Source organism: Microbacterium sp. A84 (assembly GCF_051842815.1).
Lineage (GTDB): Bacteria > Actinomycetota > Actinomycetes > Actinomycetales > Microbacteriaceae > Microbacterium.
The window spans coordinates 1-55,736 of the sequence record NZ_JBPXMS010000001.1 but is presented as its reverse complement, the minus strand read 5'-3'; the positions used below and the strand labels follow the sequence as shown (position 1 = coordinate 55,736).

The window sequence follows — 55,736 nt, the reverse complement described above, 5'->3', positions numbered from 1 at the left end:
AGTCTTCCTCACTGCATCCGGCGATGTCGTCGCCCGCCCATTCGAGGACTAATCAGCGCAGTCGCATGCCCATCTGCGCGAGCGCATGATCGGTTGCGCGCGGGTCTGGCTTGCTGGTCTGCTCGTCCTTGATCAACGCCAGCATCACTTCATGACGATCCTGTCGGCGCTCTGCGCGAGTGGTGGCCCATCGGGCCATCGCCGCAGCAAGTCGAATCGACGCGCGCTCGATAGTGTTCGCGCCACGCGGCACGGCGTAAGTACGGGTGACGGCTACTGCGCTCATGATGCGGACTCCTTTTTCGTTGTGAGGTTCTTGAGCGGGAAGATGTCGGCACGCACACTGACGCGTCTGACACCCGCCCCCTTCTGATTGCCGTACTTCTCTGTGGCCTCGTCCATGAGCGCTTCGATCTTCTCGCTGAGCTCGACCGTCTGCGCTGCAGTCATACTGATGCCGGTCGTCATTGACTTACTCGTGTCAGCCCACTCCGTTGTCTCCTTGTCGATGCGGCTTGTGAAAAACTCCATGAGCTCTTCGTGGCGCCGGCGAAGTGCTTCGGCAACGGCCACTTGGAGTGCTGCTTCACCGGCCGGCGAACCCTGCACTGCACGCGAGTCGTAGACGACGCCGCCAACCGGGCGCTCCCACCACCGCTCACGGCCGCTGCGGGCACCCTCAACCTCGCGAATGAGGTCGTGGCTTGCCAGGGAGCGCAGGTGATAGCTGGTCGCGCCAGATGACTCCCCCAGCATCTCGGCCAGAGTACTGGCAGTCTGCGGACCTTCCTGAGCGAGGATATCGAAGATCTGCACACGCAGCGGATGCGACAGCGCACGCAGGGCGCCGATATCCAGCACGCGTCGTTCAGCTGCGGTGGGGGTCTTCTCGTTCTCGGCCATAATGCAAAGATACCTTTGCAAAGAGATCTTTGCAAGTGTTTCTTTGCACTGGTGTGTCGATGCCGGGTCGTAGGCTCGATGTCATGACCGACGCTGTAAACCCGCTCCTGACGCCATCCGCTCTCCCCTACGCGCTGCCGGATTACGCGAACATCCGCCCGGAGCACTATCTCCCGGCATTCCAGGCGGCGTTCGAGGAGCACCTCGCCGAGATTCGGCGCATCACGATGGTGCGCTCGATGCCGACGTTCGAGAACACGATGGTGCCGCTCGAGCAGTCCGGCGACATGCTCGAGCGCGTTGCGCACGCGTTCTATACCGTGAGCTCGGCGGATGCCACGGATGAGATTCAGGCGATCGATGAGGAACTCGCGCCTCTCATGTCAGCGCACGACGACGCGATCCGCCTCGACGCGCAGCTCTTCTGGCGCGTCAAGACGTTGCACGAACGGTTGGATCAGCTCGAGCTCGATGCGGAGAGCGCCTACCTCGTGCAGCGGCATTTCCGAGAAATGACCCACGCCGGTGCCGGGCTCGATGATGAGGCGAAGCAGACTCTGACGGCGCTGAACCAGAAGCTGTCGACGCTCACCAACACCTTCGAGAAGAACCTGCTCGCGGACACGAATGATCTTGCGGTGTTCTTCGAAACCGCTGCGGAGCTCGAAGGGCTGACGGATGGCGAGCTGTCCGCCGCAGCCCGTGCCGCGACGGATCGTGGTCAGGCAGGCGGCTTCCTGATCTCGCTGCCGCTGTTCACCGGGCATCCGTATTTGGCATCCCTCACCAATCGTGCGAGCCGCCGGCGCATCATGGAGGCATCCCGCGTCCGTGCTGCGCGCGGGAACGCCAACGACAACCGTTCCGTACTGACCGAGATCGTCGCGCTGCGCGCCGAACGTGCGTCGGTGCTCGGATACTCGTCCCACGCGGCGTACGTCACGGCGGATGAGACGGCAAAAACAGCCGAAGCCGTATCTGACCTGCTGCACCGGCTCGCCCCGGCCGCGGCATCCAACACACGCGCCGAACAGGCCGCACTGCAGGCGATCATCGACGAGACCGAGCCGGCGCCCTTCACCCTGGAAGCCCACGACTGGGCGTTCTACACGGAGAAGGTGCGTACGGCGAAGTACGACATCGACACGGCGGCGCTTCGCCCCTGGTTCGAGGCCGAGCGGGTGCTGCAGGACGGCGTGTTCTACGCCGCGACCCAGCTGTACGGCGTGACGTTCGCCGAGCGTAACGACCTCGTCGCCTATCATCCTGGTGCTCGGGTGTTCGAAGTGCACAACTCCGATGGCAGCGCGCTCGGACTCTACGTTCTTGACCTGTACACGCGTGATTCCAAGCGCGGTGGTGCATGGATGAACCCGATCGTCAGCCAGTCCACCCTGCGCGGGACGGCTCCCGTCGTCGTCAACAACCTCAACGTGTCGCAGCCGGGCGACGGGCAGCCGACGCTGCTCACGCTCGATGAGGTGACGACCCTGTTCCACGAGTTCGGCCACGCACTGCACGGACTGTTTGCGACGGTCACGTACCCGCATTTCGCCGGGACGAACGTGTTCCGAGACTTCGTGGAGTTCCCGAGTCAGGTCAACGAGATGTGGATCCTCTGGTCAGAGGTGCTCGACAACTACGCGCGCCACTTCGAGACCGGAGAGTCGCTGGATGCTGCGATCGTGGAGCGCCTGCGTGCGACGGAGACGTTCAATCAGGGTCATGACACGAGCGAGTATCTCGCTGCGGCGTGGCTGGATCAGGCCTGGCATCGGGTCTCTGCAGATTCTGCTGTCGATGACGTCGCGGCATTCGAATCGGCGGCACTCGCGGAGATCGGGCTCGACAACCCGGCTGTTCCGACACGCTACTCCTCGACGTACTTCGCGCACGTGTTCTCCGGCGGCTACAGCGCCGGCTACTACTCGTACATCTGGAGCGAGGTGCTTGATGCCGACACCGTGGAATGGTTCCGCGAGAATGGCGGGCTCACCCGCGAGAACGGTGACCGCTTCCGCGCTCGCCTGCTCGGCGTGGGCGGGTCGAAGGATCCCCTCGAGGCATACCGCGACTTCCGCGGCTGCGACGCCGACATCGCGCCGTTGCTGAAGCGCCGCGGGCTCGACGGCTGATGCATCTCGAGCGGCTCAAGACCATCAGCCGTGCGTTCGACGCACGGTCGGCGACCTATGACGACAGTACGATGCATCGTGAGCTCGCGTCCGCTGTCGCCGATTTTGCCGAGCTGACAGAGGTCGAGGGGGCTCGCTGCGCAAGACGCACACGTACCCGACCGACCACCTACCGTTCGAGTCGCTGGAGCTACTGACAGCGACGGCCGCCGCTCACCAGTTCACGATCGCCCGATCCATGACCTGGTCGGACGACGTGGACAAGTTACTCATCGCCGAGTGGGTGAGGCAGTGATATCATTAGCGCATTCTGATATCACTGTGAGGTGAGCAACTGTGTCCGCGATCACGATCCGCAATCTGTCGGAGGAGACTCACCGCGCGTTGAAAGCTCGCGCAGTCGGCAACCAGCGCAGCACAGAAGCCGAAGTACGCGCGATCCTCGATTCCGCGGTTGCCCCGCGCGCAAAGCTCGGGACTCTCCTCACTGATATTGGCCTGAGCGTGGGCGGAGTCGATCTCGACTTCGATCGCGGCGCTGAAGATCGCGACCCGCTCGACCTGTCATGATCCTGGTCGATACGAACGTGATCGCCGAGCCGATGCGCAGCGCACCGAATCCTGCTGTCGCGGATTGGTGGGACAGACAGGATCCGACAACGCTTCATCTGAGCACGATCTCACTCGCTGAGATCCGCTATGGGATCGCCCTTCTTCCAGACGGGCATCGTCGCTCCCAACTCCACGAACGATTCGAAACCGAGTTACTGCCCCACTTCGCGGGTCGCATCATCGGCTTCGATGACGCGGCCAGTCTTCGCTATGCCAGGCTCAGAGCCGACGCGCGACGACAAGGAATCGTGATCGCGGCTCTTGACGGGCTCATCGCAGCCACTGCCTCCGCACACCAACTGTCGATCGCGACGCGCGATGTCACGCCGTTCTTTGCTGCGGGCCTGCATGTGATCAATCCGTTCGAGCTTTGATCACGTCCTACTCCAGACCTGGCACCCAATCACTCACCAAACGAGCCCAGCACGTCGAGTAGACGCGGCACGATCAAAGCGCCGTCCATGATCTCCCGGTCCCCCAGGGGGGAATCCAGCTCGACTGTGAACGGCGTCGGCGGGTTGCTCTGGCACGTCGCCGCACCGTCATCGTCCGGTCGCACGGCGATTTGGACGATCACCGCGTCCTCGGTCTCCTCCAGGGCGATCAGTTCGACCCGGCCTGCCGCATCCATCCCGCTGTTGCAGGCGCGCTCGGTGACGAGCAGAGCCAGCTCAGTAGCGTCGGGAACCGGCAGCGCGGCCCGATCAAGGTTCACCTCGGCCGGCGTGAGCGGCGCGGGGTCGATTGCGAGCGCGCACGATGCACTGCTCGTGAGCATCCACCTAGCCTCTCCTGTCGCCGGCAGGTCACCCACGTTCTCGAACACGCGTACGTCGTGGTCCGCACCGCTGTCATCGATCGCGTCATACGGGCGGAGGACGGTGATGCTCGTGGGGCTCTCGGTTGTCACCACCCACTCGCTCAGATTTTCTGGTGCGACGCTGGTGCCCAAGTCATCGACGACGGAAGCGAGCGCGGCTGCGGCGTCGCCGGTGAGCTCGTCGGCGCGCACATCGGCGTCGTATCGCGCTACGTCGACTGGGCGGCCATTGCACTCGTAGGCGACGGCGGACTCGTCCGGTGCGCTGGTCGGAGGGGGCGAGCCTGCCGTGTCGCCCGCGCAACCGGCGCAGGCCAGCAGCGAAAGCAGCACACTGGCTGAGACAAGCAACTGCGAACGAAAAGCTCTCATGCCAGTAAGTGTCCCACCGCAGGCATTCGTCTCACACGCGTGCGTTCGCACCCCACCGCGACGGTGGGCCCTACGTCCTGCTGAGCGCACAAAGTCGGCTACTCCGCACGCACCGAGCGACTGCCCAGTAGGACATAGCTGACGCCAAGTAGCCCGCTGAGCACCAGCAGACCGGCGCCGATCAACGGCGTTGCTGTCCAGAACCAGCTGATTCCAGTCTCGGAGAAGTTGAAGCCCACGGACAGCAAGAGTGCGAGAATCGCAGCCACCAGGAGCATCGACCGGCCACGTGTCGTTTGACGGATCATTTCAACGTCCCCTCGCTATTGCGCCCGACTCTACTCCAGGCCTGGTCACATTCGAAGAGTCTGCGGTGGATGCGCAATCCACTGCGCCGACGCGGAGAGCAGCCCGAGCTCCCGCGCGAAGTCGCGCATCCGCGTCGCCATCTCCTGCGGCACCTCTGCGACGGTGAAATGCCCGCCCTCCGGCAGCCGATCAAAAGAGCGCAGGTCGCGGTAGAAGCTCCGAGCGACACTCTCCGGATAATCATGTTCGTGCCGCTGGATCGCGACCGCCGCCGGCACCTCGACGGGCGCTATTTGCTCATCGTCGCCGGTATCGAAGTATCGCCTGAACGAGGTGGCGATGCTTTGCGTGGCCCAATAGATCATCGCCTCGGTGATGATGCGGTCCCGCGAGATTCTGCGCTCAAACGTCTCCGGCTGACTCGTCGGGGTATCACTCCATTCCACGAGCTTCTCCGCGATCCACGCGATGAGGCCCGCTGGCGAATCGTTCAGCCCCGCGGCCAAAGTGTCAGGGCGGGTGCCCTGCACATGACCGTAAGCGCCGTCCGGCCCATCGCTCACCGCCAACCGGTCGAAGAACGCTCGTGCTTCTGGATCTTCGGTGGCCGCACGCTCATCGTCCGTGCCGAAATGCGAATGCGTCGCAAGAATCCCCTGCACCTGGTCGGGATACGACGACGCGATCAGGTCGCTCACATTGGCTGAGATGTCCTCGCCGTAAGTGAGATACCGCTCATAGCCGAGCGCGTCGGTCATCAGCGTGTGCATCAGTCGAGCCATCACGCCCTCTGTCATCGTTCCGGCGTACGGCGCGGAGAACGCAAACCCAGGCATGCTCGGAACGATCACGTGGAAATCCGGAAGTAGCCGGGCGAACTCGAGCTGGAGCGCGAAGGTGTGCGGCCATCCGTGCATCACCAGCAGCGCCGGAGCATCAGCTCGTTCAGATCGCAGATGGACGAAGTGGACGTCGGTGCCGTCGACCTCGGTGATGAATTGCGGATGCTGGTTCAGCCATTCCTCGCGTGCACGCCAGTCGAACTCGGCCCAGGATTCGACGAGCTCTCGCAGGTATACCGCCGACATCCCCGTCTCCGGGCGTCGCGGCGAGTCGGGCAGCAGGCGCGAATGCGAGAGCCGCTCGCGCACGTCCACGATGATGTCGTCAGGGATCGAGATCTGGAAGCTTCGCATAGCGTCACTGTAGAGCGCACGTCAGACACCGTGCTCCGAAGTCTGGCCCCTCACAGGAACGGCGCGGTGTACAGCCGCACACTGCATCCCAGTTCACCCGGCTCAAGCGAGATTCGATCAAACGATGCGCGGAACACCACCCCGTCGGCATCTCGCACCATCACGACACAGTCGCGCACGGCCGCGATGCCTACGGCGGCAACCAGTTCGCCGTCTGCCGTCGACGTCACTTCGACGGTGACGTCTACCTCGGGGAATGCGTCGCGAAGCTCGTCTGAAGCACTCTGTGCATCAGACTGCAGCAACACCGCTTCCATCATTTCGGCCGTGTCGGCGGGAAGCGCAGGCTTCGGGGTAGCCGTCGGCGCGGGCACGCTCTGCGGTAACTCATCGCAGTCAATCTCTTCGCGTTGTACCTCGGCGTACAGCGTCAGCGTGAATCGGTAACAGCGCTCGACTGTTCCCGCTGAGTTCCACGGCCCGAAAACCTCTTGAGATCTCTTCGCCTCCACATCCGACCTGATCCGGATGTCGATGATCGCTTCATCACCGGCTTCCGTCGACCCACTCCACCGCACTGGCTGAACTTCTGTCGAAGTCGACCGAAAACGTTCGCCTGCGATGCTTTCCGCGTCGGTCACTTCCGTCTGATAGCCGAAGGCACTCGTGAACGCGTCCGCAGTTGCGACAACGCGTTTCTCCGCAATGGCGTCTCCGTCTTGGGAAGCGGCCACGTCGACGCTGATCACGACCGCGATCGCAGCGACAGCGAAAATGCACACGCAACCGATCAGAACCAGGATCTTGAAAACCCTCATGCTGATCGTATGGCGCCTACGCGCTCTTACGCTTGCGCTCCAGCACGATAGTCGGTGCCGCGCCATCATCGACAGCCGCACGCGTGACGATGACCTTTTTCACGTCTTCGGCAGACGGAATCTCGAACATGATCGGACCGAGCACGTCTTCAAGGATCGCGCGCAGGCCACGTGCACCCGTCTTGCGATCCACGGCGAGGTCGGCGATCGATCGGAGCGCGTCTTCTTCGAACTCGAGCTCTACACCGTCGATCTCGAACATGCGCTGGTACTGCTTCACCAGAGCGTTGCGAGGAGCGGTGAGAATCTCCATCAGCGCATCCTGATCCAGCGGAGAAACCGACGCGACGATAGGCAGCCGCCCGATGAACTCCGGGATCAGACCGAACTTGTGCAGGTCTTCAGGAAGAACCTCGCTGAACAGGTCGAGATCCTTGGTCTTGTCGTGTAGCGGGGCACCGAAGCCGATACCGTGCTTTCCGACACGCGACGAGACGATATCTTCGAGACCGGCAAAGGCCCCCGCCACGATGAACAACACGTTCGTCGTATCGATCTGCAGGAACTCCTGGTGCGGGTGCTTGCGACCGCCCTGCGGCGGAACAGACGCAACCGTGCCTTCAATGATCTTCAGCAGCGCCTGCTGCACGCCCTCACCGGAGACGTCACGAGTGATCGAAGGATTCTCGGCCTTGCGGGCGATCTTGTCGATCTCGTCGATGTAGATGATGCCCTGCTCGGCGCGCTTCACATCGTAATCCGCAGCTTGGATGAGCTTGAGGAGGATGTTTTCCACATCCTCACCGACGTATCCGGCCTCAGTCAACGCCGTGGCATCTGCCACTGCGAACGGGACGTTCAGCCGCTTCGCCAATGTCTGGGCGAGGTAAGTCTTGCCACAACCGGTCGGACCGATGAGCAGAATGTTGCTCTTTGCGATCTCGACTTCTTCGGCCTTCTGCTCGGCGAGCTGAAGCGTGCCATGCGCGCGGACGCGCTTGTAGTGGTTGTAGACCGCAACGGCAAGAGACCGTTTCGCAGGCTCTTGCCCGACCACGTACTCCTCGAGGAACGCGAAGATCTCGCGTGGCTTGGGCAGATCAAAGTCAGCGACGCCGTCGGCGGAGGACTCCGCCATCCGCTCTTCGATGATCTCGTTGCACAACTCGACGCATTCGTCGCAAATGTACACACCGGGGCCAGCGATGAGCTGCTGCACCTGTTTCTGGCTCTTTCCGCAGAACGAGCACTTAAATAGGTCAGCGCTTTCACCGATTCGGGCCATGCGCGTCCTCCTTGGGGAGTCTGAGAAACTCCTTCGAGCCTAACCGCTCCCTCAGACGCTGAGCCGCATTGGCGCGGCTCAGGCCGGATCCCGTCAGCTCAGATCAGCTCGAGTCAGATCAAGCTCTTGGTGTGCCACACCGTCTTGGTCTCGGTGAAGGCTGCGATCCGCTCCGGCGACGCCGTCACTTCACCCGGCGTGAGCACGCGCTTGAGCGTGTCGGCCGCAGCGATTTGCATGTCCACCCATTCGAGAGCACCGGCTCCTGCCAGATCGAGCGCGTTGACGTCAGCGTGCGACGCGAGCCACGGTGCGATCTCGGCGGGCGATCCGGTGATCACATTCACCACTCCCCCCGGCACATCGCTCGTGGCGAGCACCTCGGCAAGACTGATCGCCGAAAGCGGATGCTGCTCGCTGGCCACCACAACCACTGTGTTACCCGCCACAAGCGCGGGGGCAACGACGGAGACCAGACCGAGCAGTGCGGAGTCCTGCGGTGCGACGATCGCCACGACGCCGGTCGGCTCAGGCACCGAGATGTTGAAGTACGGACCCGATACCGGGTTGGCATTGCCGGCGACCTGGGCGTACTTGTCGCACCAGCCCGCGTACCAAACCCACAGATCGATGGCGTCATCGACCTGTGTGCCGGCCGCGGCAGCAGAAACACCCTCCTGCGCCACGATCTCGTCGATGAACTGCGCACGCCGCCCCTCGAGGACCTCGGCGACCCGGTACAACACCTGGCCACGGTTGTATGCCGTCGCTCCTGACCAGCCCTTCACGGCCGAGCGGGCTGCCACCACGGCATCCCGAGCATCCTTGCGAGAGCCCTTCGCCGCGTTCGCGAGGAACGCACCCTTGGCGGAGAGCACCTCGTATGTGCGGCCAGACTCGCTGCGGGGGAACTTTCCGCCGATGGCGAGCTTGTACGTCTTCGGAACAACAAGTCGCTTGCTCATGCTGATGCCCCCTTCAGGTAGGCGGTGAGACCGTGTCGGCCGCCCTCGCGGCCATATCCGGATTCCTTGTAGCCACCGAACGGGCTGGCCGGGTCGAAACGGTTGAACGTGTTCGCCCAAATGACACCGGCACGCAACTGGTCGGCGACGGCGAGTATGCGCGAGCCCTTGTCGCTCCAGATGCCCGCCGACAGCCCGTATGGCGTGTTGTTCGCCTTGGCAATGGCCTCGGCAGGTGTACGGAAGGTCAGCACGGAGAGCACGGGTCCGAAGACCTCATCACGGGCGATGCGATGGGATGCTTCGACACCGGTGAAGATCGTCGGCGCGAACCAGAAGCCCTTCTCAGGGATGGCGCAGTCGGCCGTCCAGCGCTCGGCACCTTCAGCCTCGCCGATGTCGCTCAGCTCGTGGATACGAGCCAGCTGGGCGGCGGAGTTAATCGCACCAATATCGGTGTTCTTGTCGAGCGGGGCTCCCAGACGCAATGTGGAAAGACGCGACTTCAGGCGATCGATGACCTCGTCATGGATCGATTCCTGAACCAGCAGACGACTGCCGGCACAGCACACGTGCCCTTGGTTGAAGAAGATGCCGTTGACGATGCCTTCGACGGCCTGGTCGATCGGCGCGTCATCGAAGACGATGTTCGCGGCCTTCCCGCCCAGCTCGAGAGTGACCTTCTTCTTGGTTCCGGCAACGGCACGCGCGATGTCGCGGCCAACGCCTGTCGAGCCAGTGAACGCGACCTTGTCGACGTCAGGGTGACGCACGAGAGTTGCGCCAGTGGAACCTGCGCCGGTGACGATGTTCACGACACCGGCGGGCAGCTCTGCCTGCTGCAGGATCTCAGCGAAGATCAGCGCGGTCAGCGGCGTGGTCTCGGCGGGCTTGAGCACAACCGTGTTGCCCGCGGCGAGGGCCGGTGCGATCTTCCACGCCAGCATCAGCAGCGGGAAGTTCCACGGGATGATCTGCCCCGCGACACCCAGCGCACGAGGGTTTGCACCCAGGCCCGCGTAGTCGAGCTTGTCTGCCCAACCGGCGTAGTAGAAGAACCAGGATGCGACCAGCGGAACGTCGACGTCGCGGCTCTCCTTGATCGGCTTGCCGTTGTCGAGGCTCTCTGCGACAGCGAGTTCGCGAGCGCGCTCCTGCACGAGCCGGGCGATGCGGAAGAGGTACTTTCCGCGATCGCGGCCGCTCATCTTCGACCAGACCTTGTCGTACGCGCGGCGGGCGGCCGCGACGGCGCGGTCGATGTCTTCATCGTTGGCGCCGGCGATCTCAGCGATGTGCGACTCATCCGAAGGTGAGATCGTGTTGAAGCTGGGGCCAGAGCCGTCGACGAACTCGCCGTCGATGAACAGACCGTAGCTGTCGCGCAGGTTCAGGATCGCCTTGGATTCAGGCGCTGGGGCATATTCCAGGAATGACATGTTTCTGTTCCCTTTAGTCGATCGTGACGTAGTCGGGGCCGGAGTAGTGGCCGGTGGTCAGCTTCTGACGCTGCAGCAGAACATCGTTGAGCAGACTCGAAGCGCCGAAGCGGAACAGATGCGGCTGCAGCCATTCCTCGCCGACGGTTTCTGCGACGGTGACGATGTACTTGATTGCGTCCTTGGACGTGCGGATGCCGCCGGCGGGCTTAACACCGATCTTCTCGCCGGTGTCACGGTGCCAGTCGCGCACAGTCTCGAGCATGAGCAGCGTCGTCGGCAGTGTGGCGGCCGGCTGCACCTTGCCGGTAGAAGTCTTGATGAAGTCACCGCCGGCGAGGATGCCCAGCCAGGAGGCGCGCTTGATGTTGTCGTACGTGTTCAGCTCACCCGTCTCAAGGATCACCTTGAGGGAGGCGGAGCTGCCGTCGGCGCGACGGCAGGCTTCCTTCACCGCGGCGATCTGATCGAAGACCATGCCATAGCGACCGGAGAGGAACGCACCTCGGTCGATGACCATATCGATCTCGTCGGCGCCGGCGGCGACCGCCTCCGCCGTGTCAGCGAGTTTGATGGCGAGCGAGGCGCGACCGCTGGGGAATGCAGTCGCAACGGCGGCGACCGAGATCTTGCCGTCGTCTGGGTCACCATGAACGCTACCCAGCGCCTCAACGGCGTAACCGACCATGTCGCCGTACACGCAGACAGCCGCGACGAGCGGAGTGGACTGATCTGACGCATCCGGAGTCTTCGCCTTGGCAACGAGCGAGCGCACCTTGCCGGGAGTATCCGCACCCTCGAGCGTGGTGAGGTCGATCAGCGAGATGATCTTGTCGATCGCCCAGGCCTTCGATGTCGTCTTGATTGAGCGTGTGCCGAAGCTGGCAGCACGCTGCTCGAGGCCTGTGGCATCTACACCGGGAAGTCCGTGCAGGAAGCGACGCAGCGTGGCGTCATCGGGCTCTCCGCCCAGCACATCCACCGCAGAGCGGCGGGAGAGTTCTTGGGTTGTCATCGTTCCTCCAACAATGCTCGGGCTGTGGTCTCATCGGTCACCAGAACGCTGCACAGGCCGCTGTTGACGACTGTACGCGCGATGTCGTGTTTCGCGGCCCCAGCAGTGACGAAGATCGCCTGCGCAGCGCTGCGCAATCGTTCAAGGCTCACCCCGACGGTGCGTGCGTCGAGCTGCGGATCGACGATGTTGCCGTCGGCGTCGATGTAGCGGCCGAGTACGTCCCCGACGGCGCCTCGGCGCGCGAGTTCCTCGACGTCAGCAGGCTTCAAGTATCCGTTCTCGACGTGCGCCGAGGTCGCGTCGGCCGGGCCCGCCGAGTAAAGATAGGTCTGCGCATCCGCGGCCTGTTCCAAGACGGCGGAGACGGTTCGATCCGCCTCAATCGCCTGTTTCGTTTCCGCACGTTCCAAAATGGCGGGGCTGGGAAGAAGCGTCGCCTGCCCGCCAGCGCGCTGAGCGATGGTCATGGCCAGGCTCGCCGCTCCCCCTGAGCGACGGTTCAGGCTTACGCCCCCGTTGAGCTGCACAACAGTCACGCCACTGGCCCAGCCGTCCGGCAGAGCCTCTGCGACGGCGGTGAGGGTACGTCCCCAGCTCACAGCGAGCGTGCGCGGCACTGGGCGAAGCGCTGCGAGATGATCGGCCGCTGCCTGTGCGACGCGGTCGAGGGTGTTGCTCTCATCGTCTGGAACCGGAACGACGATGACGTCGGCAAGGCCGAATCGCTGGGCGAGTTCACGCTCAAGACCCAGTCGGCGAGCACGAGGATGCACGATCTCGATACGGACGATGCCGACATCGCGTGCATAGGTGAGCAGTCGCCCGACCTTCCATCGCGAAATCTTCAGAAGTGCACCGATCTCGTCCTGCGTCTTGCTCTCGTCGTAATAGAGCTCGGCAACACGGACCGCAAGCAGATCATCGTCCACGGCATCCTCCTCTCGTGCCCAGAATACGCGTGAACACGCACTCGCGCACGTTCTTGCGCATATGAGCACCGGATGCGCGTCACCCTGCGCATCCGCGGCTCCGCGGGCGGCTCGACGCGTCGTTTAGGCGAGCGCTTCGTGCGGAGATGTGCAGCAAGTTCGGACGTTTTCGCGGGATTCCTCCGAGCCAAGCGCACTTCTCCGAGCCAAGCGCACACCGCAACTAGGAACGACGAAGGGCGGCAGTCAGATGACTGCCGCCCTTCGAGGAGTGGATGCTAGACGCGCTTGCGCGAGGTCAACACCTGGTCGACGATGCCGTACTCAAGAGCCTCGGCCGCAGAGAGGATGTTGTCGCGATCGATGTCGCGGTTGACCTTCTCAACGGGCTGACCGGTGTGCTTGGCCATGGTCTCTTCGAGCCAGGTGCGCATACGGAGGATCTCCGCAGCCTGGATCTCGATGTCGGACGCCTGCCCCTGGCCAGCCTCGCCCATTGCGGGCTGGTGGATCAGGACTCGGGCGTTCGGCAGTGCGAGACGCTTGCCAGGAGCGCCGGCGGCGAGCAGCACGGAGGCCGCGGATGCAGCCTGTCCCAGCACGACGGTCTGGATCTGCGGCGCGACGTACTGCATCGTGTCGTAGATCGCCGTCATCGCGGTGAATGAACCACCGGGCGAGTTGATGTACATCGTGATGTCACGCTCGGCGTCCTGGCTCTCCAGAACCAGGAGCTGGGCCATGACGTCGTCGGCGGATGCGTCGTCAACCTGTACGCCGAGGAAGATCACGCGGTCTTCGAAGAGCTTGTTGTACGGGTCCTGGCGCTTGAAACCGTATGCGGTGCGCTCCTCGAACTGCGGGAGAATGTACCGGCTGGAGGGCAGGTTGCCTGCGGATTGGAAAGTAGGCGTGTACATATGAGTCCTTTCGAATCCGTTACTTGTTGTCCTGATCGGTTCCGCCGCCACCAATGACGTCGGAAGCCGATTCGCGGATGTGGTCGACAAAGCCGTACTCAAGCGCCTCATCAGCCGTGAACCATCGGTCGCGGTCGCCATCCTCGTTGATCTGCTCAACCGACTTGCCGGTCTGGCCTGCGGTGATCTCCGCAAGACGCTTCTTCATAGAGAGGATGAGCTGTGCCTGCGTCTGGATGTCGCTCGACGTTCCGCCGAAGCCACCGTGCGGCTGGTGCAGCAGCACGCGCGCGTTCGGTGTGATGTAGCGCTTGCCCTTGGTGCCGGCGGTCAGCAGAAGCTGGCCCATGGATGCTGCCATGCCGATGCCGACGGTGACGATGTCGTTCGGCACGAACTGCATCGTGTCGTAAATCGCCATACCCGCGGTGATCGAGCCACCGGGTGAGTTGATGTAGAGGAAGATGTCCTTTTCCGAGTCTTCTGCGGCGAGAAGAAGAATCTTCGCGCAGATCTCGTTAGCGTTTGCGTCGCGCACCTCTGATCCCAGCCAGATGATGCGGTCCTTCAGCAACCTGTCGAAGACGCTCGTCGCGACGAGTGGTTCTGCAGCCATTTCAGCTCCTGTTTCCGTGTTCGGTGATTCGAATCTACCGGCGCAGACGCGGCGCTCAGGCCGTGTTCGCCGTCGGCATATCAGCGCGCCGTGCGCAGTTCACGGGCGTACGCCGCCACGGAGCTCCGGTACTGCGGGAGGAACGGTGCCAGTGTCTCCAGCGCGACTGACGCAGCGGTCACGGCATCGCCCGCAGAGACGAGTGCCAACGCGTAGAACGCCGACGCCGCGTCAGCGAGCTCTCCACCGCGCTCGCGCTCCTCCTTCAGCATCTGCAGGCCCTCTTCGATACGCCCGAGATTGCGCAGCGTACTGGCGAGCTGGATAGTTGCCTGAGCGCGACGAGACTCGTCGAGACCGCCTGCCAACGCGCGCCTGTAGTAGGACACCGCCGCGTTCTCCAGCCCCGCCGAGTCGCGCGCTCCCGCGCGCTCGAACAGCGCTATTGGATCGTCGACAGCTCGTTCAGTAGCGAGTTCGTCGATGCGGCGTATCCGCGCATCATCGGCGACCGCATCATCCGCCCAGACGGCGTCGACTCGTTCCTGCCAGTCGCTCATTTTCCTCCTCATACGCGAAAAGGCGGATGCCGAAGCATCCGCCTTTTCGTCAGAATCGCGTCGCGATCACTCAGCCTTGTCGGCAGCCTTCTTGGCCGGAGCCTTCTTGGCGGCCGGCTTCTTGGCGGGAGCCTTCTTCTCAGCAGGTGCCTCAGCAGCAGCCTCAGCGTCGTCTGCCTTCTCAGCGTCGTCAGCCTTCTTGGCGGCGGGCTTCTTGGCCGGAGCCTTCTTCGCGGGAGCCTTCTTCGCAGGCTTCTCCTCGACGGCGGCCTCGGCTGCCTCATCCTCGTCGTCGACAGAGACCAGGCTCGACAGGTCAACGGGCTTGCCGTTGGTGTCGACAACCTTGACCTTGCCGAGGGTGATCGCGAGTGCCTTGTTGCGAGCAACCTCGCCGGCGAGTGCCGGGAGCTGGTTCGACGACTGCAGAGCCTCGACGAACTCCTGCGGTGCCATGCCGTACTGCGCAGCAGACTGGATCAGGTACTGGCTGAGCTCTTCCTGCGAGACCTGCACGTTGGCCTGTTCGGCGATCGTGTCAAGCAGCACCTGCGTGCGGAACTGCTTCTCGCTGGCAGTGGTGACCTCGGCGCGGTGCTCGTCGTCCTCCAGGCGGTTCTCGCCTTCAAGGTGGGTGTGCACTTCGTCTTCGATGAGCTGCGGCGGGACGGGAATGTCGATCATCTCGAGCAGCGCCTCGATGAGCTTGTCGCGAGCCGCAGAGCCCTGCGAGAAGACGGCCTGCTCGTTCACGCTCTCGGCGAGGCTGTCGCGCAGCTCTGCGATCGTGTCGAACTCGCTGGCGACCTGAGCGAAGTCATCATCGGCCTCGGGAAGCTCGCGCTCCTTGACTGCCTTGACGGTGACCGCAACTTCAGCCTCGGAACCGGCGTTGTCGCCGCCGACCAGCTTCGAGCGGAAAGTGGTGTCTTCACCGGCGGTGAGCGACTCAATAGCGTCATCGATGCCCTCGAGCAGCTCGCCGGAGCCGACCTCGTAGGAGACGCCATCGGCGCGGTCAATCTCGGCGCCATCGATCGTGGCAACCAGGTCGAGCTCAACGAAGTCACCCTTGGCTGCCGGACGGTCAACCAGGATCAGCGTGCCGAAACGAGCGCGCAGCTTGTCCAGCTCAGCGTCAAGTGCTGCCTCATCGGCTTCGACCGCGTCAACTGTCAGCGTGACCTCGTCGAACGAGGGAATCTCGATCTCGGGACGAACGTCAACCTCAACCTCGACGAGCAGGTCGCCGGAGAAGTCCTTCTCGTTGGGCCACACCTTGATGTCAGCCGAGGGACGACCGACGATACGCAGGTTGTGCTCACGAGCTGCCTCGCGGAAGAAGGTGTCGAGGCCCTCGTTGACGGCGTGCTCGATGACGGCGCCGCGACCGATGCGCTGATCGATGATCGGAGCAGGAACCTTGCCCTTACGGAAGCCGGGGATCTGGACGTCCTGTGCAATGTGCTCATACGCGTGAGCGATGCTGGGCTTGAGGTCGTCCGGGGTGACCGTGATGCTGAGCTTGACCCGGGTCGGGGTCAGCTTCTCGACGGTGCTATTCGCCATGCTTGGTGTTCTCCTTTGGATTTCCGCGCGACGGCGCGGCCGTGAGGTTTTAGGGGGCCGTTGTCGGGGCGACAGGATTTGAACCTGCGACTTCCCGCTCCCAAAGCGGGCGCTCTACCAAGCTGAGCTACGCCCCGGTCGGTCCCGCGTACGGGAACGGCCTCGACGAGTCTAACGGACGGGAGCCGTCTCAACGTCCGCTATGCTTGTGAAGTCCGTTATCGAACCTTTGGTTTCGTTTCGGGGCTGTAGCTTAGTGGTAAAGCCTCTGTCTTCCAAACAGATGATGCGAGTTCGATTCTCGTCAGCCCCTCCACCTCTTCTTCGGGAGGATGCGCCGTGACACAGTCACCAGCAATCCCGAGTTCCACCCGCCGTCGCGTGTTTTACGCGGCCATTGGCATCGTTGCGCTCGGCATCGCATGCACCGCCATTCAGCTGACAGCGAATCTCAGCTACGACGACGCGCTCCTCAATTTCGAATCTCTCGCAGAGGATGCCGAACACAGCCACTCAGCGCTTGTGAACGAGATCAGCACTTTTGATGCCGCCATCGATTCCGCTGACAGCATCACAGTGAGCGCCAGCACACATCTGATGGATGCCTCACTGAAAGAGGAACTCGTCGTGGTACTCCGTGACGCGGAGTCGACCACGGCGCAGCTCACCGCGGTCACAGAGCAGCAAATTCCCCAGGCTGTAGCCAAACAAGAGTGGGCATGGGAATTGTTCGGCGCCACGGCGCAGCTCAACGCCGATCGCGAGACAGCCACCCGACTCATCGCGAGTTTCGATTCGGCAAGCAACGATGCGGCCAGCGCCGTGAGCGCACTGGAAGATGCAGGATCCGCTGCACTGACGTCGGCGGCCACGGCGGCAGAAGCGTTCGAGTCTGAGCACGTCTCCGCCCGGAATCCTGACATCGTTGCGCTTCGAGTCGCGGCGCAGCAGGTCCTGGATGCCGCAGACACGCTGGACAGCACCGCATCCGCGGCGTACTCCGATCTGGAGAACGCCGCCGTCCAGATGCTGGCATCAGAGCATGCGGAACTCTTCGAGAAGGCAGGACCGCTCAACGACTCGCGCATCGAAGTTGAGGCGTTTGCCCGCAGCCTCGCCCCTGGCCTACTTCTCGATTTCGACTGGTCACCGCTGGTGAATGACTTCGGCCATGGCGACAGCATGGGCGGCTATGCGACCTGGTGGTTCGACGGCCCCGGCTACGCGAACATCGAACTGTCGAACTCCGTGGCCGAGTACTGGCCGAGCGATCGCAGCAAGGCCCTTGTCGCGCACGAAGTGGGTCACGCGATCAGTGTGAGGTGCGACGGCATGTACGACGACTCATCCCAGGAAAACATCGAGGACTGGGCAACCGCCTGGGCGATCAGCATGGGTTATCTCAGCGCTTCCAACGGGACAGCCTCGTACGGCGCTCCCCCGCAGGAGCTCATTGATGCAGCGGCGGGTTGTCGATGAGCTTTATGCACATGAATAGATATAGTACCTCTTAAGCTATCCTGATCAAAGGGGCCGCAGCTTACCGCGAGCGTGTCTGCAAAGGGCGTATGACCCACACGTCCGCAACGGAGGGGGATTCGACTATGGAAAGTTCACGCAGAAACAAGATTTACGCGGTTCTCGCAGGTGGCCTCGTTCTCGGAGTCGGCGCAGCTGTGACGCTTGCTGCTTGGAACGATTCGGAATTCGCGACCGTCGACTTCGCGGCCGGCTCCTTCGTGTTCCAGGGATCGACAGACGGTACGACCTTCACCGATCATGCGTCCGAAGCAGGGGCGGCAGATCTGACGTTCTCAGCCGACTTCACCAACCTGAGTCCGAATGACGTCGTCTACACGCCGTATGCTTTGAGCCTCGTCGCCTCAACCTCTGCAACCTTAACCGAGGTGGCGCCCGTCGTGACCGGTACGCTCGACGGAGACTTGACGTTCGCTTCGGTTTCGACCACCGCCTTCGGATGCGATGAAGCGGCATTCGCCGGCGGAACCGCCGTGCCGACGACCATCGCTGAGACCGACGTCATCTACCTCTGTCTCCAGGTCACCGCCGCCGACACAATCGGACAGGGCGAAACGGGCACTGCCCTCTGGCAGTGGGACGCCGTCTCCGAGTAGTTCCGATGGCTGTGAGCAGACGCACCGCACGGCGCGTCCGACACCACCGTGTGCGCTCTCTTCGAGTGCGCGCGGTGCTGGCCGGCGCGCTCGTGCTCGGCGTCGGCGGCTCAGCGACGCTGGCCGCGTGGACCGATCAGGAGTATGCGTCGACACAGATCACCGCCGGCACATTCTCCATCGTGTCGCGAACGGCGGATGCGACGACGTTCGCGCCCCATGACACCGCCGCGAGCGCGGTGACACTGCCGCTCAACGCGACGAACCTGTACCCGGGGCAGACTCGGGCGGCCTGGATTCAGATCACGACTGTAGGGACCGTTCCCGGCACCGTGCAGTTGACCGGCGTGAGTGCGCCGGTGAATGATTCGCGCGGGACGGAGCTCAGCAATGCACTGAGCGTGCGCATCGTTGCGACGACCACGACGAGCGGCGCAGTTCCGGTGTGCACGACCGGAACGACGGGTGGTGTCGTCTACACAGGCATCAGCAATGTGCCGGCTTTGACCGCGCAAGCGCTCCTGCCCAATGGGACCAACTTCGTGAATTATTGCGTGATCGTCACATTGCCAACGGCAGCCGCTACCGGAGCACAGGGCGGAGTCGTGACACCGACATGGACGTTCACCGGGACGACCGGGTGATGCAACGATGAATGCGACATCAACAGCGGCGAGAGTGGGGAAGATCCTCCGCGAGGTTCTTCTCACCCTCGCCGCCGTCGGGGGTGTGATCTGCATCCTGCTGACAGTCCTCGCGTTCACTGGTGGCTTCTCGTTGATCATGTTCAAGACTGGTTCCATGTCGCCGACGATCCCGGCGGGTTCCGTTGCGCTGGTTCAGAAGGTTCCGGCATCCGACATCGCAGTGGACGACATCGTCACCGTCGACCGACCAGCAGCCTTGCCCGTGACCCACCGGGTCACCTCCGTCAAAGCCGGCAGCACGCCCGATGCGCGCATCATCACGATGCGTGGCGATGCCAATGATGCCGAGGATCCCGCGCCGTACATCGTCAAGGATGTCCGCATGGTACGTGGATCTGTCCCATATCTTGCCCACGTGATCGTCTGGTTCGGGAACCCGATCGTACTCGGGGCGTTGACTATCGGCGCCGCTGTGCTGGTCACCTGGGCGTTCTGGCCGAAGGATTCGAAGCGCCGTGTCGAGCCAGACGACGTCGAAGACGACGACCAGCCGCAGGATGAAGCGCTCGACCGCCCCAGGACACGCAGAGAACTGCGCGGTGCGCGTGTTCTCAGTGCCGTGATTTTGCTGGCGTCCGGCGTGGGCTATGGCACGCTTAACGCTCCCCCAGCGCATGCCGTAGACGTACTGTCGATGAGTTCGGACCTCTCCGGCACGCAATACCTCAGCCCGGCGGATCCCCTGTATTGGCATATTGACGTCGACGCGGGTGCGGCGCCGGAAGACGGCACACTCATGATCGCGCTTTCCGGCACGAGCACGGCACCGGACGTGGAAATCGTCGCTGAGGTCAGGTCGTGTGCCGTGCCGTGGGTCGCGAACGATTGCTCCAGCGGTGAGACGCTGCTGCGCGAGACCGCACAGGTCGATCTGAACCGATCGTGGGAACAATTGCTGGAATCCGCCACCCCTGCGATCGCTCACCTCCGTGTAGCGCTGACCTCGCCGACGATGGGAGCTGCGCAGCACTCCGCTTCGCTCACGGTCCGCGCCAACGCAGCGGGCGAAACGGCGGAAGAAGACCTCAACGGTGAACCTGACCTGCCGCCGACCGGCGGAACCTCCTGGGCGATCTTCGCCGCTCCTGCTGCGATCGTCGTTGGCCTGGGCATCGCCCTGATGGTGCGCGCGGGAAGGAAGAAGTCATGAGGCAACGGCGCAGCGTGCGCATGGGCGTCGCAGCAATTGGCGTGCTGGCGCTGATCACCGTCGGTTCCGTACGCTCCGCGCCGACGGAAGCGGCGTGGACCGAGCCGGAGTACGCGAAGAGCAACTCCATAACCGCCGCGACGTTGCCCGCACCGAACATCACTTTTTGCCAAGCAGGAAGTGTGCTCGGCCTTCTAATTACAAGCATCTCGTTTCGCTGGACATCAACCGAACCGCTCGCAGCGCAACGGCACTTTCTCAACGATATTCCCGGAACTTTGACGCCGACCGTGTCCGGTCCTGTGAACGGTGTTTATACGTATTCGGTCACATACTCGCAGGCGCTTCTGGAAACCGTGCTGTCGCTGCTGGCCTCACAAGTCCGGATCAGCGTCGCGACAGTAGCCGGCACGAACTGGTCATCCTCACGGACGAACTGGGTTGCCCGCAAGATTCTTCTGGGCACGGAATGCGTCTCTTCCTAGCCCGGCCAAACGACGAAACCGCCACGACCAGTAGGTCGCGACGGTTTCGTCAGAATTCAGAAAGCGTGATTCAGGCCTGTCCGCGACGCTCGCGAACCTGAGTGAGAGCATCCTCAAGAAGCTGAACAGCTTCGCCGTCCGTACGACGTTCCTTCACATATGCGAGGTGCGTCTTGTACGGCTCGTTCTTCGAGAGCGCCGGCGGGTTCGCCTTGTCTCGACCGGCCGGGAGTCCCGACTGCGGGTGATCGATCGTCTCCGGGATCTCCTCTTCGGGGAGACCGGCGGCGAAATAGCGAACCGTCTCGTTGCCGAGTCCATCCCAGTAGGAAACCGCGATGCGGTCGGCGTGGTAGCCGTGGTCCTGCTCGCCCATCGGACCGGAACCGACACGGGTTCCGCGGATGGCGCTGCCTCCAGAAGCCATGGTCAGATCACCTCAAGTTTCGTGATGAGCCCCAGCGCGACGATGGAGATAAACCATACGAGCGCCAGGACGATGGTGAAACGGTTGAGGTTTCGCTCCGCGAGACCGGATGAACCGGCCGAAGTAGTCATGCCTCCCCCGAACATGTCGGAAAGACCGCCGCCGCGGCCCTTGTGGAGAAGGATGAGGAGAGTCAGCAGAATGCTGGTGATGCCCAGCACGACCTGCAGGACGAACTCAAGAATTGCCACGAGGGAGAGCCTTTCGATTGGGCAGATTGCCCGTAAACGTCAAGTATACGACGGTGGCGGGGTCGCAACCCCGCCACCACTCATACGCCGACGTGCTTTTCGAACCGGATGATCGCGGCGAAGTCGTTGACGACGAGGCTCGCGCCACCGACCAACGCGCCATCCACATCAGGCTCACGCATGAAGCTGGCGATGTTCGCCGCCTTCACCGATCCACCGTAGAGGATGCGGGTGCGTGCTGCGGCATCGTCATCCAGAGTCTTCGCCAGCACACCGCGCAGCGCAGCGCAGACATCCTGTGCCTGCTGAGGAGTAGCTGCCTGTCCAGAGCCGATCGCCCAGACCGGCTCGTAGGCGACGACGATGTCAGCGGATGCCGGAACATCCTTCAGCGCTGCCGCCAGCTGACCGGCGGGAACGGCGCTCGCGCCGAACTTCTCCAGGTCTTCTGCGGTCTCGCCGACACAGATCACGGGAACGAGCCCGTGCTTCAGCGCGGCCTGCACCTTGGCAGCCACGACATCGTCACCCTCGGCGTGGTATTCACGACGCTCTGAGTGACCGATGATGACGTACTTGGCATCCATCTTCGCCAGGAACGCACCGGAGACCTCACCGGTGTACGCGCCGGAGTCGTGGGCCGAGACATCCTGCGCACCGAGTGCGAACGGGATCTTGTCCGCATCGATCAACGTCTGCACGCTGCGGATGTCTGTGAAGGGCGGGAAGACCGCAACCTCGACCGAGCCGTCTTCGTGCTTCGCGTCCTTGAGCGCCCAGTGCAGCTTCTGCACGAACGCAACCGCCTGCAGGTGGTCAAGGTTCATCTTCCAGTTGCCCGCAATCAGCGGGGTACGCCTGTTCTGCGGAGCAGACGAATCTGCCGTATTTACGCCCATCCGAGCACCTCCAGGCCGGGTAGTTTCTTGCCCTCGAGGAACTCGAGGCTTGCGCCTCCGCCCGTCGAGATGTGACCGAACTGGTCATCCGAGAAGCCGAGCTGACGCACAGCTGCTGCGGAGTCACCGCCGCCGACGACTCCGAGGCCATCGACCTCGGTGAGCGCCTGAGCGACGGCCTTGGTTCCGGCAGCGAAGGCCGGGAACTCGAACACGCCCATCGGGCCGTTCCAGAACACCGTCTTCGAGCCGCGGATCGCCTCAGCGAACGCCGCTGCCGTTACCGGCCCGATGTCGAGTCCGATGCCGGAGGCACCGAACGACGTCTGCTCGATGGCATCCGCCGCAACGGTCTCGTGCGCAGCATCCGCCGCGAACGACGCCGCCACAACAACATCCGTCGGCACCACGATCTCGACGCCGCGCTCAGCGGCCTCAGCAATGTAGCCACGAACGGTGTCGAGCTGATCTTCCTCGAGGAGGCTCGCGCCGACGGCGTGCCCCTGTGCCTTCAGGAAGGTGAACAGCATGCCGCCGCCGACGAGAATACGATCGACGCGCGGAAGCAGGTGGGAGATCACACCGAGCTTGTCGCTGACCTTCGAACCACCGAGAACGACCGTGTAGGGACGCTCCGGGTTCTCGGTCAGACGGTCGAGCACGTCGAGCTCGGTCGCGATCAGGAGACCTGCCGACGAGGGCAGCAGCTCCGCAAGCTCGTAAACGCTCGCCTGCTTACGGTGCACAACACCGAATCCATCCGAGACGAGCGCGTCGCCGAGCTCCGCAAGCTCTGCAGCGAAGGCCTTGCGGGTCGCGTCGTCCTTCGAGGTCTCCCCTGCGTTGAAACGCAGGTTCTCGATGACGACGACGCCGCCATTCTCAACGGATGCCACGGCCTCACGAGCTGACTCGCCCACCGTATCGCGCGCGAACGCGACCGGCGTACCGAGCAGTTCGGCCAGGCGCTGAGCAACAGGCTCAAGGCTGTACTGCGGGTCTGGAGCGCCGTCGGGGCGTCCCAGGTGCGAGCACACGATCACGCGTGCGCCCGCATTGATGAGGGCATTCAAGGTCGGCAACGAGGCACGAACACGGCCATCGTCCGTTATGACGCCGTCCCGCAGAGGAACGTTAAGGTCACAACGGACGATGACGCGCTTGCCCTCGAGCGAACCCAGTGAATCCAGGGTGCGCAGGGTCATGATCTTTTTAGAGACGCTCTGCGACGTACTCGGTCAGGTCGACGAGACGGTTGGAGTAGCCCCACTCGTTGTCGTACCAGCTGGAGACCTTCACGAGGTTGCCACTGACGTTGGTCAGCGTCGAGTCGAAGACCGACGAGTGTGCGTTGTGCACGATGTCGCTCGAGACGATCTCGTCCTCGTTGTACTGCAGGTAGCCCACCAGGCGACCGTCAGCAGCTGCCTTCTTGTAGGCCGCGTTGACCTCGTCAACCGTGAGGTCCTCACGCTCGGTGATGATCGTCAGGTCGACGATCGAGCCGGTGGGAACCGGCACACGGTAGGAGGAACCGCTGAGCTTGCCGTTGAGCTCGGGGAGCACAACGCCGATCGCCTTTGCGGCGCCGGTGGATGCCGGGGTGATGTTGATCGCAGCACCACGTGCGCGGCGCAGGTCGCTGTGCGGGCCGTCCTGCAGGTTCTGGTCAGCCGTGTAGGCGTGCGCAGTCATCATGAAGCCGCGGACGATGCCGAACTCATCATTGAAGACCTGGGCAAGCGGAGCCAAGCAGTTGGTGGTGCAGGACGCGTTGGAGATGATGTTGTGCGCGGCCGCGTCGTAGGTGTCCTCGTTCACGCCCATGACGAACGTGGCGTCGACGTCGGTGCCGGGAGCGGAGATCAGAACCTTCTTGGCACCTGCATCGATGTGCTTCTGTGCGAGCGCACCCTTGGTGAAGAAGCCGGTCGACTCGATGACGATGTCGACACCCAGCTCGCCCCAGGGGAGGCTTGCGGGGTCGCGCTCTGCGAACGCCTTGATCTTCTTGCCGTTGACAGTGATGCTGTCGTCGTCGTAGCTGACCTCGGCATCCAGAACACCGCTGACAGAGTCGTACTTGAGCAGGTGCGCAAGGGTCTTGTTGTCGGTGAGGTCATTCACCGCGACGATTTCGAGGTCTGCTCCCTGCGCAAGTGCTGCGCGGAAGAAGTTACGTCCGATACGACCGAAGCCGTTGATGCCGATCTTGACAGACACTAATGTCTCTCCCTGTTTCTTGAGCGCTCTCGCGCATTTTCAATAGAGAATTCGTGGACAACGGCGTCCTGACGGGCTAGCTGCCCATCAGGACGCCCGTCTTTGTTACGACAGTACCAGCAGGCCGTTCGTCTGCTTACGGGCGACGTCAAAACGCTTTGCGACGTTTTCCCAGTTGGCGATGTTCCACGCGGCCTTGACATAGTCGGCCTTCACGTTGAGGTAGTCGAGGTAGAAGGCGTGCTCCCACATGTCGAGCTGGAACAACGGAATCGTGCCCTGCGCCGCGTTGGACTGCTGGTCAAACAGCTGCTGGATGATCAACCGCTGGCCAATCGAGTCCCAGCTGAGCACCGACCAACCGGAGCCCTGGATTCCCATGGCCGTGGCGGTGAAGTGCGCCTGGAACTTCTCGAAGGAGCCGAAGTACTCGTCGATGGCGGCCTTCAACTCGCCCTCAGGCTGACCGCCACCGTTCGGGGAGAGGTTGGTCCAGAAGATCGAGTGGTTGACGTGACCGCCGAGGTTGAACGCAAGGTCCTTCTCGAGCTTGTTCACGTTCGCCAGGTTGCCGCTGTCGCGAGCCTCTGCGAGGCCGTCGAGCGCAGCGTTCGCACCGCCGACGTATGCCGCGTGATGCTTGCCATGGTGCAATTCCATGATCTTGCCGCTGATGTGCGGTTCCAGTGCCGCGAAGTCGTAGGGGAGGTCAGGGAGCGTGTAGATCGCCATGTCGCTTTCATCCAATCCGCGCCGCGCCGCGGCACTTGTCGGTCCTCCGCGCCACCCAAATGCGGCGAGGAGCAGACTTTTTCATCCTACTGACGACAACGCCCCCACGGTGGGGATCCTTCCGTCGATGACAAGAAATGTCAGCGAGCGTGGGGATCAGACGTCGAGGCCGGCCGGAACCGCCGCTTCGGTTCCCGAGATGCCTTCCTGTTGCGCACGCTTGTCTGCCATTGCCAAGAGGCGACGGATGCGTCCTGCGACGGCGTCCTTCGTCAGCGGCGGCTCGGCGTGATGACCGAGCTCATCGAGGCTGGCATCCCGATGTGCGAGGCGCAGTTCACCAGCGAGGCGCAGATGGTCGGGAATATCCTCAGCGAGAATCTCCAGCGCACGCTCGACGCGAGCGCACGCGGCCACAGCCGCCTGTGCTGAGCGTCGCAGATTCGCATCGTCGAAGTTCACGAGCCTGTTGACACCAGCGCGCACCTCGCGACGCTGACGCATTTCTTCCCAGGCGGCCGCCGTCTTCTGTGCACCCATCTGGCTCAGAATCGAACGAATAGCCTCGCCCTCGCGTACGACCACACGCGGCGTACCACGCACCTCGCGAGCCTTCGCGGCCACACCGAGTCTGTGAGCGGCGCCGACGAGCGCCATGGCCGCCTCAGACGTCGGGCACGTGACTTCCAACATCGCCGAGCGACCAGGCTCGGAGAGGGATCCCGCAGCGAGGAACGCACCGCGCCAGAGACCGGCGATCTCTTCGCGAGACCCAGTGGTCAGCCGGTTGGGCAGCCCCCGCACCGGGCGTCGGCGCTGATCGAGCAGACCGGTCTGACGAGCGAGGGTCTCCCCTGCGGCGATGACACGGACGGCGTACCGCGGGCCATCGTGTGAGCTGGAGGATTGCACCTGTGCGATTTCGGGGCGCACTCCATAAATCTCGGCAAGATCGCGAGCGACGCGGCGTGCCAGCAGATCGGCATCAACCTCCGCCTCAACAGCGACCCGACCGGCGATCGAGTGGAGTCCACCGGCGAACCGGAGGATTGCGGTGACTTCCGCGACTCGCACCGTCGGGGGTGCATTGCGGATGCTGACGAGTTCAGCCTTGACGTCGGTGGTTAGTGCCACGGGACTCCTTGTAAAACTTGATGCGTCGGATCGCGACGCAAAGAACTAGTTTACCCGGCGCGGCGCCGTTCTATTCTCGGCCGAGGTCGCGATGACGCACGTTGATTGCAATCCCTGGAATCGAGGAGAGCCGTTTGGCAAGCGCTTCCGACATCGCGACCGAGCGGTGCTTGCCACCAGTGCATCCGATCGCGACCGTTGAATGACCCTTGTTCTCGCGTTGATAACCCGCAAGTACCGGCTCAAGTGCCTTGGCGTAGGCCTCGAGGAATTCAGCGGCTCCCTCGCGGGAAAGCACGTAGTCCCGCACCGACTCGTCCTGACCGGTCAGTCCACGCATCTCCTCTTGCCAGTAAGGATTCGGCAGGAATCGCATATCGGCGACCAGATCGACGTCGGTCGGTAGCCCATATTTGAACCCGAAACTCAGAATCGTCAGTCGGTGCCGCGCGGCACCCTCCTCGGAGAAAGTCTCGGAGACCTGCGTCGCGAGTTGGTGAATGTTCAACGAAGAGGTGTCGATGACGATGTCGGCAGCTTCCCGAACCAGCGTCAGTCGAGAACGCTCCAGACGGATGCCGTCGAGCAGCGTGCCGTCTTCTTGCAGCGGATGCGGCCTGCGCACCGATTCGAACCGGCGAACGAGCACATCATCAGAAGCATCGAGGAAGACCACCTTGACGCTGCCACGCGAGCGAAGAGCACGCGCAACCTCGGGGAAGTCGTTGAATAGATTGCGTCCACGCACATCGACGACCGCGGCAACCTTGGGAAGTGCTCCCCCACCGATGTCGGTGAGATCGAGTAGCGGGCGCAACATCTGCGGCGGGAGGTTGTCGACGACGTACCAGTCGAGATCCTCCAGCGCATTTGCCACCGTTGAACGTCCTGCACCGGACATGCCGGTGACGATGAGGAACTCGTTCTTCTCCTCGTCGACCATCGGTTCTCCTTCTCCTGTGAAGGCCAGCCTATCGAGTCGCGAGGTGAGTGTGGATGCTCTGCGCAAGGGCCGGGCCAATCCCCGGAACTTCCTGGATCTCGGGCGAGGTCGCGGCGCGCAGCGCAGTGACCGATCCGAAGTGTTTCAGCAGCACCTTGATGCGTGATGCGCCCAGGCCAGGCACCTCCTCGAGCACCGTGGAAATGTCACGTTTGCGGCGCTTACGCTGATGGATGATGGCGAACCGGTGCGCCTCATCGCGCAGCCGCTGCAGCAGGTAAAGCGCTTCGCTCGTGCGGGGCAAGATCACGGGGAAGTCCTCCCCCGGCAGCCATACTTCCTCCAGTCGTTTCGCGATGCCGCACAACCCGATCTCCGTATGCCCGGAGTCGCGCAGTGCCCGGGCCGCTGCCTCGACCTGCGGCTTTCCGCCATCGACGAGCAGCAACTGCGGAGGATACGAGAAGCGTGGCTTCTTGCGCGTAGTGACGACGTCATCGCCTTCGGCGAGCGGGTCAGCATCCACCGGGAGCACCTCGGCGTCCTCCGGCCGGTCCAGATATGCCAGGCGCCGCATGAGTACCTGATACATCGAGTCGGTGTCGTCTGTGGTCTCCGCAATATTGAACGACCGGTACTGGTCTTTGCGCGACAGCCCGTCTTCGAACACGACCATGGATGCAACGACATTCGTGCCGCCGAGATGCGAGATGTCGTAGCACTCGATCCGCAATGGTGCGGTGCCAAGGCCGAGCGCTTCCTGCAGGTCGGTGAGCGCTTGGGTGCGTGCCACGTAATCGGTGGTGCGACGCGTCTTGTGACGGATGAGTGCCTGCTGCGCGTTCAGCGTCGCGGTGCGCATCAGCTCGGCGCGCTGCCCGCGCTGCGCCACGGCGACCTCGACCTTGCGGCCACGGCGCTCGCGCAGCCAGATCTCCAGCTCGGGCGCGTCGTCTGGAAGGGAAGGAACGAGGACACGCCGCGGCACGTCAACACCCTCGCCGTAGGCGCGCTGCAGCACCTGGTCGACGAGCTCGGAGCCGGAGATGTCGATCTCCTTCTCGATGGTCGTGGCGCGCACGCCTCGCACGCGCCCGCCACGGATCACGAAGTGCTGCACGGTGGCGGCGAGTTCGTCCTCTGCGATGCCGAACAGGTCGGCATCTTCGTCCGCGGGCAGCACCAGCGAGCTCTTACCGAGCACTGCTTCGATCGAGGACAGCTGGTCGCGATACTTCGCGGCCGCCTCATAGTCCATGGCTGCGGAGGCTGCCAGCATCCGCTTGGTGAGGTCCTTGGCGAAGCGCTCGTCTCCACCGGCCATGAACGCGACGAAATCGTCGACCATCGCCCGGTGTTCCTCGATCGACACCTTCATCGAGCAGGGGCCACCGCACTTGCCGATCTGCCCGGGAAAGCACGGGCGGCCTGTCGCCATGGCGCGCTTGTAACTCGAATCGCTACAGGTGCGAATCGGAAACGCCTTGACCATCAGGTCAATCGTCTCGTGCACCGCCCACACTTTCGGGTACGGACCGAAGTACCGCGCTCGAGGGATCTTCCGGTTACGGGTGACCAGCACGCGCGGTGCTTCGTCGCCGAGGGTCACTGCCATGAACGGATAAGACTTGTCGTCCTTGTAGCGCACGTTGAACGGCGGATCAAACTCTTTGATCCACATGTACTCGAGCTGCAGCGAATCCACGTCGGTTGGGACGACTGTCCACTCCACAGAGGTCGCGGTCGTGACCATCCGTCTGGTGCGCTCATGCAGGGTGCGCAGGGGCGCGAAGTAGTTCGAGAGCCGCTGCCGCAAGTTCTTCGCCTTGCCGACGTAGAGCACGCGCCCCTCAGCATCTCGGAATCGATACACACCCGGGTCTGTCGGGATCTCGCCCTGTGCGGGCTTGTACGGCAGCACGTCGGCCATCAGCTGGCCTTCCGCGCCCCGCGTCCCGCGTTGAGGATCTCACCGAGGAACATGCCGGTGTGGCTCTCCTCGACGCGCGCGATCTGCTCTGGGGTGCCGGTGGCGAGAATCTGGCCGCCGCCGGAACCACCTTCAGGTCCGAGATCGATCACCCAGTCCGCGGATTTGATCACGTCGAGGTTGTGCTCGATGACGATCACGGTGTTGCCCTTATCGACGAGAGAATTCAGCACCTCAAGGAGCTTGCGGACGTCTTCGAAGTGCAGGCCGGTGGTCGGCTCGTCGAGAACGTAGATGCTGCGGCCGTTGCTGCGGCGCTGAAGCTCTGTGGCGAGCTTGACGCGCTGCGCTTCACCGCCCGACAGGGTCGTCGCGGACTGACCGAGGCGCACATACCCGAGCCCCACATCCACCAGCGTCTTCATGAAGCGATGGATCGCCTGGATGGGCTCGAAGAACTCGGCTGCCTCTGCGATCGGCATCTCCAGAACCTCGGCGATGTTCTTGCCCTTGTAATGCACAGTGAGCGTGTCACGGTTGTACCGCTTGCCGTGGCAGACTTCGCAGTCAACGTACACGTCGGGCAGGAAGTTCATCTCGATCTTGATCGTGCCGTCGCCGGAGCACGCATCGCATCGGCCGCCCTTGACGTTGAAGCTGAACCGGCCAGGCAGGTAGCCACGCACCTTTGCCTCTGGCGTCTCGCTGAACAGTGTGCGGATGCGGTCGAAGACACCGGTGTATGTCGCCGGGTTCGAGCGCGGAGTGCGACCGATGGGCGCCTGATCGACGTGCACCACCTTGTCGAGGTTGTCGAGCCCGGTCACGCGAGTGTGCTTACCTGCGAGCGTGCGTGCGCCGTTGAGCTTGGAGGCGAGCACCCGATAGAGGATGTCGTTGACCAGCGAGGACTTGCCTGAGCCGCTCACACCGGTGACGGCGGTGAGCACGCCGAGCGGGAAGTCGGCAGTGACGTTCTGCAAATTGTTCGCGCGAGCGCCGACGACGCTCAGTAGCCGCTTCTTATCGATCTTGCGGCGTTTCTTGGGCATCGGAATCTCGCGCCGTCCGGCCAGATAGTCGGCGGTCATCGATTCTGTTTCACCGAGCAGCGCCGAGTACGGCCCGGAGTGCACGACGGAGCCGCCGTTGACCCCAGCACCAGGTCCGATATCGACGACCCAATCAGCGGCCTCGATCGTCTCTTCATCGTGTTCGACGACGATCAGCGTATTTCCCAGGTCGCGCAGCTTCTGCAGGGTGTCGATCAGACGCCGGTTGTCGCGCTGGTGCAGACCGATCGATGGCTCGTCGAGAACGTAGAGCACACCAGTGAGCCCAGAACCGATCTGGGTGGCCAGACGGATGCGCTGCGCTTCACCGCCGGAGAGCGAGCCGGCCGCGCGACTGAGATTCAGGTACGCGAGGCCCACTTGCAACAGGAAGTCGAGACGGACACGGATCTCACGCAGCACCTGAGCCGCGATCTTCGCCTCACGATCGGTCAGAGTCAGCGTCGCCATGAACTCGTGTGCGTTGGCCAGGCTCAGGTGCGAGACCTCGGCGATCGAGTGCCCGTGCACCTTGACCGCAAGCACCTCGGGCCGGAGGCGATTGCCATCACATGCGGGGCACGGCACCTCGCGGAGGTACTCGCCCCAGCGCGCGCGCTGATTGTCGCTCTCGGCCTGCGCATACTGACGCTCGATGTAGGGCACAACGCCCTCGAAGCCGGAGGCGTAACGCATCTCACGGCCGTAGCGGTTCTTCCATTTGACCGTGACCTTGTAGTTCTCGCCACGGAGAATGGCATCCTGCACGTCGACACGCAGGTCTTTCCACGGCGTGTCGAGATCGAAGTTCAGGTCACGAGCAAGACCATCGAGGAGCCGCTCGTAGTACTGGAACAGCCCCTTGCCCTGCGTCGTCCACGGGATGATGGCGCCCTCGCGGATGGAGAGCTCTTCATCGCCCAGCATCAGGTCGACGTCGACGGACATGCGCGTGCCCAGACCGGAGCAAGTGGGGCAGGCACCGAACGGAGCGTTGAATGAGAAGGTGCGCGGCTCGATCTCGGTCAGCGTGATCGCATGCCCGTTGGGGCAGGCCAGATTCTCGGAATACGACTGCCAGGCGTCATCGCCCTCCGCCTCGACGAAGTTGACCTGCACGACACCGTCGGCGAGTCGCAGCGCGGTCTCAACGGAGTCGGTGACGCGACTCAGAATGTCATCGGATGCGACAAGCCGGTCAACGACCACGGCGATGTCGTGCTTGTAGCTCTTCTTCAGCGTCGGCGGCTCAGCCAGCTGGATGAGATCGCCGTCGACGATGGCACGCGAGTATCCCTTCGCGCCGAGCTCGCGGAACAGGTCAACGAACTCGCCCTTCTTCTGCGAGACGATCGGTGCCACGATCTGGTAGCGAGTGCGCTCCGGCAGCTCCATGAGCTGATCGGCGATCTGCTGCACCGTCTGGCGCTGGATCTTCTCCCCGCACTCCGGGCAGTGCGGGATACCAATGCGCGCCCAGAGCAGACGCATGTAGTCATAGATCTCGGTGATCGTGCCGACCGTCGAGCGCGGGTTACGGTTCGTCGACTTCTGATCGATCGAGACCGCAGGGCTGAGTCCCTCGATGAAGTCGACATCGGGGCGATCAACCTGACCAAGGAACTGCCGAGCATAGGCGCTCAGCGATTCGACGTAGCGTCGCTGACCTTCAGCAAAGATCGTGTCGAACGCGAGGCTGGACTTCCCAGATCCGGACAGGCCGGTGAACACGACGAGAGAGTCGCGTGGGATGTCGATGTCGACGTTCTTGAGGTTGTGGACGCGTGCACCGCGAACACTAAGTTTTCCGGCGCTGACTACAGGGACAATAGGCACCGCACAAGTCTACGAGGGGCCACAGACATTGGCTCCGTGAGCGCGCTCAGGAACGCTTCTCAGCGCGTTTCGTCCTCAGCAGGAACAGGATCACAAACGTTGCCAACGCTCCGGCCCCGATGATCGCCGCGCTCGCAACTGTCACTGTCTCGGAGAGGAAGGCCAGCATCACCAGGAGCGTCAGCGGTTGAGCGATGAGTTGTATGAGCAGCAGACGGCGCAGGCTCGGCCACAGGGCGGCAAGCACCACGCGGGAACGCCAAGGGATCACTAACAACAGCGACGCCACGACATGGATGACGTGCACAGCCAGCACAGCGGCCATTGCCCGCCACATGCTGGGATCGTTCATCAGCATCCCCACGACGACGCCTGCGATCGAGATCCATCCGCCGAAGCTCTGCGGCACGATCACACCCAGCACCGCTGCTACCACGACGACAACCTGCCAACCAGTGATCGGCACCAGCAGGAGTGCCACGACGGCGACGAACACGATGAAGGCAATGCGTAACACGATGGCAGGCATCGAGGCAGCAGTGCGAAGCCGGTCATTCCGACGACGGAGGTCAATCATCGTCTGGTCCTCACCATCGCGCGTAACGTCGCTGGGACATCGTCGCCCCACGCCGCCATGTCGACACCGGCATTACCCAGGTCATGCAGCACCTCTTCACGCTCGGCCAGAACAGTGCGCAGGGCCAAGTGCTGTTCTCTGCTCAGTCTGGTGCGATCAAGCACCGGCAAGACGTCGACCGCGACCACGCGATGACCGGCCGCCCGCCACATCAGCGCGATATCGGATGCCGCACCGTCGAAGAACGTCGACAGCACGAAGATCACCGAGCCGTGTGGCACGGGTGGCGTACGGCGAAATCGGGTGTCTTCGCCTGCCTGCCCTGTCGCAGAAATCGCGGCTTCAACGCGGGCGAGATGCCGCGCGCCGGCCCCGCTGCGAACCGAGCGCCCACCATGCATGAGCACATGCAGCGTCACCCTGTCGCCCGCAGCGATCGCCGCAGCGGCAATGGACCGCGCCGCCTGCCGCGAGAGATCGAGCGATGTCACCCCGCTACGTTCCAGATCGCCGCTCCCCCACGTCGCGACCGCAGTGCCCAGATCGTCGGCCGTGTCCATCGCGATGACGACAGTCGCATCGCTCAGAGTGTTCGTGCGCCGCACCATCATGTCCCCCGGCCGGCGCGACATACGAGCGGTAGCTCGCCAGTCCACCCGGCGCAGTTCGTCGCCAGGGACGAACTGATGGATATCCCGGAAGTCACCTCCCTGCCCCTGCCGACGCCCTTCATGGCTACCATGCATGCCCGTCAGGCGGGGCGAGAGCGGCAGCAACGGCAGTAACGTCTCGGCGGGAGCGACGTTGCGCACAAGCTGTGTGACCGGCGTTGCAACGCCGAGCACAGCCCCGTCCACGGAGAATCCTCGAGCGGATGCCTTCACGGCTGTGACCGGCCCTGAATGCAGAGACTTGCTGAGCGAGAATACTGGGGCTCCGCCGACGGGAACAAGCAGATGGCGTCGACGCCGCTCCGATTGCACCACAACGAGTTCGGCGAGCTCCGCATCACCGGTGACCGTGATCTCGGTGCTAAGAGTGCCGTCATCGTTCGCGCCGGGCAGCGCGCGCAGCACGACCGCGGTCGATTCTGCGCCGCTGCGGCGGGCCAGCGCGGCTCCGCTCAATAATGCCAACGGCAAGCCCATCGCGACGACGTCGGGCCGCGAGAAGATCAGCCCCATGGCCGCGATCGCAGCAGCGCCGGCGAACCCGATCACCAGGCCCGGACCCCAGCGGCTCCGCACAGAATCGACACTCACGCCGGCGCGCCGACTGTCGGCGGCACTGGCACTTGACTCACGATGCCCTGGATCACCTGCTCCGCGCTGACGCCCTGCGCCCATGCCTGCGGGGTCAACGTCAGGCGATGCGCGAGCACCGGCACAGCGATGCGCTTGATGTCATCGGGACGCACAAACTCGCGGCCGTCCAGCGCAGCGAGAGCGCGCCCGAGAAGGAGGAGACCCAGCGAACCGCGTGGCGACGCTCCCACCGCGACGTTCTGCGCGTGACGGGTGGCGCGGGCGATGTCCACGCAATACCGCGCGATATCCGGGTGCACATGGATTGCTTCGACGGCCTGCTGCACTTCGACGAGTCTGGCCGCGTCGATCACCGGCGCCACGCTGGTTGCTTCTTGCTGTCGAGCGATTCGATTCGTCAGAATCTGAGCCTCGCCTGCTACGTCTGGGTACCCCACAGCCAGTCGCACCATGAAGCGATCAAGCTGTGCCTCCGGCAGGGCATACGTGCCCTCGTACTCGATCGGGTTCGACGTCGCGATCACGTGGAAGGGCGCCGCGAGCGGAAAGCTGTTGCCTTCAACGGTCACCTGGCGCTCCGCCATCGCCTCCAACATGGCCGATTGTGTCTTCGGTGTGGTGCGGTTGATCTCGTCGGCGAGCAGTAGACCGGTGAAGATCGGCCCAGGGCGAAATACGAATTCCCCGGTATCCGGCGCATAGACGTACGATCCGGTCACATCTCCAGGGAGCATGTCCGGCGTGCACTGGAGGCGTCGGAAGTCGAGACCGAGAGCGGATGCCAGAGTTCTGGCCGCGAGCGTCTTGCCGAGCCCTGGCACATCTTCGAATAGCACATGGCCGCCGGCGAGAATCGTCGCCAGTGCAATCTCGACAGGGTTGTCCATGCCGACCACGACAGTGCGGACGGCCGCGAGGATCTGAGCACCGGTCTCTGCGATCGAAAGACTCTGGGCGATCGAGCTGGTCTGGGTCATCGAGCTGTCCTGGGTCATCGAGCTGTCCTGGGTCATTTCTTCTCCTTGGTCGGTGAAAGCCTGTCGATGCTGTCCAGTGCACGTTCGAGATCCTGGCGCTTCGTGCCAGGGGCGACGAGCCGATCCCAGACGGTGATCCCCACCAGCGCGTCGATCTGATCGCGGTGCTCGCGATTCTCCGTGTCGAGCCCGTGGCGCAGCAAACGGCGCCTGAGAGTGTGCCGCACCCGGCGCGTGATGAGCTCACCGGCTGCGCCACTGCTCGGATTCAGCGACCACGCCATCTGTGCAATCGCGGTGCCGCGGCGTTCCGGTCCGGCGGGGATCTCAGGCGCATCGGCTCTGGGATCGTCGGGAAGCACAAGCTGTGACAGCAGCGTCAGAATCCCGGCGAGCACGGCCCAGGCGATGGTGAACGCAAGTTCCACGCCCACGCCGAGGAACAGAACGAGTGCCACGCCGACGGTGACCGCGAGCGCAGCAATAATTCGAGGACGCGTCATCGCCACCCCTCCTCGATGCTCCGAAGCGCCGCGCGCGCTCTGTCCCGGTCACCCTCGTCGGCTGCGAGATCTCCGAAGCGCACGTTCTCGTACAGTCGCAGCAGCTCGCGCGCAGCATCCGAGATGCCCTCACGGCGGGTGATGATGCGCAATGCGAATTCTGATGGCGTTTCGCTCATACCGCGTGCCGTGCCGGCATCCGCTGCGCTCTCTTCGAGGCCCACCCACGCGGCGATGATGGCGTCCGTCGGAACAGCACGCTCGTCGATGAGCCGCAGTGCACCCTGGATCCCACGGCGGATCACAGGGGCCGCAACGTCTGGTTCGTCGGGCAGGGCCTGCTCCTGGAGGTCGAGCCCGACATCGCTGCCGTCACGGATGCGCATCGGACGATCGCGCCACGCGCGCATCAGTGCACGCACCACCAGCACAATGATGGCGATTGCCGCTGCGCTCGCGAGCACGAAGAAGATGACCCCGATGATCGCGCCGACAATGTCTGAGTTCGACTCCGGAAGCGGAGTCGGGATGCCGGTCGGCATCGGCTCGCTGCTCGCTTCGACAGGCAGGATCTCGCGCGACTCAAGCACCGGTGGGTTGATGTCGGGAATCCCCTGCACAGATGCCGCGATCATGACGATCAGAAACAGGCCGACAACAGAGCCGAACATCGCGAGCCGCTTCACGCCACGCACTGACCTTGGATCGAGGTGTTGCCGCGCATGTCTTCACCCTATGGGGTGGGTACGAGTCACTTCCCCATGCGGCCGGTAAATGGGGATAACCCATCACGGAGGGTCGCGATCTCTTCGACGTTCATGTGCACTGCGGCCATGACAAGGTGCGGCACATCCACGGCGCGGGCGCGAAGTTCTCTGCCAGCCTCAGTGAGTGTGATGTCGAGGCGACGCTCATCTTCGCTGCTGCGTTCGCGCGCAATGAGGCCTTCTTTCTCCAGCCGCTTGACCAGCGGAGATGCCGTCGCAGAGTCGAGGGCGAGGTCGGCAGCGAGATCGTTCAGTGCGCGAGGCGATCGCTCCCATAGCGCTAGCATCACCAGATACTGCGGATGAGTGAGCCCCAGCGGCTCGAGGATCGGCCGATAAATCGACACGACATTGCGGGCCGCGGTCACGAGCGCAAAGCAGAGCTGATTTTCCAGCTTGAGTAGCTCATCGGAATTCGTCACAGCTCGATTATACATATTGCACTAACAGTTAGTACACTAAGTGTCATGGAGAACAGTTCAGAACATGTGCCGCTTCGCACACGCATCCGCGAAGCGGGCGGGCTGTACAGGTGGTTTAACTCGCACCTGATCCGCCTCGCAGGCCCGGCCGCCGTCGGTCCGTATGAGTCGACGCCACCGCCCAGTGCTGCGGAGCGCGCCGAACGCGCCTGCCCGCTGTGCGGCCGCCCGATGACTGAGCATGAAATCGACCGCTCCGGATCGAAGCCGTTGATGCACTGCCCGCGGTCCTAACCACGGGGCCACGGGCACAGTGCCGCTCAGCGGCCTGAGTTGTCCTCGCGTGCGACATCCAGCCAGAACATCAGCTCGTCATCGTCAGCGAGCGCATCCGACGCTACATCCAGCCAACCCGACTTCATCGTGCGCGAGCCCATGACGGCGCGCGCCGCACCCGGTCGCAAGACCAGCACCGCCGCCTGCTCGTCCGAGACGTGCACGAGCAGCAGTCCGCCCTTGCGCGCGCCCACGAGGATGCGCCCATGGAGCAGGAAGGCACGGCTGCCGAACATGCTCTTCTCCTCGAGTCCTGGCTCTTCGCCCAGAAGAGCCCTGACTCGGTCAGCCAGCTCGGTCCCTCTCGCATCCACCATGGTGTCGCCCCGGTTTAGGCGTGGCCGGCGCGCTCCATCGCGCGCAGCTCTTTCTTGAGGTCTTGCGCTTCGTCTCGCAATCGTCCGGCGAGTTCGAACTTCAGTTCTCCGGCCGCAGCAAGCATCTGGTCGGACAGATCCTGGATCATCGCTTCCAGCTGCTCAGCACCCTCGGCTGCGATGCCCACTCGCCGCAACTGCGGTGTCGGACTCTTGCCCTTGCCAGACTTCATACCTTTGCCGCGCAGCAGCTCCTGAGTGTCGGATGCTTCACGGTTCAGCACGTCCGTGATGTCGGCGATCCGCTTGCGCAGCGGCTGCGGGTCGATCCCGTGCTCCAGGTTGTACGCGACTTGCTTCTCACGACGACGATCGGTCTCCTCAATGGCCTTCGCCATCGAATCGGTGATCCTGTCGGCGTACATGTGCACCTGGCCGGAGACGTTTCGAGCGGCACGGCCGATCGTCTGAATCAAAGACGTACCGGAGCGGAGGAACCCCTCCTTATCGGCATCCAGGATCGCCACCAGAGACACCTCAGGAAGGTCGAGGCCCTCGCGCAGCAGGTTGATTCCGACCAATACGTCGTAGACGCCAGCGCGCAGTTCGCTGAGCAGTTCGACGCGGCGAAGGGTGTCGACATCGGAGTGCAGGTAGCGCACTCGGACACCATGTTCGCTGAGGAAGTCGGTGAGCTCTTCAGACATTTTCTTCGTCAGCGTCGTCACGAGCACACGCTCATTGCGCTCGGCTCGAAGTCGAATCTCTTCCAGCAGATCGTCAATCTGCCCCTTGGACGGCTTCACGATGATCTCGGGGTCGATCAGCCCCGTGGGGCGGATGATCTGTTCAACGATGCCGTCGGCGATGCCCATTTCGTATTTGCCGGGGGTCGCCGAGAGGTACACCGTCTGGCCGATACGGTTCTTGAACTCGTCCCACCGCAGGGGTCGGTTGTCCATCGCACTCGGCAGACGGAAACCGTGATCCACGAGTGTGCGCTTGCGCGAGGCATCACCTTCGTACATCGCGCCGATCTGCGGCACCGCCACGTGAGACTCGTCGATCACCATCAGGAAGTCGTCGGGGAAGAAGTCGAGCAGTGTGTGCGGAGGCTCCCCCGGTTCTCTGCCGTCCATATGGCGCGAGTAGTTCTCGATCCCGGAGCAGAAGCCGAGCTGCTGCAACATCTCGAGGTCGAACGTCGTGCGCATGCGCAGACGTTGCGCTTCGAGCAGCTTTCCCTGACGTTCGAACTCGGCCAGGCGCTCTTCAAGTTCAGCTTCGATCGTTCGGATCGAGCGATGGATCACATCGGTTCCGGCAACGTAGTGCGAAGCGGGGAAGATCGGCACCGCATCAAGTTTCGCGATGATCTCGCCGGTGAGCGGATGCAGTGAATACAGGGCTTCGATCTCGTCGCCGAACAGCTCGATGCGGATCGCTGTCTCTTCATAGACCGGGATGATCTCGATCGTGTCGCCGCGTACGCGGAAGTTGCCGCGCGAGAAATCGACATCGTTGCGGTTGTACTGCATCGCGATGAATTGACGGATAAGGGCGTCGCGGTCGTAACGCTCCCCCACCTGAAGAGCAACCATCGCCCGCAGGTACTCTTCCGGGGCACCGAGTCCGTAGATGCACGACACCGTGGAGACGACGATGACATCGCGGCGGCTGAGCAGCGAATTCGTCGTGGAGTGACGTAGTCTCTCGACCTCCGCGTTGATGGAGGAGTCTTTCTCAATGAAGGTATCCGTCTGTGGAACGTATGCCTCGGGCTGGTAATAGTCGTAGTACGAGACGAAGTACTCCACCGCGTTGTTCGGCATGAGCTCACGGAACTCATTCGCCAGCTGCGCCGCGAGCGTCTTGTTGTGTGCGAGCACCAGGGTGGGCCGCTGAACCTGTTCGATCAGCCAGGCCGTCGTCGCCGACTTGCCAGTTCCTGTTGCGCCGAGCAACACGACATCAGTCTCACCGGCGTTGATACGCGCCGTGAGTTCAGCGATCGCCTGCGGCTGGTCACCGGCGGGCGTGTAATCGCTGATCACCTCGAACGGACGGACACTGCGCGTAGGTTGCATCCTTCCAGCGTAAGCGGAGCCTCAGACATCGGGGTCGCGCATCTAGAGTAGGGCTGTGATCGAGTTCCTCATCGGCTCCAGCCTCGCAGCATCCGCCGGCCTCAACGCGTGGATGCCGTTGTTCCTGCTGGGCCTCGCCGACCGGTTTCTTCCTGCGGTGGAGCTCCCCTCCGGATGGTCATGGATCTCCAGCGATATCTCGCTATGGGTGCTCGGTGTTCTGCTGCTGATTGAAGTTATCGCAGACAAGATCCCTGCGCTCGATTCGATCAATGACGTCATCCAGAGCGTGCTGCGCCCGGCATCCGGCGGCATCGTGTTCGGCGCGGGGGCGAGTGCACAGACTGTGGCGGTGACTGACCCTTCGTCGTTCTTCTCCGATAACACCTGGGTCCCGATCGTCACCGGCATCGTCATTGCGCTCATCGTCCACGTCGTCAAGGCGACCGCACGCGTGGCCGCGAACACCGTCACCGGCGGTCTCGCTGCCCCGGCGCTCAGCACTGCCGAGGACGGAGCATCCTTCCTGCTCGCGGCCCTCGCCATCGTCGTTCCGGTGCTCGCGGCGCTGCTCCTGGTCGGGCTGATCGTGGCGGTCGTCGTGTTCTTTCGCCGACGTCGTCGCACGCGCGAGCAGTCGATCCCCAGTGCCGGGTCGCTACAACCGCCGACACTTTAGGACTACTCAGGCGCCGTCGGCCACTCGGACATACGGCGTGGTCGTCGAGACCTTCACCAGGCCTGCACGCTCAAGGATCGGACGCGAGAACTCGGTGGAGTCCGAGTTCAGGTACTTCTTGCCTCGTTCCAGCGCTGAACGCGCCCGCTGAGCGGTCAATGCGCGATAAATGCCGCGTCCACGCCATTCTGGCACGGTCGCACCGCCCCAGAGCCCAGCGAAATCGGTGTCGGCCACGGGCTCCAGCCGCCCCGCACTGACGACACGACCGTCGACCAGCGCGATCCACAATTCGGTGTCGGCTCCGCCGGCGATGCTCGCCACGGTAGCCTCGGCACGCTCCTTCCACGCAGGATCGCCGAAGATCTCGCCCTGCATGCGCTCCATCGCGAAGATCTCGGCGTCGCTGCGGACCTGACGGATCTCGACGCAGTCCGGCACGGTCACATTCTTGGCGAGCAGCGCGGCCTCACCGATCATGATCGACTCGGGATCCTCCGGCACGAAATCACGCGCGATGAGCGTCTCGTGCAGCCCGGGCGCGACATCATGCGAGCGGGTCTTCCACTCGATTCTGGTGACGTCCTCACGTGCGGCAAAGTGGGCGATCGCCGCATCGACGTACCCGGTGACCAGTGCCACGTCGGCGCCGGCGAGATCTGCGTAGGTGACGAAGCCGTAGCCGCCAGCGAACACCGCGAACCACAGCGGTCCGTGTCGTCCGGTGCGATCAGCGTGCAGAAGTTCCGATTCAGCGCGGAGTTGGAGATCGTAAGCATCCAAAAGTCGGTGTGGCACGGACTGAGTCTAGGGATGCTTCGCACAAGGCGACCGCAGCAGCATCATCGCGATGAGCGCTGCGATACATCCCATGGCGATCACGGCGGTAAGGAACCATCCCCAGCCGGCGTGACCGAACACGAGGCCGAGCGCCCATCCGAACACGCTCGATCCGGCGTAATAGGCGAAGTAGTACAGTGACGGCGCCTGCGCACGACTCTCCGGATCGGCAAGGATGGGCGCCCAACTCGAGGCGATCGCGTGCGCACCGAAAAAGCCTGCGGTGAAGATCACGAGCCCCACGAGGATGACAACCGACACCGGAACGAGCATCAGCGCCGCACCCGAGACGAACAGCCCGATCGCCCCGAGTAGCACGATGCGTCGTCCGTGGCGCGCGGCCAGCACGCCTGCCCAGGGTGATGAGACGGTGCCCGCCAGATACGCGAGGAACAGCAAAGTGACCACCCAGACTGGCAAGAGGAACGGTGGTGCGATGAGGTGGAAGCCGAGGTAGTTGTACACCGCGACGAACGCGCCCATAAGCAGGAACCCCTGCGCGTAGAGCGCGAGCAGCCGCGGTGAACGCAGAGCAGCGACAAGCCGCGTGAGCAGGCCGGGTCCGGCATCCGCTCGCAAGCGCCCTGGAACGAATCTGCGCGCTCGTGGAACCAACCAGAGAAACAGCACGGCAGCGACAGTGCAGAGCAGCGTGACACTCCAGACGCCGACTCGCCAGTCGAACGCCTCTCCCAGCGGCCCGGCGATCAGACGCCCGGACAGGCCGCCGACCGTGGTGCCCGCGGTGTAGCTGCCTGCAGCGGTCGCAACGTGCCATGCGTGCACTTCCTCGCTGAGGTAAGCGAGCGCAACCGCAGGCACGGCACCGAGCGCGAGCCCCTCACCGAGGCGTAGGACCAGAAGCATCGTGATCTCGGTGCTGAGCGGTGCCGCGAGCCCGAAGAAGGTGGCGGCGATGATACCGATCGCCATCGCCGGGATGCGCCCGATGCGATCCGCGACAAGAGACCATGGGATGACAGCGGCGGCGATTCCGAGTGTTGCCGCCGAAATCGTCAGAGCCGCCGTTGCCGCGGAGACACCGAGGTCGGTGGAAATCTCCGGCAAGACCGCCTGCAGCGAGTACAACTGCGCGAATGTCGCGACACCGGCGAAGAACAGTCCGGCGATCAGATGCCGGTAGGAACGAGAGCCGGGAACGTGCCCGGAGAATCCGTCTGGATTCACTCGCTCGTGAGCTTCTTCCAGAGCGCATCCACCTGTTCGTGGGTGTGCTCCAGCGTGCCGGCGGTGTCGATGACGACGTCCGCGATGGCGAGCCGCTTCTCGTCGGACACCTGGGCGTTGATGCGGTCCTGGGCCGCCTGCCGCTCCATACTGCGCAGCTCAATGAGCCTCTGCAGTCGCACTTCCGCTGGCGCGTGCGCGACGACGATCAACTCCCATGGGTCATCCGCACGGGCTTCAACGAGCAGCGGAACGTCATAGAGGACCACCGGTTGCGGATCCTGGGCGAGAGCCTCGTTCATCCGCCGCTTCGACTCTGCTCGCACCGCTGGATGCACGATCGCGTTGAGTCGCTTCAGAGCATCGGCATCTCCGAACACTCGCGACCCCAGTGAGGCACGGTCAAGTGAGCCGTCGGGGAGCAGGATGTCGGCTCCGAAGGCGTCGGCCATCTGCTGGAGTACGGGCGAACCGGCGGCCTGCACATCGCGCACGATCTGATCGGCATCCACCACGACGGCTCCGTAACCGGAGAGGCGTGCGGCAATCGTGGACTTTCCGGATGCGATTCCGCCGGTCAGCGCAATGAGAGGCATGCGTCCATCCTGGCATGCGGCGATCGTAGGTCCGTCGTGCACAACTGCGGATCCGGCGTGCGACACGCCGCCTGCGGGCATCCGTTCACGGCGATTTACTCCCGCGATCCGCAGTTGTGCTCGGGACAAGCATCCGGAAACGCGGAACGGGCCGCCACCCGAAGGTGACGACCCGTTCCAGAAAAAGCGTGCTTACGCGTTGCCGCCCGAGAGCTTCTCGCGCAGAGCCGCGAGAGCCTCGTCGTCAGCAAGCGTGCCAGCGCCGGAGTCGCTCGTGAACGTCTGCGATGCGGCGAAGTCGTCGCCCGCAGCTGCCTCGGCCTCGGCTGCCTTGGCAACCGCAACCTTGTGAGCTTCCCAGCGAGTCTGGGCTGCAGCGTACTCCTGCTCCCAAGCTTCGCGCTGAGTGTCGAAGCCGTCCTTCCAAGCGCCGGTCTCGGGGTCGAAGCCCTCCGGGTACTTGTACTCGCCGTTGTCGTCGTACTCGGCAAGCATTCCGTACAGTGCCGGGTCGAACTCGGTGCCGTTGGGGTCAACCGACTCGTTGGCCTGCTTGAGCGACAGCGAAATGCGGCGACGCTCGAGGTCGATGTCGATGACCTTGACGAAGACCTCTTCACCGACAGAGACAACCTGCTCGGCCAGCTCGACGTGCTTGCTGGAGAGCTCGGAGATGTGAACGAGACCCTCGATGCCGTCTGCGACGCGAACGAACGCACCGAACGGAACGAGCTTGGTGACCTTGCCCGCAGCGATCTGACCGATCGCGTGGGTGCGGGCGAAGACCTGCCACGGGTCCTCCTGCGTCGCCTTCAGCGACAGGGAGACACGCTCACGGTCGAGGTCGACCTCAAGGATCTCGACGGTGACCTCCTGGCCAACCTCGACAACCTCAGAAGCGTGCTCGATGTGCTTCCAGGACAGCTCAGAGACGTGCACGAGGCCGTCCACGCCACCCAGGTCAACAAACGCACCGAAGTTGACGATCGACGAGACAACACCCTTGCGAACCTGACCCTTGTGCAGGTTGTTGAGGAAGGTCGTACGCGACTCGGACTGCGTCTGCTCGAGCAGCGCGCGGCGGCTCAGAACAACGTTGTTGCGGTTCTTGTCCAGCTCGAGGATCTTGGCCTCGATCTCCTGGCCCAAGTACGGGGTCAGGTCGCGGACGCGGCGCAGCTCGATGAGCGAGGCCGGCAGGAAGCCACGGAGACCGATGTCAACGATGAGGCCACCCTTGACGACCTCGATGACGGTTCCGGTGACAACACCGTCGTCTTCCTTGATCTTCTCGACGTCGCCCCAAGCGCGCTCGTACTGCGCACGCTTCTTGGACAGGATCAGACGGCCTTCCTTGTCCTCCTTCTGGAGAACAAGAGCCTCAACCACGTCGCCGACCTTGACAACATCGTTGGGGTCAACATCGTGCTTGATGGAAAGTTCGCGGGAGGGGATGACACCCTCGGTCTTGTACCCAACATCGAGCAGAACCTCATCGCGGTCGATCTTGACGATCGTGCCTTCGATGATGTCGCCGTCGTTGAAGAACTTCAGAGTCTTCTCGACCGCGGCCAGGAAGTCCTCAGCAGATCCGATGTCGTTGATGGCGACCTGCTTGGTGGCCGGGGCGGTCGTTGCGGTAGTCATTTAGTAGGTTGTCCTTGTGGGTGGAAACTCGGGCTTTTCGATGCTCACGCACGCGTGATTCATCATCGGAAAGCAAATGGATTTGGTGTAATCGACACTGGGCGCGCATGTCCACGCCACAAGTGACACTTCAGAATATCAGAGAAACCTCCATCCCGAAGCTGTGGATAACTTCGGCGGGAGACCGGGAGTTCGCGTTACCGTGTGCGAGTGACTTTCCTGCGATCGAGGGCGAACCGGATTCGGACGCTGGCGCTGCTGGCACTGGCCGCAGGAACGCTGTGCGCCTGTGCGCCTGAGCCAGTTCCGACCCCGACACCGACTGCCGCGTTCGCGACGGAAGAAGAGGCGTTCGCCGCCGCGGAGGAGGTATACCGGGCTTACATCACTACGTTCAACAAGATCGATCTGCAGGACCCCACGACGTTCGAGGGACTCTCCGAATTCACCACCGGGGACTATCTGAGCAGTGAACGAGAATCGCTAAGCCAGATGCACGCCAATGGACAGATTCGCGGCGGCGAGATCATAGTTGTCACGTTCCAAGGCACCGAGTACTCCGCTGCTGGCGCCGTCCTGACAACGACGTGCAACGACGTGAGTGGGACTACATTCACTGATGAGAACGGGAATAGCCTGGTTCCTGAGGATCGCCCCGACCGCTATGCCTTACTCCTGACATTCAACCTGGCCGACTCGTCGCTACGTCTCGAGAAGGCCGTATCAACCTCAGATGCGACATGCTGAGCGCAGGAATCCTAGCCATGGGATTGGCGTCCCTCAGCCTTGCTTCGCCGAACGAATTTGACGCGCGGTGCACTTCGATCGAACAGTCCACGACTGGCTGCATTGACGACGATGGCGTCACCATCGGCGGCACCGAGGTGATTCCAGGGTCGCCGGGGAATTCTGAACCTCCACGAAGCACACCCATCGGCAACGACGGCCAGGAATCCGATCCTCCGCCCAATCCGAACGACGCCGATTTCGCCGCGTGTCTACACGATTGGAACTCCTACCTCCGCTGTTTCGAAAACGCAGAGCAAGACCCAGACGAGGAAGTGGAAGACGTCGTCGAGATTCCCGCCGTCACGATCACTGATGTTGCTCGTTTCGCACCACAGGGGTCCATCGTCGCCGGCGAACCCGACAATGTCGGTGTCGTCGGCCTTCCGGCGAACTTCGTGGCGGCGGCATCCGAGCACAGTGTGGGCGGCGAGCTGTTCGGCTTCCCTATGACGGTGCGGTTCACCCCGTCGGGCTATGACTTCGATTACGGCGACGGCACCACAGTGAGCACTATGACGGGTGGCCAGAGCTGGGACGCACTCGGCCAGGCCCAGTTCACCCCCACCGACACGAGTCACACCTACGCAGATCGTGGCACCTACTTCGCTCACGTGAATGTTCGATACACAGCCGCGGTTGATTTTGGCATCGGCTGGTTCCCCATCACCGGAGAGGTAACTGCGACCGGCGCCGCGCAGGAGGTCCGCATCTTCGAAGCGCATACCGCACTGGTCGCCCACACCTGCCAGCAGAACGCCGCCTCCCCCGGCTGCTGACCACGGCGCGTCGGAGGCCTGTGCAATGCTGAACTCATGAGCGACAAGCTGATGCTGCTGGACACCGCGTCCCTCTACTTCCGGGCGTTCTACGGCGTGCCCGACAAGGTGAAAGCCCCCGACGGATCCTCGGTGAATGCGGTGCGCGGCCTGCTCGACATCGTCGCGAAGCTCGTCAAGCTCTACGAGCCGACACACATCGTCGCCTGCTGGGACGACGACTGGCGCCCGCAATGGCGAGTTGACCTCATCCCCAGCTACAAGGCACACCGGGTCGTCGAAGTTGTCGCCACCGGTCCCGACGTCGAGGAGGTTCCTGACCCACTCGAGGCGCAGCTTCCGCTCATCCGCGAGGCGCTGACTGCGCTCGGCATCCCCATCGTCGGCGTCAGCGAGCATGAGGCTGATGACGTCATCGGCGCTCTCGCGACCCGCGCCACCATGCCCGTTGACATCGTCACCGGTGATCGCGATCTTTTCCAACTCGTCGACGACGGTCGCAGCATCCGCGTCGTCTACACGGCACGGGGCATGAGCAACCTTGAGGTCGTCTCTGATGAGACAGTCGTGAAGAAGTACGGCGTACTCCCCTCGCAGTACGCCGACTTCGCAACGCTGCGCGGTGATGCGTCCGATGGACTCCCCGGTGTCGCTGGAGTCGGCGACAAGACGGCCGCCACACTGCTGCAGGCGCACGGTGACCTCGCCCAGATCCGGGCCGCCGCAGCTGCCGGTGATGGCATGAGTGCCGGAGTGCGCGCGAAGATCCTCGCTTCATCCGCTTACCTCGATGTCGCGCCAACCGTGGTCGAGGTCGCCAGAGCACTCGACATCACACCTCCGACCGATGCTGTGCGCGCGCTCGATCCGGCCGAGTCAGACGTCGCCGTCGCGCTCGCCCAGCGGTGGAATCTCGGCTCGTCGATGGATCGAGCCATCGCGGCGCTCGCAAGATAGCGAAGCGGCTCAGGCCCGGCGGAACGCGACGAGCATCGCCGCGATCAGCGCAGTCGTGTACACGATGGTCACGGCGAGAACGCCCAGGAGCGGCAGACGCCAGTCACCGCTGCTTTCGTGTAGCGCGCCCATCAGCGGTGCCCCGAAGGCCGCGAACAGATACCCGCCGCCCTGGACGAACGCAGACATCGTCGCAGCCTCACCATTCGTGCGCGATACGCGAACCAGCCCGGTGAAGATCAGCACGAACCCGCTCGAATGCGCGATGGCCCCGAACGAAGCCCAAACGCCCGCGAGTTCTGGGGCAAGCAGCATCCCGAGAACCATGGTGCCGAAACAGGCGCCCATGAGCACTGCAGCCGGCACCGCTCCGACATACTTCAGCAACGCCGGTGCGAGCATCGCGCCAGCGATGGCCACGCCCTGGAACAGCGACGCCAGCGCGCCGGCGGTCGCAGCATCCGTATCGGTCGTCTCGATCAAGATCGTCGGCAGCCATGTCGACATCGCGTAGTAGATCGCTGACTGCGAGGCGAACGCAGCGAGCAGCAGCCACACGATCGGGCGCCGAAGCGTTGCGGCGATACGACTGTCAATGACAACGGGCATGGGTCCGGTGATCGCCTCGGCAGATGCAGACTCGCCAGGTTCTGCGCGTGCTGGCTCGCCCGAAAGCCGCTCAGTAGTGCTTTCCGATCGAGACCGCACCATGTGCACGATCCAGAGCCCGATACCAACGACGGTGAACACGCCCCACAACAACAGCGCGAGCGACCAACCGGTGATCGCTGCCAGCGGCACGGTGCCCAGCGCCGTCGTGAGCGAACCGACATTCATCGTCGCCGTGTACGCAGCGGTGGCGATCGCGGTGCGCTCTGGCGGCAGATCACGTCGGATGATCACGGGGATCACGACGTTCCCGATCGTGATCGCCGCCCCCATGATCAGCATGCCGGTGAGCATCGCCCCGAAGCCCGGCAACGCACGCACGAACGTCCCGATCAGCACGCCGCTCAGGGAAAGCAGCAGGGCGAGTTCCGGTCCTGCTCGTCGAATAAGGAGTGCGGCGAATGGCGTCAACGCGGCGAACATGAGCACCGGCGCCGTCGTGAGTAGACCAGCGGATGCTGAGCTAATACCGAGATCGACGATGATGTCCGGCAGTACCGGCGTGAGCGCAATAATCGGACCGCGCAGACTGAGCGCGGCCACCAATATCCCGGCCAGCACGAGCCACGGGAACGCGCGTCGAGTCAGTCTGCCCACGCCCGCAGCCGGTCTACGCCCCACGTCGTCACGATTCGCTCAGCCGGAACGCCAGCCTTCTCGGCGCGCTCAGCACCATAGTCCAGCAGCGAGAGATGCCCTGGGGCGTGCGCGTCGGAATCCAAGGAGAACAGGCACCCGGCCTCCAACGCCATCGCGATCAGCTCGTCCGGTGGGTCCTGCCGTTCGGGGCGGGAATTGATCTCCACGGCCACGCCGTTCTCCGCACACGCGTCGAACACGGCACGCGCGTCGAACTGTGACGGAGGCCGCGTTCCACGCTCCCCCTGCACGAGCCGTCCGGTGCAGTGGCCGAGCACATTCACCTGCGGATGTGAGACGGCGGCGATCATGCGAGCCGTCATCGGCCGCGACTCCATTCGCAGGTGGGAATGCACGGATGCCACGACGATGTCGAGGTCGTTCAGCAGCGCCGGCTCCTGGTCGAGGCCGCCATCGTCAAAAATGTCGACCTCGATTCCCGCCAGCATCGTGAAGTCATTCGTGGACTCGGCGCGCACCAGCGGAACCTGCTCGCGAAGACGCTCAGCCGACAGCCCGCGAGCAACCTTAAGTCTGGGCGAATGGTCGGTGATCGCGAGGTACTCGTGACCGAGCGCCCGCGCAGACTCCGCCATGGTGCGGATGGGAGTCGTACCGTCGGACCACTCGGTGTGCGAGTGCAGGTCGCCGCGCAGCTTGCGGCGCAGTTCAGAAACACGTTCCGGCTCCACGTCACCGCGCAATTCGACTAGATACTCGGGAACCTCGCCAGCTTGTGCCTGTCGGATGACGGCAAATGTGGAATCGCCGATGCCTTTGGCCGCGCGCAGCCGGGTGGGGTCATCCCGCACCGTCACAGGAAGCCCCTGAAGCGTCGCCGCAGCCTGGCGAAACGCCTTGGCACGATAACGCGACGCCCGCTCACGCTCGAGCAACGTCGCGATCTCGAGCAGAGCAGCAACGGGATCCATGTTCGCTCACATCGAAGCGAGCTCGCGAGTGGCTTGCACCCACGCATCCAGCTTCGCAACTGCGCTGCCATCATCGATCGCGGCTTCAGCCAGGGCGAAGCCATCGCGCAGACGCTCAAGGATCGGCCGCTGCACCTGCGTCGCATCCTGTGAAAGCTCGAAGGCGACGATTCCCGCAGCCGCGTTCAGCAGAACGATGTCTCGCACCGCCCCCTTCTTGCCTTCCAGGGTGTCGCGCAGGACACCGGCGTTGTGCTCGGGTGAGCCACCGATGAGGTCGGCAATCTCCGCCGTGGGGATGCCGAGGTCGCGCGGATCAAGGTCGTGCTCATGGATGTCGCCACGAGTGACCTCCCAGATGCGGCTGTGACCGGTGGTGGTCAGCTCGTCGAGGCCGTCATCCCCGCGGAAGACCAGCGCGGTCGCACCACGGGTGCGGAACACGCCTGTGATCAGCGGCACCCGTTCGAGCTGAGCGACGCCGACAGCATTCGCCTCTGCGCGAGCCGGGTTGCAGAGCGGACCCAGCATGTTGAATACGGTCGGTACGCCGAGTTCAGCGCGTGCATTACCTGCGTGCTTAAAACCAGGGTGGAAGGCCGCAGCCCACGCAAACGTGATGCCTGTGCGCTCAAGAACCGTTGCGACGTCCGCTGGAGAGAGCGAGAGCTGAAGCCCCAGAGCCCCGAGCACATCTGAGGAACCCGATGCGGAACTCGCTGCACGATTGCCGTGCTTCACGACAGGAATCCCGGTCGCGCCGATGATGACCGCCGCGGTTGTCGACACGTTCACGGTGCCGATGAGATCGCCTCCGGTCCCGACGATGTCAAGAACGTCTGGCGAGACCGGGAGCGGGACGGCTGCTTCGAGAATCGCGTCACGGAAGCCAACAACTTCGTCGACCGTCTCACCCTTGGCACGCAGAGCAATGAGGAAACCGGCAAGTTTGGCATCCGACACGTCGCCCTGCATTACCTGGCGCATAGCCCAGGTCGACTCCCAGACGCTGAGGTCGCGCCGTTCCAGGAGAGTGGTGAGCACATGGGGCCAGGTCAGGGATTCAGCCATACCAGTGATCTTATCGGCGTGAATAAATTACTTGCGCACTGGCACCACAGCAGTGCATCCTTGATTTCCCTTGGATTCACCGAAGATTCGCAGGTGCTTCTTAGGCTCCCCTAAGCACCGGAACAGCGAAACGGATGCCATGGATGCAAGAATCACGCTCGGAGATCGGCCATAATGGAGGAGTGACCACCTCAGCGACCTATGCCCCGGCGGCAAGAACCATTAAGCGCCCGAACCCGGTAGCTGTCGGCACCATCGTGTGGCTCGGCAGCGAGGTGATGTTCTTCGCGGGACTATTCGCGATTTACTTCACCCTCCGAAGCACATCACCCGAACTCTGGGCCGACCGCACTGCTTTGCTGAACGTGACGTTCGCAGCAATCAACACCGCGATCCTTGTACTCTCCTCCGTCACGTGCCAGATGGGCGTGTTCGCGGCAGAAGACCTTCAGGCCTACCGCATCAAGAACGGTCAGGTGAACGGCGCAGGCCGTCGCCGCCTCTTCGGATGGGGAATGGTCGAGTGGTTCTGGCTCACCTTCGCGCTCGGCGCGATCTTCGTCTCCGGTCAGGTATGGGAGTACGCAACTCTGGTTGCGGAAGGCCTGCCGATCCAGGCTGATGCATACGCCTCGGCGTTCTATATCACCACGGGCTTCCACGCCCTCCACGTCACTGGCGGACTCATCGCGTTCCTGCTCATCATCGGTCGCGCGTTCGCAGTGAAGAACTTCACACACAAGGAGGCGACCTCCTCGATCGTGGTGTCCTACTACTGGCACTTCGTCGATGTCGTCTGGATCGTGCTGTTCTTCGTCATCTACTTCCTGAAATAAGAGCGGAGCTGACCTGCGAAATGGCACTTGAGAAGAAGCGTCGCTCAAACGGACGCCGTAGCCCCCTGGCCGCTGCCGCACTGATCGGAGCTGGCCTCCTGATCACCGGAGGCATCTACGCCGGAGCGTCTGCGGCAATCGCCTCAACAGACACACAGCCGACGGCGAGCACACAGCTCACCATCGACGACGGAGAGAAGCTGTTCCAGGCCAACTGCGCCACCTGCCACGGTCTTGACCTGCAGGGAACAGACAACGGCCCGAGCCTGTACGGCGTCGGCGAGCTCTCCGTCGAGTTCCAGCTGGCCACCGGCCGCATGCCCCTGCAGATGCAGGGCCCGCAGGCGCCGGAGAAGGAGCCACAGTTCACACAACCGCAGATCGAAGCCATGGCTTCCTTCGTGCAGGAACTGGCCCCCGGTCCCACCTACCCGTCTGACAAGACTCTTGACGGCGAAGGCGATGTATCGCACGGCGCCGAACTCTTCCGCGTCAACTGCGCGATGTGCCACAACGTGGCCGCCGCCGGTGGCGCGCTCACCGAGGGCAAGTACGCCCCTGGACTCGCCAACACGAGCGCCCTGCACATCTATGCGGCCATGGTCACCGGCCCGCAGAACATGCCGGTATTCTCCGACATGAACCTGTCGGACGAGGACAAGCGCGACATCATCTCGGCACTGCTGTACCAGCAGGATGCTGTGCAGATCGGCGGCTTCGCGCTTGGCTCGCTGGGCCCGGTCTCTGAGGGTCTGTTCATCTGGATCTTCGGAATCGGCGGCCTCGTTGCCATCTCCGTGTGGATCACGGCGAAGTCCAACTGACGCTTAATCATTCGAGAAGGAACGTACGAGGAGCACCATGGCAAACGACGACGACTCGCGGGCCCTTGACAGGGCCTACCAGCCCTCCCCGGGGCTGAGCGTCGCAGTCAGCGATCCTGCGCAGAACCCCGGGCTTCCGCCGCACCGCGAGCGGATGACCGACAAGGATCCGAAGGCGGAAAAGCGCGCGGCCCGCACTGTTTACACCCTGTTCTACCTGTCGCTCGCCGGCAGCATCTGGGCAGTCGCGGCATACATGCTGTTCCCTATCGAAGACCAGTCGTTGCTCGCGATCCGGTACAACAACCTCTTCATCGGTCTGGGAATCGGGTTCTCACTCCTATGCATCGGCATCGGGGCCATTCACTGGTCGAAGGCGCTGATGTCCGACAAGGAGCACATCGAGATGCGTCACCCCACCAGGGGTACGGACGCGACTCGTGAAGCCGCTGTCGAGGTCTTCGCGGCCGCCAATGAAGAATCCGGCTTTGGGCGTCGCACGATGATCCGCAACTCGCTGATCGCAGCGATCGTTGCATCCATCGTTCCCGGCATTGCGTTGTTCCGCGGTCTGGCTCCGCACAACAACGCCGGCGGCGACCCGATCGCGGGCGACCCGGTCGCCCTGCTGAACGAGACCATGTGGGAGAAGGGGCAGCGACTCGTACGCGACCCCGATGGCACCCCGATTCGCGCAGCGGACGTCACCCTCGGCTCGGCCTTCCATGTGATCCCGGAGGCTCTTGCCACAATGTCGCACCACGACGGCTACCTCGAGGAGAAGGCGAAGGCGATCGTACTGATGATGCGCCTGCGCCCGGAGCAGCTCATCGAGGCCGAGGACCGCAAGGACTGGTCGTACGACGGCATCGTCGCGTACTCCAAGGTCTGCACGCACGTCGGATGCCCTGTTGCACTGTATGAGCAGCAGACGCACCACCTGCTGTGCCCGTGCCACCAGTCGCAGTTCGACGTCACCGATCACGCAAAGGTCATCTTCGGCCCAGCCGCCCGGCCGCTGCCGCAGCTGCCTATTACCGTCGATGATGAGGGCTACCTCGTCGCACGCCACGGCTTCACCGAGCCTGTCGGCCCGAGCTTCTGGGAGCGCCATTGAGCACCGCAACGCTGTCCAAAGAGGACAAGGACAACACACCCCCTCTGGGAGGCCGATTTGTCGGTGCAGCATCGAACTACATCGATGAGCGCACCAGCATCTCCGGTTTCGTCAAGGAACTGGGTCGCAAGATCTTCCCCGACCACTGGTCGTTCATGCTCGGCGAGATCGCTCTGTGGAGCTTCGTCGTCGTTTTCATCTCCGGAACGTTCCTGACGTTCTTCTTCGACCCCTCGATGGTGCCCACGCACTACACGGGCGCCTTCGCCCCGATGCGTGGGCTGGAGATGTCAGCCGCATTCGAATCTGCACTGCGCCTTTCCTTCGATGTGCGCGGTGGTCTCCTGGTGCGCCAGATCCACCACTGGGCCGCACTCGTCTTTATCGCCGGCATCGGCGTGCACATGCTCCGCGTGTTCTTCACCGGTGCGTTCCGCAAGCCGCGTGAGATCAACTGGGTGATCGGCTTCGTGCTGTTCATCCTCGCTCTTGCAGAAGGCTTCACCGGTTACTCGCTTCCGGATGATCTGCTTTCGGGCAACGGTCTGCGCATCATCGACGGCATGATCAAGGGTCTTCCGCTGATCGGAACTTGGACCTCGTTCCTGCTCTTCGGTGGTGAGTTCCCCGGCAACGACATCGTCGGCCGCCTCTACTCGCTACACATCCTGCTGCTACCGCTTCTGGTCATCGGGCTGATCGTCGTGCACCTCATGCTCATGATCATCAACAAGCACACGCAGTTCGCCGGCCCCGGCCGCACGAACGACAATGTCGTGGGCTACCCGATGATGCCGGTGTACATGTCCAAGATGGGCGGCTACCTGTTCATCGTCTTCGGCACCATCGTGCTGATCGCGACGTTCTTCCAGATCCTGCCGTTCTGGGAGTACGGTCCTTACGACCCATCGCCAATTTCAGCTGGCACCCAGCCTGACTGGTACATCGGCTTCGCTGATGGTGCCCTGCGCCTGGCGCCTCCGAACCTGGATATCGTCTTGCTCGACCGCACTTGGTCGTTCGGAATCATCATCCCGGTGCTCGTGCTCGGACTGTTCATTGTCGCTGTCGCGATCTACCCCTTCCTCGAGGCGTGGGTCACGGGCGACAAGCGTGAGCACCACCTGGCTCAGCGCCCGCGCAACGCGGCAACGCGTACGGCGATCGGTGTTGCGGGTGTCCTCTTCTACGCGGTCCTGTGGGCGGCGGCATCCTCCGACCTCATCGCGACGCACTTCATGCTCACGATGGAAGGTGTGATCCACACTCTCCAGGCGCTACTGTTCCTCGGCCCGATACTCGGATACTTCGTCACGAAGCGCATCTGTATCGCGCTGCAGAAGAAGGACCGCGAGATCGTGCTGCACGGATATGAGTCCGGTCGCATCGTTCGCCTCCCTGGTGGCGAGTACATCGAAGTCCACCAGCCCGTCGACAAGTACGACCGCTGGAAGCTCATCGACATCGACAACTACGAGCCGCTCGTTGTGCGCCCGAACGCCAAGGGGCGCATCCCGTGGACCGAGAACGTGCGCTCGTCGATCTCTCGCTGGTTCTACGAGGATCGTCTCGCTCCGCTCACGCAGACCGAGGTTGCCGCTGCGGACGCTCACCAGCATCACGTGACGGCTCACACGGCCGAGGTTGAGGCCGAGGAGATCCAGGGCGCTCACGAGCGTGCTGGTGCCCCTGACGCCCCACTGACGCCTCCCACGGAGACTCACGTCGAAGAGACGCCGAACACTCCGAGTACCGTGATCGCCACAGATCCGGTCAAGAAGTCCAAGAAGAAGTCGGAGGAGGGCGAGTAACAACTCCCCTCCCCCTACTCAAGGGCCTCGTCCATCTGGACGGGGCCCTTCTTCGTATGGTCTGCAATGCACGCCGTCTGCCGTGCACGATGTGTCATGCACTCTCCTTGGCGTCGCCGCAGAATGGCGGGAATCCTGCGGTGCGCGACCGGAGCGAGCCTTCACCGTGCGGATCGGGCGGAATAGGCTGATGTCATGATCGATCGCGCTGACTTCTTCGCCGCAAAGCTCGCCTATGAGACGGACGCGAGCGATGTCTATGCCCGTCAGAAGGCCGGAGAAGATGTCGTGGTCATCGATGTCCGCTCTGACGAGGCATGGGCACAGGGGCGCGTTGCTGGCGCTGTGCACATGCACTACAGCGAGATCGCTTCACGTGCAGCACGGGAGATCCCGGCCGGCACCGACGTCGTCGTCTACTGCTGGAGTCCCGGATGTAACGCTGGAGCCAAGGGAGCGCTTGAGTTCGCGAGGCTTGGCTATCCGGTCCGTGAAATGATCGGAGGCTTCGAATATTGGGCCCGCGAGGGGTATCCGATCGCAGACCACGACGGTGTGCACCGCCGCCCAATCGACCCGCTCACCGGTGTCCCCCGCATCCGCACCCGCGCCTAGTTCCCCCTCCCCCAAAATTGCGAGTGGCCACTTGTGGCTCAGTTCCAGCAGGCGAAGTCATATGGTGGCAGCAACGTTCTTCTTGAAGGAGCGTTTCATGGTCAAGTTGTTCCCGCCGAATACTCGTAC

The 55,736-nt window shown here is 63.2% G+C and carries 59 protein-coding genes and 2 tRNA genes (1 of these 61 running past the window's edge); 20 read left to right on the top strand and 41 right to left on the bottom strand.

The features are described from left to right. Positions 1–52, top strand: partial view of a hypothetical protein gene (locus ACSU04_RS00305; protein ID WP_439277897.1) — the 3' portion only. 164 nt of this gene lie to the left of the window's left edge; the window shows 52 of its 216 coding nt (coding positions 165–216); its start codon lies beyond the left edge, outside the window; its stop codon occupies positions 50–52. Here ACSU04_RS00305 and ACSU04_RS00300 read toward each other — a convergent pair whose 3' ends face one another. Together ACSU04_RS00300 and ACSU04_RS00295 are read right to left on the bottom strand one after the other, a co-directional pair. Further along, entirely contained in the window at positions 53–286 is a 234-nt protein-coding gene (locus tag ACSU04_RS00300; protein ID WP_439288071.1) for a hypothetical protein, read from the bottom strand. Continuing rightward, entirely contained in the window at positions 283–903 is a 621-nt protein-coding gene (locus tag ACSU04_RS00295; protein WP_439288070.1) for an ArsR/SmtB family transcription factor, read from the bottom strand. Before ACSU04_RS00295 ends, ACSU04_RS00300 begins: the two co-directional genes overlap by 4 nt. Positions 904–986: 83 nt before the next feature. On the opposite strand from ACSU04_RS00295, the gene ACSU04_RS00290 reads away from it, so the two are divergent. The 3 genes from ACSU04_RS00290 to ACSU04_RS00280 all read left to right on the top strand — a co-directional run bounded on the left by ACSU04_RS00290 (position 987) and on the right by ACSU04_RS00280 (position 4,024). Beyond that, positions 987–3,038 (top strand): M3 family metallopeptidase, encoded by a 2,052-nt coding sequence (locus ACSU04_RS00290; RefSeq protein ID WP_439288069.1) that lies wholly within the window; start codon positions 987–989, stop codon positions 3,036–3,038. Positions 3,039–3,374: 336 nt separating this feature from the next. Next, positions 3,375–3,608 carry a FitA-like ribbon-helix-helix domain-containing protein gene (locus tag ACSU04_RS00285; protein ID WP_439288068.1) on the top strand — a complete coding sequence of 78 codons (234 nt, stop codon included), beginning with the start codon at positions 3,375–3,377 and terminating at the stop codon, positions 3,606–3,608. Further along, positions 3,605–4,024 (top strand): type II toxin-antitoxin system VapC family toxin, encoded by a 420-nt coding sequence (locus tag ACSU04_RS00280; RefSeq protein ID WP_439277892.1) that lies wholly within the window; start codon positions 3,605–3,607, stop codon positions 4,022–4,024. The genes ACSU04_RS00285 and ACSU04_RS00280 overlap by 4 nt, the downstream gene beginning before the upstream one ends. 29 nt (positions 4,025–4,053) lie before the next feature. Here ACSU04_RS00280 and ACSU04_RS00275 read toward each other — a convergent pair whose 3' ends face one another. From ACSU04_RS00275 to ACSU04_RS00210, 14 genes are all read right to left on the bottom strand, one after another. Further along, positions 4,054–4,842 carry a hypothetical protein gene (locus tag ACSU04_RS00275; protein ID WP_439288067.1) on the bottom strand — a complete coding sequence of 263 codons (789 nt, stop codon included), beginning with the start codon at positions 4,840–4,842 and terminating at the stop codon, positions 4,054–4,056. Between the two features lie 98 nt (positions 4,843–4,940). Then, positions 4,941–5,150: a hypothetical protein gene (locus ACSU04_RS00270; protein WP_439288066.1), complete on the bottom strand. Its 210-nt coding sequence runs from the start codon at positions 5,148–5,150 to the stop codon at positions 4,941–4,943. Positions 5,151–5,195: 45 nt separating this feature from the next. Next, complete coding sequence (locus tag ACSU04_RS00265; RefSeq protein ID WP_439288065.1) at positions 5,196–6,347, bottom strand: epoxide hydrolase family protein; 1,152 nt, start codon at positions 6,345–6,347, stop codon at positions 5,196–5,198. Positions 6,348–6,397: 50 nt separating this feature from the next. Next, positions 6,398–7,165: a hypothetical protein gene (locus ACSU04_RS00260; RefSeq protein ID WP_439288064.1), complete on the bottom strand. Its 768-nt coding sequence runs from the start codon at positions 7,163–7,165 to the stop codon at positions 6,398–6,400. 16 nt (positions 7,166–7,181) lie between these two features. Beyond that, the gene (gene clpX / locus ACSU04_RS00255) at positions 7,182–8,450 is read right to left on the bottom strand and encodes an ATP-dependent Clp protease ATP-binding subunit ClpX (protein ID WP_439277887.1); all 1,269 of its coding nucleotides are present in this window, start codon (positions 8,448–8,450) and stop codon (positions 7,182–7,184) included. Between the two features lie 113 nt (positions 8,451–8,563). Then, a complete protein-coding gene (locus ACSU04_RS00250) occupies positions 8,564–9,415 on the bottom strand; it encodes an aldehyde dehydrogenase family protein (RefSeq protein ID WP_439277886.1) in 852 nt (283 codons plus the stop codon). Next, positions 9,412–10,854: an aldehyde dehydrogenase family protein gene (locus tag ACSU04_RS00245; RefSeq protein ID WP_439288063.1), complete on the bottom strand. Its 1,443-nt coding sequence runs from the start codon at positions 10,852–10,854 to the stop codon at positions 9,412–9,414. The genes ACSU04_RS00250 and ACSU04_RS00245 overlap by 4 nt, the downstream gene beginning before the upstream one ends. 13 nt (positions 10,855–10,867) lie before the next feature. After that, complete coding sequence (deoC, locus tag ACSU04_RS00240) at positions 10,868–11,869, bottom strand: deoxyribose-phosphate aldolase (RefSeq protein WP_439277884.1); 1,002 nt, start codon at positions 11,867–11,869, stop codon at positions 10,868–10,870. Continuing rightward, a complete protein-coding gene (locus ACSU04_RS00235; protein ID WP_439288062.1) occupies positions 11,866–12,801 on the bottom strand; it encodes a sugar-binding transcriptional regulator in 936 nt (311 codons plus the stop codon). The genes deoC and ACSU04_RS00235 overlap by 4 nt, the downstream gene beginning before the upstream one ends. Positions 12,802–13,079: 278 nt before the next feature. Continuing rightward, positions 13,080–13,721, bottom strand: coding sequence for an ATP-dependent Clp protease proteolytic subunit (locus tag ACSU04_RS00230; protein WP_439277882.1), 642 nt, complete (start codon positions 13,719–13,721; stop codon positions 13,080–13,082). Between the two features lie 19 nt (positions 13,722–13,740). Beyond that, positions 13,741–14,337 carry an ATP-dependent Clp protease proteolytic subunit gene (locus ACSU04_RS00225; protein WP_439277881.1) on the bottom strand — a complete coding sequence of 199 codons (597 nt, stop codon included), beginning with the start codon at positions 14,335–14,337 and terminating at the stop codon, positions 13,741–13,743. A gap of 80 nt (positions 14,338–14,417) precedes the next feature. Continuing rightward, complete coding sequence (locus ACSU04_RS00220; protein ID WP_439288061.1) at positions 14,418–14,897, bottom strand: tetratricopeptide repeat protein; 480 nt, start codon at positions 14,895–14,897, stop codon at positions 14,418–14,420. Between the two features lie 66 nt (positions 14,898–14,963). Continuing rightward, positions 14,964–16,466 carry a trigger factor gene (gene tig, locus ACSU04_RS00215; protein ID WP_439288060.1) on the bottom strand — a complete coding sequence of 501 codons (1,503 nt, stop codon included), beginning with the start codon at positions 16,464–16,466 and terminating at the stop codon, positions 14,964–14,966. 63 nt (positions 16,467–16,529) lie between these two features. Beyond that, positions 16,530–16,603 (bottom strand) — tRNA-Pro (locus tag ACSU04_RS00210). 105 nt (positions 16,604–16,708) lie between these two features. On the opposite strand from ACSU04_RS00210, the gene ACSU04_RS00205 reads away from it, so the two are divergent. The 6 genes from ACSU04_RS00205 (at position 16,709) to ACSU04_RS00180 (ending at position 20,943) form a co-directional block, all read left to right on the top strand. Then, positions 16,709–16,782 (top strand) — tRNA-Gly (locus ACSU04_RS00205). 23 nt (positions 16,783–16,805) lie between these two features. Next, positions 16,806–17,945 carry a hypothetical protein gene (locus ACSU04_RS00200; RefSeq protein WP_439288059.1) on the top strand — a complete coding sequence of 380 codons (1,140 nt, stop codon included), beginning with the start codon at positions 16,806–16,808 and terminating at the stop codon, positions 17,943–17,945. 125 nt (positions 17,946–18,070) lie between these two features. Further along, complete coding sequence (locus ACSU04_RS00195) at positions 18,071–18,601, top strand: SipW-dependent-type signal peptide-containing protein (RefSeq protein ID WP_439277877.1); 531 nt, start codon at positions 18,071–18,073, stop codon at positions 18,599–18,601. 5 nt (positions 18,602–18,606) lie between these two features. Next, the gene (locus ACSU04_RS00190; protein WP_439288058.1) at positions 18,607–19,245 is read left to right on the top strand and encodes a SipW-dependent-type signal peptide-containing protein; all 639 of its coding nucleotides are present in this window, start codon (positions 18,607–18,609) and stop codon (positions 19,243–19,245) included. 7 nt (positions 19,246–19,252) lie between these two features. Then, entirely contained in the window at positions 19,253–20,458 is a 1,206-nt protein-coding gene (locus ACSU04_RS00185; RefSeq protein WP_439288057.1) for a signal peptidase I, read from the top strand. After that, positions 20,455–20,943 (top strand): hypothetical protein, encoded by a 489-nt coding sequence (locus ACSU04_RS00180; RefSeq protein ID WP_439288056.1) that lies wholly within the window; start codon positions 20,455–20,457, stop codon positions 20,941–20,943. The genes ACSU04_RS00185 and ACSU04_RS00180 overlap by 4 nt, the downstream gene beginning before the upstream one ends. A 70-nt stretch (positions 20,944–21,013) precedes the next feature. Here ACSU04_RS00180 and ACSU04_RS00175 read toward each other — a convergent pair whose 3' ends face one another. From ACSU04_RS00175 to ACSU04_RS00100, 16 genes are all read right to left on the bottom strand, one after another. Continuing rightward, a complete protein-coding gene (locus tag ACSU04_RS00175) occupies positions 21,014–21,370 on the bottom strand; it encodes an RNA polymerase-binding protein RbpA (RefSeq protein ID WP_439277873.1) in 357 nt (118 codons plus the stop codon). Between the two features lie 2 nt (positions 21,371–21,372). Then, positions 21,373–21,621, bottom strand: a complete 249-nt coding sequence (gene secG / locus ACSU04_RS00170) for a preprotein translocase subunit SecG (RefSeq protein ID WP_439277872.1) — start codon at positions 21,619–21,621, stop codon at positions 21,373–21,375. Between the two features lie 80 nt (positions 21,622–21,701). Beyond that, positions 21,702–22,520: a triose-phosphate isomerase gene (gene tpiA, locus ACSU04_RS00165; protein WP_439277871.1), complete on the bottom strand. Its 819-nt coding sequence runs from the start codon at positions 22,518–22,520 to the stop codon at positions 21,702–21,704. Then, on the bottom strand, positions 22,511–23,725 hold the full coding sequence (locus tag ACSU04_RS00160) for a phosphoglycerate kinase (RefSeq protein ID WP_439288055.1): 1,215 nt from the start codon (positions 23,723–23,725) through the stop codon (positions 22,511–22,513). The genes tpiA and ACSU04_RS00160 overlap by 10 nt, the downstream gene beginning before the upstream one ends. 7 nt (positions 23,726–23,732) lie before the next feature. Next, on the bottom strand, positions 23,733–24,743 hold the full coding sequence (gene gap, locus ACSU04_RS00155; protein ID WP_439277869.1) for a type I glyceraldehyde-3-phosphate dehydrogenase: 1,011 nt from the start codon (positions 24,741–24,743) through the stop codon (positions 23,733–23,735). Between the two features lie 105 nt (positions 24,744–24,848). Continuing rightward, positions 24,849–25,475 carry a superoxide dismutase gene (locus ACSU04_RS00150; RefSeq protein WP_439277868.1) on the bottom strand — a complete coding sequence of 209 codons (627 nt, stop codon included), beginning with the start codon at positions 25,473–25,475 and terminating at the stop codon, positions 24,849–24,851. Positions 25,476–25,631: 156 nt separating this feature from the next. Further along, positions 25,632–26,609 carry a DNA-binding protein WhiA gene (whiA, locus tag ACSU04_RS00145; RefSeq protein WP_439277867.1) on the bottom strand — a complete coding sequence of 326 codons (978 nt, stop codon included), beginning with the start codon at positions 26,607–26,609 and terminating at the stop codon, positions 25,632–25,634. A gap of 70 nt (positions 26,610–26,679) precedes the next feature. Further along, positions 26,680–27,552 (bottom strand): RNase adapter RapZ, encoded by an 873-nt coding sequence (rapZ, locus tag ACSU04_RS00140; RefSeq protein WP_439277866.1) that lies wholly within the window; start codon positions 27,550–27,552, stop codon positions 26,680–26,682. A gap of 28 nt (positions 27,553–27,580) precedes the next feature. Next, complete coding sequence (gene uvrC, locus ACSU04_RS00135) at positions 27,581–29,482, bottom strand: excinuclease ABC subunit UvrC (RefSeq protein WP_439288054.1); 1,902 nt, start codon at positions 29,480–29,482, stop codon at positions 27,581–27,583. Then, positions 29,482–32,370: an excinuclease ABC subunit UvrA gene (uvrA, locus tag ACSU04_RS00130; protein WP_439288053.1), complete on the bottom strand. Its 2,889-nt coding sequence runs from the start codon at positions 32,368–32,370 to the stop codon at positions 29,482–29,484. The genes uvrC and uvrA overlap by 1 nt, the downstream gene beginning before the upstream one ends. A gap of 46 nt (positions 32,371–32,416) precedes the next feature. Next, positions 32,417–32,947, bottom strand: coding sequence for a hypothetical protein (locus ACSU04_RS00125; RefSeq protein ID WP_439288052.1), 531 nt, complete (start codon positions 32,945–32,947; stop codon positions 32,417–32,419). After that, positions 32,944–34,209 carry a DUF58 domain-containing protein gene (locus ACSU04_RS00120; RefSeq protein WP_439288051.1) on the bottom strand — a complete coding sequence of 422 codons (1,266 nt, stop codon included), beginning with the start codon at positions 34,207–34,209 and terminating at the stop codon, positions 32,944–32,946. Before ACSU04_RS00120 ends, ACSU04_RS00125 begins: the two co-directional genes overlap by 4 nt. Then, entirely contained in the window at positions 34,206–35,189 is a 984-nt protein-coding gene (locus tag ACSU04_RS00115) for an AAA family ATPase (RefSeq protein WP_439289388.1), read from the bottom strand. Before ACSU04_RS00115 ends, ACSU04_RS00120 begins: the two co-directional genes overlap by 4 nt. Before the next feature lie 32 nt (positions 35,190–35,221). After that, the gene (locus ACSU04_RS00110; protein WP_439288050.1) at positions 35,222–35,692 is read right to left on the bottom strand and encodes a hypothetical protein; all 471 of its coding nucleotides are present in this window, start codon (positions 35,690–35,692) and stop codon (positions 35,222–35,224) included. Further along, positions 35,689–36,387: a DUF4129 domain-containing protein gene (locus ACSU04_RS00105; RefSeq protein ID WP_439288049.1), complete on the bottom strand. Its 699-nt coding sequence runs from the start codon at positions 36,385–36,387 to the stop codon at positions 35,689–35,691. Before ACSU04_RS00105 ends, ACSU04_RS00110 begins: the two co-directional genes overlap by 4 nt. Positions 36,388–36,443: 56 nt before the next feature. Next, a complete protein-coding gene (locus tag ACSU04_RS00100) occupies positions 36,444–36,896 on the bottom strand; it encodes a MarR family winged helix-turn-helix transcriptional regulator (RefSeq protein ID WP_439288048.1) in 453 nt (150 codons plus the stop codon). Between the two features lie 30 nt (positions 36,897–36,926). Between ACSU04_RS00100 and ACSU04_RS00095 the strand changes: the two genes are divergently transcribed. Next, complete coding sequence (locus tag ACSU04_RS00095; protein ID WP_439288047.1) at positions 36,927–37,175, top strand: hypothetical protein; 249 nt, start codon at positions 36,927–36,929, stop codon at positions 37,173–37,175. Between the two features lie 26 nt (positions 37,176–37,201). On the opposite strand, the gene ACSU04_RS00090 is transcribed toward ACSU04_RS00095, so the two are convergent. After that, complete coding sequence (locus ACSU04_RS00090; RefSeq protein WP_439288046.1) at positions 37,202–37,534, bottom strand: TfoX/Sxy family protein; 333 nt, start codon at positions 37,532–37,534, stop codon at positions 37,202–37,204. A gap of 14 nt (positions 37,535–37,548) precedes the next feature. Continuing rightward, entirely contained in the window at positions 37,549–39,621 is a 2,073-nt protein-coding gene (gene uvrB, locus ACSU04_RS00085; RefSeq protein ID WP_439288045.1) for an excinuclease ABC subunit UvrB, read from the bottom strand. Positions 39,622–39,676: 55 nt separating this feature from the next. Here uvrB and ACSU04_RS00080 point away from each other — a divergent pair, with 55 nt between their 5' ends. Then, the gene (locus tag ACSU04_RS00080) at positions 39,677–40,300 is read left to right on the top strand and encodes a DUF4126 domain-containing protein (RefSeq protein WP_439288044.1); all 624 of its coding nucleotides are present in this window, start codon (positions 39,677–39,679) and stop codon (positions 40,298–40,300) included. Between the two features lie 6 nt (positions 40,301–40,306). On the opposite strand, the gene ACSU04_RS00075 is transcribed toward ACSU04_RS00080, so the two are convergent. The 4 genes from ACSU04_RS00075 to rpsA all read right to left on the bottom strand — a co-directional run bounded on the left by ACSU04_RS00075 (position 40,307) and on the right by rpsA (position 44,571). After that, positions 40,307–41,098 (bottom strand): GNAT family N-acetyltransferase, encoded by a 792-nt coding sequence (locus tag ACSU04_RS00075; protein ID WP_439288043.1) that lies wholly within the window; start codon positions 41,096–41,098, stop codon positions 40,307–40,309. A gap of 9 nt (positions 41,099–41,107) precedes the next feature. Continuing rightward, positions 41,108–42,328 (bottom strand): MFS transporter, encoded by a 1,221-nt coding sequence (locus ACSU04_RS00070; RefSeq protein WP_439288042.1) that lies wholly within the window; start codon positions 42,326–42,328, stop codon positions 41,108–41,110. Beyond that, positions 42,325–42,924 carry a dephospho-CoA kinase gene (gene coaE, locus ACSU04_RS00065; protein WP_439288041.1) on the bottom strand — a complete coding sequence of 200 codons (600 nt, stop codon included), beginning with the start codon at positions 42,922–42,924 and terminating at the stop codon, positions 42,325–42,327. Before coaE ends, ACSU04_RS00070 begins: the two co-directional genes overlap by 4 nt. A gap of 192 nt (positions 42,925–43,116) precedes the next feature. Beyond that, the gene (gene rpsA / locus ACSU04_RS00060) at positions 43,117–44,571 is read right to left on the bottom strand and encodes a 30S ribosomal protein S1 (RefSeq protein WP_439285637.1); all 1,455 of its coding nucleotides are present in this window, start codon (positions 44,569–44,571) and stop codon (positions 43,117–43,119) included. Positions 44,572–44,781: 210 nt separating this feature from the next. Between rpsA and ACSU04_RS00055 the strand changes: the two genes are divergently transcribed. Genes ACSU04_RS00055 through ACSU04_RS00045 form a run of 3 tightly spaced genes read left to right on the top strand, consistent with a single transcriptional unit; the run spans position 44,782 to position 47,093 of the window. Continuing rightward, positions 44,782–45,318 (top strand): hypothetical protein, encoded by a 537-nt coding sequence (locus tag ACSU04_RS00055; RefSeq protein ID WP_439288040.1) that lies wholly within the window; start codon positions 44,782–44,784, stop codon positions 45,316–45,318. Positions 45,319–45,335: 17 nt separating this feature from the next. Beyond that, positions 45,336–46,136: a hypothetical protein gene (locus ACSU04_RS00050; RefSeq protein WP_439288039.1), complete on the top strand. Its 801-nt coding sequence runs from the start codon at positions 45,336–45,338 to the stop codon at positions 46,134–46,136. A gap of 36 nt (positions 46,137–46,172) precedes the next feature. Beyond that, entirely contained in the window at positions 46,173–47,093 is a 921-nt protein-coding gene (locus ACSU04_RS00045) for a 5'-3' exonuclease (RefSeq protein ID WP_439288038.1), read from the top strand. Between the two features lie 9 nt (positions 47,094–47,102). On the opposite strand, the gene ACSU04_RS00040 is transcribed toward ACSU04_RS00045, so the two are convergent. Genes ACSU04_RS00040 through trpD form a run of 3 tightly spaced genes read right to left on the bottom strand, consistent with a single transcriptional unit; the run spans position 47,103 to position 50,404 of the window. Beyond that, positions 47,103–48,359 carry an MFS transporter gene (locus ACSU04_RS00040; RefSeq protein WP_439288037.1) on the bottom strand — a complete coding sequence of 419 codons (1,257 nt, stop codon included), beginning with the start codon at positions 48,357–48,359 and terminating at the stop codon, positions 47,103–47,105. Beyond that, a complete protein-coding gene (locus ACSU04_RS00035; protein ID WP_439288036.1) occupies positions 48,347–49,333 on the bottom strand; it encodes a PHP domain-containing protein in 987 nt (328 codons plus the stop codon). Before ACSU04_RS00035 ends, ACSU04_RS00040 begins: the two co-directional genes overlap by 13 nt. 6 nt (positions 49,334–49,339) lie before the next feature. Beyond that, positions 49,340–50,404 carry an anthranilate phosphoribosyltransferase gene (trpD, locus tag ACSU04_RS00030; protein WP_439285603.1) on the bottom strand — a complete coding sequence of 355 codons (1,065 nt, stop codon included), beginning with the start codon at positions 50,402–50,404 and terminating at the stop codon, positions 49,340–49,342. A gap of 143 nt (positions 50,405–50,547) precedes the next feature. Here trpD and ctaE point away from each other — a divergent pair, with 143 nt between their 5' ends. The 5 genes from ctaE to ACSU04_RS00005 all read left to right on the top strand — a co-directional run bounded on the left by ctaE (position 50,548) and on the right by ACSU04_RS00005 (position 55,607). Then, positions 50,548–51,240, top strand: a complete 693-nt coding sequence (gene ctaE, locus ACSU04_RS00025; RefSeq protein ID WP_439285601.1) for an aa3-type cytochrome oxidase subunit III — start codon at positions 50,548–50,550, stop codon at positions 51,238–51,240. Positions 51,241–51,260: 20 nt separating this feature from the next. Continuing rightward, positions 51,261–52,064, top strand: a complete 804-nt coding sequence (gene qcrC / locus ACSU04_RS00020) for a cytochrome bc1 complex diheme cytochrome c subunit (RefSeq protein ID WP_439285599.1) — start codon at positions 51,261–51,263, stop codon at positions 52,062–52,064. 37 nt (positions 52,065–52,101) lie between these two features. Further along, positions 52,102–53,181 carry a cytochrome bc1 complex Rieske iron-sulfur subunit gene (qcrA, locus tag ACSU04_RS00015; protein ID WP_439285597.1) on the top strand — a complete coding sequence of 360 codons (1,080 nt, stop codon included), beginning with the start codon at positions 52,102–52,104 and terminating at the stop codon, positions 53,179–53,181. After that, the gene (gene qcrB / locus ACSU04_RS00010) at positions 53,178–54,992 is read left to right on the top strand and encodes a cytochrome bc1 complex cytochrome b subunit (protein ID WP_439288035.1); all 1,815 of its coding nucleotides are present in this window, start codon (positions 53,178–53,180) and stop codon (positions 54,990–54,992) included. Before qcrA ends, qcrB begins: the two co-directional genes overlap by 4 nt. A gap of 195 nt (positions 54,993–55,187) precedes the next feature. Continuing rightward, positions 55,188–55,607, top strand: coding sequence for a rhodanese-like domain-containing protein (locus tag ACSU04_RS00005; RefSeq protein ID WP_439288034.1), 420 nt, complete (start codon positions 55,188–55,190; stop codon positions 55,605–55,607). Positions 55,608–55,736: the final 129 nt, after the last annotated feature.

What these genes read in the sequence shown, in the direction of transcription:
- ACSU04_RS00300 (WP_439288071.1), bottom strand. Translation starts at nt 286, where the DNA reads ATGAGCGCAGTAGCCGTCACCCGTACTTACGCCGTGCCGCGTGGCGCG.
- ACSU04_RS00295 (WP_439288070.1), bottom strand. Translation starts at nt 903, where the DNA reads ATGGCCGAGAACGAGAAGACCCCCACCGCAGCTGAACGACGCGTGCTG.
- ACSU04_RS00290 (WP_439288069.1), top strand. Translation starts at nt 987, where the DNA reads ATGACCGACGCTGTAAACCCGCTCCTGACGCCATCCGCTCTCCCCTAC.
- ACSU04_RS00280 (WP_439277892.1), top strand. Translation starts at nt 3,605, where the DNA reads ATGATCCTGGTCGATACGAACGTGATCGCCGAGCCGATGCGCAGCGCA.
- ACSU04_RS00275 (WP_439288067.1), bottom strand. Translation starts at nt 4,842, where the DNA reads ATGAGAGCTTTTCGTTCGCAGTTGCTTGTCTCAGCCAGTGTGCTGCTT.
- ACSU04_RS00270 (WP_439288066.1), bottom strand. Translation starts at nt 5,150, where the DNA reads ATGATCCGTCAAACGACACGTGGCCGGTCGATGCTCCTGGTGGCTGCG.
- ACSU04_RS00265 (WP_439288065.1), bottom strand. Translation starts at nt 6,347, where the DNA reads ATGCGAAGCTTCCAGATCTCGATCCCTGACGACATCATCGTGGACGTG.
- ACSU04_RS00260 (WP_439288064.1), bottom strand. Translation starts at nt 7,165, where the DNA reads ATGAGGGTTTTCAAGATCCTGGTTCTGATCGGTTGCGTGTGCATTTTC.
- clpX (WP_439277887.1), bottom strand. Translation starts at nt 8,450, where the DNA reads ATGGCCCGAATCGGTGAAAGCGCTGACCTATTTAAGTGCTCGTTCTGC.
- ACSU04_RS00250 (WP_439277886.1), bottom strand. Translation starts at nt 9,415, where the DNA reads ATGAGCAAGCGACTTGTTGTTCCGAAGACGTACAAGCTCGCCATCGGC.
- ACSU04_RS00245 (WP_439288063.1), bottom strand. Translation starts at nt 10,854, where the DNA reads ATGTCATTCCTGGAATATGCCCCAGCGCCTGAATCCAAGGCGATCCTG.
- deoC (WP_439277884.1), bottom strand. Translation starts at nt 11,869, where the DNA reads ATGACAACCCAAGAACTCTCCCGCCGCTCTGCGGTGGATGTGCTGGGC.
- ACSU04_RS00230 (WP_439277882.1), bottom strand. Translation starts at nt 13,721, where the DNA reads ATGTACACGCCTACTTTCCAATCCGCAGGCAACCTGCCCTCCAGCCGG.
- ACSU04_RS00225 (WP_439277881.1), bottom strand. Translation starts at nt 14,337, where the DNA reads ATGGCTGCAGAACCACTCGTCGCGACGAGCGTCTTCGACAGGTTGCTG.
- ACSU04_RS00220 (WP_439288061.1), bottom strand. Translation starts at nt 14,897, where the DNA reads ATGAGCGACTGGCAGGAACGAGTCGACGCCGTCTGGGCGGATGATGCG.
- tig (WP_439288060.1), bottom strand. Translation starts at nt 16,466, where the DNA reads ATGGCGAATAGCACCGTCGAGAAGCTGACCCCGACCCGGGTCAAGCTC.
- ACSU04_RS00195 (WP_439277877.1), top strand. Translation starts at nt 18,071, where the DNA reads ATGGAAAGTTCACGCAGAAACAAGATTTACGCGGTTCTCGCAGGTGGC.
- ACSU04_RS00190 (WP_439288058.1), top strand. Translation starts at nt 18,607, where the DNA reads ATGGCTGTGAGCAGACGCACCGCACGGCGCGTCCGACACCACCGTGTG.
- ACSU04_RS00185 (WP_439288057.1), top strand. Translation starts at nt 19,253, where the DNA reads ATGAATGCGACATCAACAGCGGCGAGAGTGGGGAAGATCCTCCGCGAG.
- ACSU04_RS00180 (WP_439288056.1), top strand. Translation starts at nt 20,455, where the DNA reads ATGAGGCAACGGCGCAGCGTGCGCATGGGCGTCGCAGCAATTGGCGTG.
- ACSU04_RS00175 (WP_439277873.1), bottom strand. Translation starts at nt 21,370, where the DNA reads ATGGCTTCTGGAGGCAGCGCCATCCGCGGAACCCGTGTCGGTTCCGGT.
- tpiA (WP_439277871.1), bottom strand. Translation starts at nt 22,520, where the DNA reads ATGGGCGTAAATACGGCAGATTCGTCTGCTCCGCAGAACAGGCGTACC.
- ACSU04_RS00160 (WP_439288055.1), bottom strand. Translation starts at nt 23,725, where the DNA reads ATGACCCTGCGCACCCTGGATTCACTGGGTTCGCTCGAGGGCAAGCGC.
- ACSU04_RS00150 (WP_439277868.1), bottom strand. Translation starts at nt 25,475, where the DNA reads ATGGCGATCTACACGCTCCCTGACCTCCCCTACGACTTCGCGGCACTG.
- rapZ (WP_439277866.1), bottom strand. Translation starts at nt 27,552, where the DNA reads ATGGTCGACGAGGAGAAGAACGAGTTCCTCATCGTCACCGGCATGTCC.
- uvrC (WP_439288054.1), bottom strand. Translation starts at nt 29,482, where the DNA reads ATGGCCGACGTGCTGCCGTACAAGCCCGCACAGGGCGAGATCCCGACA.
- ACSU04_RS00125 (WP_439288052.1), bottom strand. Translation starts at nt 32,947, where the DNA reads ATGATTGACCTCCGTCGTCGGAATGACCGGCTTCGCACTGCTGCCTCG.
- ACSU04_RS00115 (WP_439289388.1), bottom strand. Translation starts at nt 35,189, where the DNA reads ATGACCCAGACCAGCTCGATCGCCCAGAGTCTTTCGATCGCAGAGACC.
- ACSU04_RS00110 (WP_439288050.1), bottom strand. Translation starts at nt 35,692, where the DNA reads ATGACGCGTCCTCGAATTATTGCTGCGCTCGCGGTCACCGTCGGCGTG.
- ACSU04_RS00100 (WP_439288048.1), bottom strand. Translation starts at nt 36,896, where the DNA reads ATGTATAATCGAGCTGTGACGAATTCCGATGAGCTACTCAAGCTGGAA.
- ACSU04_RS00095 (WP_439288047.1), top strand. Translation starts at nt 36,927, where the DNA reads ATGGAGAACAGTTCAGAACATGTGCCGCTTCGCACACGCATCCGCGAA.
- ACSU04_RS00090 (WP_439288046.1), bottom strand. Translation starts at nt 37,534, where the DNA reads ATGGTGGATGCGAGAGGGACCGAGCTGGCTGACCGAGTCAGGGCTCTT.
- uvrB (WP_439288045.1), bottom strand. Translation starts at nt 39,621, where the DNA reads ATGCAACCTACGCGCAGTGTCCGTCCGTTCGAGGTGATCAGCGATTAC.
- coaE (WP_439288041.1), bottom strand. Translation starts at nt 42,924, where the DNA reads ATGCCTCTCATTGCGCTGACCGGCGGAATCGCATCCGGAAAGTCCACG.
- rpsA (WP_439285637.1), bottom strand. Translation starts at nt 44,571, where the DNA reads ATGACTACCGCAACGACCGCCCCGGCCACCAAGCAGGTCGCCATCAAC.
- ACSU04_RS00050 (WP_439288039.1), top strand. Translation starts at nt 45,336, where the DNA reads ATGGGATTGGCGTCCCTCAGCCTTGCTTCGCCGAACGAATTTGACGCG.
- ACSU04_RS00045 (WP_439288038.1), top strand. Translation starts at nt 46,173, where the DNA reads ATGAGCGACAAGCTGATGCTGCTGGACACCGCGTCCCTCTACTTCCGG.
- ACSU04_RS00035 (WP_439288036.1), bottom strand. Translation starts at nt 49,333, where the DNA reads ATGGATCCCGTTGCTGCTCTGCTCGAGATCGCGACGTTGCTCGAGCGT.
- trpD (WP_439285603.1), bottom strand. Translation starts at nt 50,404, where the DNA reads ATGGCTGAATCCCTGACCTGGCCCCATGTGCTCACCACTCTCCTGGAA.
- ctaE (WP_439285601.1), top strand. Translation starts at nt 50,548, where the DNA reads ATGCAAGAATCACGCTCGGAGATCGGCCATAATGGAGGAGTGACCACC.
- qcrC (WP_439285599.1), top strand. Translation starts at nt 51,261, where the DNA reads ATGGCACTTGAGAAGAAGCGTCGCTCAAACGGACGCCGTAGCCCCCTG.
- qcrA (WP_439285597.1), top strand. Translation starts at nt 52,102, where the DNA reads ATGGCAAACGACGACGACTCGCGGGCCCTTGACAGGGCCTACCAGCCC.
- ACSU04_RS00005 (WP_439288034.1), top strand. Translation starts at nt 55,188, where the DNA reads ATGATCGATCGCGCTGACTTCTTCGCCGCAAAGCTCGCCTATGAGACG.